The sequence below is a fragment of the Acinetobacter portensis genome (assembly GCF_009372215.1).
GTDB lineage: Bacteria > Pseudomonadota > Gammaproteobacteria > Pseudomonadales > Moraxellaceae > Acinetobacter > Acinetobacter portensis.
In genome coordinates this window covers 1-50,228 of the sequence record NZ_LWRV01000094.1, presented here as the reverse complement: position 1 = coordinate 50,228, position 50,228 = coordinate 1, and the positions used below count along the sequence as shown (strand labels likewise).

Sequence of the window (50,228 nt, the reverse complement as noted above, 5' to 3'; positions counted from 1 at the left end):
AAATGTCAACAGACCCTAATAGAATAACGAATCTTTTCAGCAAGAATTAATACATCTTTAAAGTTTGTATTATCTACAATAATTAGAAACTCATCGCCACCATAACGAACAACCAATTCCGATGAAGTTAGATGCTCTTTCAAATTATCGGCAATAAATTTAATGACCTGATCACCAATAATATGCCCCAAATGATCATTCACAATTTTAAAATCATCAATATCAATAATAATTAAACCCGTTTGAGTCAAACGCTCAGGTCTTAGCTCCAACAAACGAATATATTCATTCAAAGCAAGACGGTTTGAAACACCCGTTAAAACATCTGTATTTGCGATATTACGTAATTGAAATTCCAAAATATCTCGTTGTTGCAACATATTTTGAAGTTTTTGAATCGATTCAAATAAAGAAACTTCCTTATCCGCCTTTTCCAAAGGAAAAGCCAAACTTTGTTTAGACTCAGAAAGTTCTAGGATTTTTTGTCTTGCTTCAATAAGAGGAACAAATACTTTCCTACGTGCATAAATCAATGTAAACAAAGCAGAGAACAATGAAACAACAGAAACTAATAGTGTAAATATAAATCCTCTAAACTCTCGTTTATAAGCTCTTTCAACTGAAGATAAACTACTTTTTAGAATATACCCCTGCAAATCAACAACGGTTACAAACTTATCCACCATTACCTTCGTTAATTCTGTTCCTTTAAGTGAATAAGGCTTGTTTTGTCGACTTTCTTGAATTAAACCAGCAACAACAGGTATACCTTTATTAATAAACTCTCTTTGAACTTTTTTATGTAATTCTAAATATTCAACAGTGCGTTGCTCAGAAGGCTGTAAGGTATTAATTAAATCCCATAAATAATCGACTTGATACTGCGTTTGTAAAGAATGTGAAATATTCTCTTCAGAAATTGGCTGCCCATAAGTAACAGATGCCATAATTGTTGATGCGACTCGACCTGCTTGATCTCTTAAATCTGCTAATAGAAGTACTAAAGTATAATTATCTGAAATATTTGATGTTCTACCAACCGAATGATAAACAATTCTTTTTAATACATCATGTGTAGAATCCCAAGCAACGAACATTTTCTTAATAGCTTGATCAAGTTGCTCAGCGTCTCTTTGTGAAACTGGCGTAGCAATATATTCATCTACTGCATTACGTCCATTTTCAAGATTTTTAATTAAATTGACATACAACCATTCTGCTTGCTTTGTAAAACCATGACTATTTAATACATAAATCGTTTTTCCTATTTGTTGATCAACCTTATTTCTATATTGTTTGAGCTCTTTTAAGTTTTCTCCAAGTTCTTCTGGAGAACTTGACATAGCTTTATTCGCAGGTGCACGCTCTTTCGAAATATTATTTGCCAATTCAGCAATATCTTGTAAAACCAAAATTTCAGACAGTGCAAGTTCTGATTTTTTATAATTTAAATAACTATTTACAGTTAATGGGACAGAAATAATTAGCAAGGATGAAATAATAATGCTCATCGACCAAAAAAGTTTATGCCGAATATGCTCGGAACGTAATTTTTGATTCATATGAGCCTATCCCCAGTACATAAAGGTCAAACATTTCGACCATAGAATTTCATGCATATATAATATACAGATGTATGCAAGAAACATATATTAATTAACCCTAAAATTTCGATGCTAAAACTTATAAATTACATTTAAACTTTCAACGACAATAAATACAGCCCATATATTTACTACAGTACCAACTTCCACATAAACTCATAAAAAGACGATATTTTTAACAAATAATATAAAAAATATATTCACATCATTTACACATGCATCAAATGGGTGCATAATGCACCTCATTAGGGCAAGTTAATAAATTCCTCAGCAGATTTATGAATTTACCCGCAATTTTTGGCGATAAAGAAACCGGTTTTCATTGAAAACTGGTTTTTTTATGTCTTTTTTTTCTTAAATATATTTTTTTATATCAATTTATGCACCATATTGACGCATATTAATTGGAGATAAAAAAAAGCCCAACCTTGGGGAAAGCTGGGCAGATAAAATAAAACTGGTGGAGAATTAACTTAATTAATCACAATAAATTTCATGTATTTATTGAAAATAAATCCGACTAAAGAAGTTGGACTTACCTCATGATTATTAAATATAATATATGATATGTAAAGTTTATTCTGACTATTTTGTACTATTTTTAAACAAATGAAATTTCATTTTTAAAATTTATTTCCCCAATTTCAAACAAGGCAATTAATTGATATTTTAATTATTATTTGATATTTAATCTAATATTTCAATAATTAAAAACATGACAACTATTTCTTTCTGCTCTTAATTATCAATTAGCTCTTTGTTATGCTGAATGTTTTTAGGTTGACAACAAAATAACCAAATGCTTATTTTTCAAACAAAGAAATTATAGTGCAATTGCTCAAACCAATTATGATGCTTAACTTGATTGACATCATAAATTGTTACAATATAATGCAAACCGCTTATCCCTTTTTTAATAAAACTGGTAACTATCATGAAAAAACTCGGTTTAGCCACTGCATTATTATTAGCAATGACCGGTGCTCAAGCGTACCAATTCGAAGTTCAAGGTCAATCAGAGTTCATCGACAACACTGCTAACCACAACGACTTTACTGGCGCTGTTCAAGGTACTTACTACTTAAACAATGTTGACTCTTCTAAAGGTCCTTTAGCTGAAGCTGCATTTTTAAACCAAGTTTCTAACGTTTCTGTAGCTTATAACTACGGCGAAAACAAACAAGCTGGCGAACGTACAGTTAACCATACTTACGGCGTTAAAGCTGAAGCTTACATTCCTACTAAATTAGTTCCTGCTTATGCAAGCGCTTCTTACAACCACACTATCTCTGATAGCAAAACTGGTGGTGTTGACGACAATGGCGACCGCTATGCATTAGAATTTGGTGCTTTAGTTGCGCCTAATTTCTTAGTTGCTGTTGGTTATACAAGCGTTGCTGACCAAGTTTCTTATGACGCTTTCAACATCCTTTCAAATGGTGTTGCTAAAGCTGCTATCGAATCAAAAACAATTGCTGAAGATCAAGATGCAATTACTGCACGTACTAAATACGTAGGTGCAATCGATGGTACTAACATGTCTATCGGTTTTGATGCTGGCTTAGTTTATGGCGAAGATTCTGCTTATAACTTAGGCACTACGCTTTACCTTAACAACAAATTAAGCGTTGGCGTTTCTTACATGGAATCTAGCTACGATTTCTCTCCAAGCAACGCTTGGGGTGCTAACGTAAACTACTTCGTTACTCCTGCTGTATCTGTAGGCGCAAGCTATGTAAATGCTAACTTCAAAGCTAAAGATGCTAACAAAGAGCAAACTCTTGATTTAGACACTCAAACTGTTGGCTTAAATGCTAAATTCCGTTTCTAAGTTAAATTAGATTCTGAATAAAAAAAAGGACGCTTATGCGTCCTTTTTTTTATGGTTGATCGGTTCGTACTAAACTTAAAAAATGCAAGTGTCGTTCATACTGATCAATAATATCCTGAATTAAATCTTCAACCGTCCAATCCATAACATCATAGTTTTGCCCACCTTCTCTTAGAAAAACTTCTGCTTGATAGTTTTGGCTATCTTCAGCTTTCGGTTCCGCCATAAAGCTTGGTGTAGATGTTTCACGCGAAATTACTTGGTAAACAAAATTGATTTCATCATGATGGTTAACACGTAACTGTAATCCATCTTCTACATCTTTGATGCTGATATCTAATTTACGGCGCTTAAGTTCTTTTTGAACACTCAAAAAGGCTTTTTTCACAACGTCTTCAATATAGCTTTGTACTTCTTGCTGTGTATGCGGATAATGCATAATAAGACCTAGTCGTTGTTGCCAACTTCGCGGGTTTTGAATAGCTCTTGGGGTAATTCGAGCAGCTTGTAAAGCTTGCATCTTGGTCGCATCTAAACGCAAAGCTTTGACCAAGCCCCAACAAATAAACAGCATAATAAAAGTGAATGGTAATGCACTTAACATGGTTGCAGATTGCAATGCACCTAAACCACCATTTAACAGCAATACAATTGCTAAGAAAGCCATGAGTACTGTCCAAAATAGCCGTTGCCATGTTGGGGAGTTTTCAGATTTTGCAGTTAAATAATCGGTGACTAATGCACCTGAATCTGCTGAAGTCACAAAAAATAGCATCACCAAGAACGTTGCAACTAAACTCATTACGCCTGAAAAAGGTAATGTATTTAAAAATTCAAATAAGGCAACTGATGAATCTTGCTGAACAGCACTTACAAGCGTTGTATTGGCTTCATTTAAAATGCTATTAAGTGCAGCATTTCCCATGAATCCCATCCAAATTAAAGTAAAACCTGTAGGAATAAAAAGCACCCCTACAATAAATTCACGAATAGTGCGCCCTTTTGAAACACGGGCAATAAACATCCCTACAAATGGTGACCATGAAATCCACCACGCCCAATACATAATGGTCCAACCGCCAATCCATCCATTAGATTGATATGCATAAAGATTGAAAGTCATTGTAAAAAGATTGGAGACGTATTGTCCTGCATTTTGAATGGTCGTTTGCAGTAAATAAATACTTGAGCTTGCAAAGAAAACAAAGAGTAAAAGTACTAAAGCTAAAACGAGATTTAATTCAGAAAGTCTTTTTATTCCTTTATCTAAGCCTAAAAAAACCGATAAAGATGCCATGATACTAACCACGATAATCAAAATTACTTGTGTGGTAGAAGATTGCTCTATACCAAATAAATAATTAAGACCTGAGTTAATTTGTGTAACACCAAAACCCAAAGTTGTCGCTACACCAAAAACTGTACCAATAGTGGCAAAGGTATCTACAGCATCGCCCAATGGTCCATAAATTCTTTTGCCAATGAGTGGATATAAAGCAGAACGTATTTTTAGGGGTAAATTATGTCGATAAGCAAAATATGCAAGAGATAAACCAACAATGGTATAAATTGCCCAAGCATGTAAGCCCCAATGGAAAAAAGTGACTTGCATTGCTTGTTGTGCCGCTTCAATGGTTTTTGCATCTCCTGTTGGCGGTGACACATAATGCATAACAGGTTCTGCGACACCAAAGAACATCAAGCCAATACCCATACCTGCTGTAAATAACATCGCAAACCATGAACGATTGCTATATGCAGGCTGACTATGTTCTAAACCAAGCTTGATTTTGCCCATGTCTGATATTGCAATATAAACCAGTAATATCAAAAAAATGGCAACAGATAGTACGTAAAACCAGCTAAAAGAATCTGTTACCCATTGATTCAAATACTTTGTCACTAAACCAAATGAGCTTGGTGCAAGCAAAACAACCATTAAAAATAGACCAATGATTGTCACCGTACTCACAAATACATTTGGATTTATATTGGAATACCATGCTAATTTCTTGGAAGGCATATTTCCCCCATATTAATTATTAATGTAAACAGACAGACCTCACGGTCAAAGAGACATCTACGTGATGTAGATAAAATGCGTGCTTCAATAAATAAAGCAGAACCCAAGAATAAATTAATGTTTAAAATAAATCTGTTAGACAACTGTTCCTTTATTGTTAACACATTTTTTATACATATAAAAAATTATGAATATTAATTTGTAGACAATAAAAAACCCCTTTCGGGGCTTTTTATTTTGGCAATGTCATCTTAATGATCAGATGCGCCAGAGATACCTACACCCGTCTGTGAACGTACAAACTGTGCATCGAAAGCTTTACGCTCAGCTTGCGCTTGTGCTGAGTTATCAGTCACAGAGAATAACCAACAGCAGAAGAAGGCTAATGGCATTGCAAAAATTGCAGGACCATTGAATGGGTTTATTGGTGTTTCAGAAATACCCAATGTATCTACCCAAACTGCTTTAGATAAGATAATGAGCGTTACTGCTAATACTAGACCAACTACGCCACCCATAACGGCACCACGTGTAGTTAAACCTTTCCAGTACATTGAAAGCACAAGAACTGGGAAGTTTGCACATGCGGCTACAGAGAATGCTAAACCAACCATGAATGCTACGTTTTGCTTTTCAAACACAATACCTAAAATCATTGCGAAAATTGCTAAACCTAAAGTCGCAATTTTTGACATACGAAGTTCAGATTCAGGTGTTGTTTGACCTTTTTTGAATACGTTTGCATATAAGTCATGTGAAATTGCAGATGCACCTGACAAAGTCAAACCAGCCACAACCGCAAGAATTGTTGCGAATGCTACTGCTGAAATGAAGCCCATGAACAAGTCACCGCCTAATGCATCAGACAAATGAACCGCAGCCATGTTGTTACCACCAACAAGTTCTAACTTGCCAGTAACAGCCATTTTAGCCACATCAAGGAATTGCGGGTTATTCGATACATAAAGAATCGCACCGAAACCAATGATGAATGTTAAAAGGTAGAAGTAACCAATAAAGCCTGTTGCAACCACAACCGATTTACGAGCTTCTTTTGCATCTTTCACTGTGAAGAAACGCATAAGAATGTGTGGAAGACCTGCTGTACCAAACATCAATGCAAGACCTAAAGAAATTGCGTCAATTGGGTTAGATGCTAACTTACCAGGTCCCATGATTGCACCCGCTTGTTCAAGCGTAACATCATGTACTTTAGAATAAACTTGGATCGATTGTGAGAACATTTCAGTGAAGCTAAAACCAACACCTTTCATTACCATAAATGCCATGAAAGTCGCACCTGAAAGCAACATCACCGCTTTAATGATTTGCACCCAAGTTGTTGCCAACATACCACCAAAAATCACGTATGCCATCATGAGTAAACCCACAATTACAACGGCAATGTTATAGTTCAAACCGAATAATAGTTTGATCAGCTGACCTGCACCTACCATCTGCGCGATTAAGTAGAATGCAACAACAACCAATGAGCTAATTGCAGCTAAAGTACGAACTGGTTTTTCTGCTAAACGGAAAGACACAACATCAGATAAGTTAAACTTACCTAAGTTACGTAAACGTTCTGCAACTAAGAATAGTACAATTGGCCAACCGACCATGAAACCAAGCGAGTAAAGTAAACCATCAAAACCTGACATGAACACCATGGCAGAAATACCAAGGAATGATGCCGCAGACATGTAGTCACCAGCAATTGCCAAACCATTTTGGAAGCCTGAAATACCACCGCCTGCTGTATAGAAGTCATTGGTATTTGTTGTTTGCTTCGCAGCCCACTTGGTAATAAATAATGTTGCACCTACAAAAATCACAAACATGATAATTGCATGCCAGTTTGTCGCTTGCTGTTCAGCTGCACCTAAATCTGGGCCTGCAAATGCCATTCCTGACATAAGAGCCGTAGATGCGACAAGTGCTTTAAGTGAATTCCATTTCATCTTAATTTTGTCCTTTCTCATGAGCAATTGCTTCAACTTCACGAATTGCATCTTCGTTTAATTTATCTAACTTATTGTTGGCGATATATGAATAAACGCCGCACAATAAAAAAGACAGAACAATAATACTTAAACCTAGAGGCATCCCCCAAGTGGTTACACCACCAGAGATTGAACTTAGAAGAAATTCTTTGTTATAACCAACTAAAAGCATGAAACCAACATAAACAAAAAGCATAATGGCTGTTAAAGTCCAACTTAATGTACTTTTTTTACTGACCATTTCCTTGAATTTTGGATTTTGTAGAATACGTTCTACCTGTTTATCATCCATTAAACTAACTCCTTTAAATGCCCGACCTTGGACACAACATTTTTAATTCGAATTTTCACTATTCACGGTATCAATGTTAATACTTCTTGTAATTTAGACTTTGGTCGCTAAAAAATGAGCAATTTAAACTGACAAGTTCATCTATAGAGTATGATTAGCTTATAGATTTTTTGCTGTGGGCAATATGAATAGCTGGCTAATTATTGGGGTGCTTGCCCTTTATATCGCATTACTTTTTATTTGTGCATTTTTCGGTGAAAAACATGCAAGCCGCCTCAGTACGCGTGGTCGCATGTTCTTATTCAGTCTCACTTTAGGTGTTTATTGTTCATCTTGGACATTCTATGGCGCAACAGGTGCAGCCGTCCGTGAAGGTATTCTTTTCCTTCCTATTTACTTGGGTCCCTTACTTTTTGTTGCTTTAGGCTATGACATTTGGCGACGTTTAGGACGAGTCAGACAGCACCATGCTATTTCATCTATTGCCGATTTTATTGCAGCCCGTTATGGCAAAACAGGCGCACTTGCATCCTTAGTCACCATTCTTGCCGTCATTGCAATTATTCCCTATTTAGCCTTACAGCTTCGCGCTATTGCATTGAGTGCAGCCGTCATTTTAGAACCCGCAGCAGGTATTGCGAGCACAACCAATAGTGTACTTTTCCTGACCAGCATTCTTGCTATTTTGGCGATGATTTTTGGTACGCGACAAATTGCCAACACAGAACAACATGGCGGTCTCATGCTTGCTGTGGCGTTTGAATCCTTTGTGAAATTATTTGCCTTACTTGCTGTTGCCTGTTTTTTTATTTTCGATTCGCCTGAAAATATTCATCAAATTTCTAGTGATGTTTCAAGTACCTTTAATGAAGTAAAAATGTATGGTGTTCCAGACACTTTCTGGGTTCAAACTTTATTGGCAGGCTTGGCAATTATTTGTTTACCTCGCCAATTTCACGTTGCTGTTGTTGAACTTCGAGATGAGCAACATATTCGAGGTGCAAGACGCTGGTTTGCGGTTTATTTAATTTTAACAACTATTGCCATTGTTCCTATTGCAAGTTGGGCAATGCATGCAGCACCTAATTATTTAGCTATTCCAGATATTGCTGTTTTATCTTTACCTTTAAGTTACAACCAAGATTGGCTCACTCTACTCGCATTTTTAGGTGGTTTTTCTGCCTCTACAGGCATGTTACTAGTTTCTTCTGTTGCATTATCAATCATGCTCAGTAATGACTTAATCATGCCTGCATTGTGGCGGTTCAATATCTTTTCTCGCCATGATAAACGTCTACCATTAGTCCTAAAATTTACCCGTCGAGTTTGCATTTTAGTGGTAATGCTTCTTGGCTTTTTATTCTTCCATTTCTTTAATGATATTGACCAACTTTCAGTATTTGGTTTATTAGCATTTAGTGCTGTTGCACAATTTGCACCTGCGCTGATTGGTGGTCTTTATTGGCGTGGTGGCAGTAAACAAGGGGTTTATGCAGGATTAATTACTGGCTTTGTTGTATGGGCATATACATTATTATTGCCTACAATTTTAAAGAGCCTCCCAGAAAATTATCTTGATTTTTCTCACTATTTCTTAAATTTAGGTCCTGCAGGAATTCATTGGTTACGCCCTGAAGCACTTTTAGGTTTTCAATCTTTAGCACCACTTACACATGGCGTATTTTGGTCTTTAGGCTTAAATATCATTTTATATATTTGGGTTTCGCGAATTTTTCGACCTAGTGTTGCAGAGCAAATTCAAGCCGAGAGTTTCTTTTACTATGAAACCAAACCACTTCCCTCTCAAAATACAAATAACGAAACAAGTTTCTCTTATCAAGACGTTGCTCGTTTAAAAGTTCGGGACTTAATTACTTTAGCAAAACGCATTACAGGTGAAGAACCAACCATTAAAGCATTTGAGCAATTCTGCATACTCAACAATGTGGAATTAAATGAAAATAGTAGTGCCAATGGTATGTGGTGGCGCTTCACTGAACAGTATTTGGCAGGAACGATTGGCGCAGCATCTGCACGTACATTGCTTACAACAGCAATGGTGAATAATGGTTTAGCTTTAGGCCAAGTTGCCAATATTCTAGACCAAGCATCGCAGTGGCAGCGTTTTAATCAAAACCTGATTATGACGATGATCGATCACATGACCCAAGGTGTAAGTGTGGTCGATGCCAACATGTGCTTAGTTGCATGGAATAATCAATATTTAAAACTCTTCGATTATCCAAGAGATATTGTTTATGTCGGTTGTCCAATTTCAGACTTAATTCGATATAACGCAGAACGTGGAGAATGTGGTCCAGGTTCTGTTGAAGAGCACGTTCGTAAGCGAATGCATTGGATGCGTGTAGGTAGCGCACATGAATTTGAACGCATCCGTAAAGATGGTCGCGTTATTCAAATGCGTGGTAACCCGATTGAAGGTGGTGGTTTCGTTACAACCTTTGCCGATATTACCGCTTTCCGTGAAAATGAAGCCGTTTTGGAAGGTCGCGTTAAAGATCGTACGCAACAATTGGCGAATGCACTTACGGAACAACAACTTGCCCGTGAACAAGCAGACAAAGCCAATATGTCGAAAAGTCGATTTATTGCTGCTGCAAGTCATGATTTATTACAGCCAATGCATGCTGCTCGTTTATTTAGTACTGCTTTAGAACAAAGCGTTCAGTGTGATGATGATCGACAAACACTACAACAGCTTGATCGTGCCTTACATGGTGCAGAAAGCATGCTCTCTGCTTTACTGGATATTGCTCGTTTAGAAGGTGGATCTATTCAACCAAAACGTCAATCTTACCCATTACATGATTTATTAAGCGATTTAAAACTTCAATTCAAATCGATTGCAGCACAACGAAATATCAAACTAAGTGTCCATGATGCACAATTTTGGATTGATACCGATCCACAATGGATTCGACGTATTATTCAAAACTTTGTCAGCAATGCTCTACGTTATACGGCTAAAGGTCGTGTTGTTGTTGGTATTCTGCGCTCGGCTGAAAAACCAAATCATATTCGTATTGGTGTTTGGGATACAGGCCCCGGCATTGCAGAAGAACAACGCATTAAACTTTTCCAAGAGTTCGAGCGATGTGGTCACACCTCCCCTTGGGGCGAACAAGGTTTAGGTTTAGGGCTTGCCATTGTTCAACGTATGACGGGGCTGCTAAATTACCCTGTGCATGTCTATTCAACGTATGGGAAAGGCTCATGTTTTATAATTGAAGTGCCTATTGTTGAGGCACCTAAAGTTATCGCAACTCCTGCGCAAGCCATTCCTTTAAAATCTAAAGCTTACAAAATTTTGTGCTTAGATAATGATGAAACTATTTTAGAAGGTATGAATACTTTACTGACTAAATGGGGCTATCAAGTTTTTAAAGCGACTGAGCCTGAGCAAGCAGCAGAAATTATTCAGCGTGAAAACATTCAAGTTTGGTTGGTCGATCAACATCTAAACAATAACAAACTTGGCTTAGATTTTATTTTGAAACATCGCCCAGAAAATACACCTGTTGCGCTGATTACAGCAGATTCAGACCCTGAACTTCCACAAAGACTAAAAGAGTTAAATGTTATTTTACTCAAGAAACCATTGAAACCTGCATCATTACGTTCATGGTTATCTGGCTTAAAAATTAGTAGCTCTTAAAATCAGAGCATAAAAAAGACCTCTTCATGAGGTCTTTTTTATATATCTTAGATAAGCATCTGAAAGACTATTAGATATTTTTTTCTTCAATATTTAACGCATTAATTGCCAATACCGCCTGTGTTCGGTTTTGTACACCTAACTTACGGAAAATAGCCGTTACATGCGCTTTAATTGTTGCTTCAGAAACATCTAGCTCATAAGCAATTTGCTTATTCAGTAAGCCTTCAGCAACCATCATTAACACACGGAATTGTTGCGGAGTTAATGATTGAATACGTTCTGCTAATGCAGTTTCATCTGCCGCACGAGGGTCGAAACTTAAATTTGCAGGTAAGTTTGCAGGCAACCAAATTTCGCCTTCTAATACCTGACGAATCGCCTCACCAATATTACTTGGGTGTGCCGACTTAGGAATATAGCCCATTGCGCCATGTGCGATTGCACGTTGGATAATAGATACATCTTCGTGTGCAGATACCACAATAATTGGAAGCGATGGATATTGCGCGCGAACATGAACCAATGCAGAAAAACCTGAAGCACCAGGTAAGTTTAAATCGAGTAAAACAAGATCTGGTTCAGGACCTTTTTCCAAGCGCTCATAAAGTTCATTAACAGCAGCTGTTTCATGAATTTGAGCTTGCGGTAAACTATAACGAACAGCTTGAATTAAAGCATGACGAAATAATGGGTGATCATCAACGATTAAAATATTCATAAGTCACGAGAGAGATCTTGTGCGCGGTAAGTCTATTCTAACCACACATCGATATATATGGATATGCAAAAAAGCTATATTTTGCATTTAATTATTCAATTTTTAGGGGATTTTTAACTTTTTTTATCATTTTCTTGTTTTTGACTTAATAAATCTATTTTTCATATAAATTTTATCAAAACTAATAAATAGCTTATCAACATTAAATATAATTTTATTTTTCATGCATTTATTTAATCTTTTATAAAAGAATATAAATACCATTCGCCATATATAAAAATCAGATAACTTATCTTTATTTGTTTATTTTACAGGAATAAGCACTTGTTGATTAATAGAGCTATTCAAAGATATATAGATTTTTAGGTTTCCCCCATGTCAAATGTTAATCAACAAAAACCACTGAATATCGTTGCTGTTTCTGGCGGCTTAAACAATCCATCTAAAACTGAAGCTTTGGTTCAAGCCATTTTAAATGAGCTTGGTGAAGCAACTCCTATTAATGTACATTTCATCAAATTCAGTGAAATTGGTCCTCTTTTAGGTGGTGCAATTTACCGTAATCAACTTCCTCAACGTATTCAAGATGATTTAGCTGCTGTCGAAGCGGCCGATGCGCTCATTGTAGGTACACCCGTTTACCGTGCATCTTTCACAGGTTTATTTAAACATTTCTTTGACTTTGTTGAACAAACTGCACTTGTAGATGTTCCTGTATTACTTGCTGCTTCTGGCGGTAGTGATCGTCATGCTTTAGTCCTTGAGCATCAATTACGTCCTTTATTTAGCTTCTTCCAAGCACAAACTTTACCTATTGGCGTGTACGCAACTGATCGTGATTTCACACCTGAATACACCATTCACAGTGAATTCCTGATTGACCGTATTACGCTTGCTGTTGCTCGTGCATTGCCAATTCTTGAATGGGCGCCTGCAAAAGGTCAACGTGCCGAAGTGGTGAAAGAGAAAACGCAATTAGCAAACCAAAACCTTGGTATTAACAAACAAATTGAACAAGAAGAAGTCCTTCCATCTGCGGCAGTTCCTAGCTTAGATGCAGCTGAGTCACGCTTACATGCGAAAACGCCTAAAACTCAGGTTGCATAAAATAAATACACTGGAGAAGAACCATGACACAGTTAAAAAATGAAGCAATCAAATTTGCCTATTGGGTTCCAAATGTAAGTGGCGGTTTAGTTGTAAGCAACATTAAACAACGTACCGATTGGAGCTATGACTACAATGTCAAACTTGCTCAAACAGCGGAAAAAAGCGGTTTTGAATATGCATTAACTCAAATTCGTTTTACAGCTGGCTACAATGCAGAACATCAACATGAATCTGTGAGCTTCAGTCATGGCATCTTAGCTAAAACAGAAAAACTAAAAGTGATTGCGGCTATTTTGCCAGGTCCTTGGAAACCTGCCCTTGCCGCAAAACAATTAGCAACCATCGATCATTTAACCAATGGCCGTATTGCCATTAATGTCGTGAGTGGTTGGTTCCGTGGTGAGTTCGATGCGATTGGTGAAGAATGGCCTGAACATGATCAACGTTATGCCCGCTCGGAAGAATTTATTCGCGCTTTAAAAGGTGTTTGGACGCAAAATAACTTTAGTTTTGATGGTAAGTTTTATCAATTTAAAGATTACACACTTTCTCCAAAACCTGTTCAAAAACCGCATATTGAAATTTTCCAAGGAGGTAGTTCTCGTGCAGCACGTGATATGGCATCTCGCGTATCTGACTGGTACTTCACTAACGGAAATACACCCGAAGAACTGAAAAAACAAATTGATGATATTCGTGAAAAAGCTAAGGCGAATAATCATGAAGTTAAAGTCGGTGTAAATGCGTTCATTATTGCACGTGATACTGAAGAAGAAGCGAAAGCTGTGCTTCAAGAAATTATTGATGGTGCAAATGTAGAAGCAGTCAAAGCCTTTGGTGATGCAACCAAAGAAGCTGGGGCGGCAACAACTGAAGGTGAAGGCAACTGGGCAAAATCTACTTTTGAAGATTTAGTTCAATATAACGATGGTTTCCGTACAAATTTAATTGGTACACCTCAACAAATTGCTGAACGTATTGTTGAATTGAAATCTGTGGGTGTCGATTTAGTTCTTTCAGGCTTCTTACATTTCATTGAAGAAGTTGAATACTTTGGCGAAAAAGTTCTGCCTTTGGTACGTGAACTTGAAGAAGCACAAAAGAATCAAATTACAGCAAAATCTGCGTAATTTTGAGATAACAATTAAATAGAATTCTAATGTTCCAAATTTCCCTCAAGACTCGGCTTGGGGGATTTTTTTTAACGAATAAGCATAGTTTGCCCATTCAATCGGCTTTACAATATTTAAGATTGGCAAATAAGAAGATGTAAATATGTACACAGGTATTGTTCAAGGTTTAGAAAAGGTTCTTGACGTTCGTCAAGGTGGCGGTTTTACAACCATTATTATTTCAAATACAAATAACTTTTTCCAAGATGTTTTTATTGGTGCAAGTGTCGCAATTAATGGTGTTTGCCTCACAGCAACACACATCGACTTAGACAAAAATACGGTTCATTTTGATATTTCAAACTTAACCAATCAGCTCACAACATTAAAGTTTCTTGAAGCCGGTGCAGAAGTAAATATTGAACGCTCTGCCAAAGTGGGTACAGAAAATGGTGGTCATAATTTATATGGTCATATTGAAGGTACAGCTACAATCGTGAATTTAATTCGTACAGGTGAAACCTTACATTTAGATATTGAAATTCCTGAAGCTAATATCAAATATTTCTTCTTAAAAGGTTTTATTGGATTAAATGGATGTAGCTTAACAGTGAACCGTGTAGATCGAGATACACAACAAATCTCTGTCGATTTAATTCCTGAAACTTTACGTTTAACCACATGGAAAGATGTAAAAATTGGCGATCACGTGAATTATGAAATTGATCAAATGACACGAACACTTGTCGATACATTAGAAAATATTCATCGACGTTAAAAAATAAAGGCTACTTCATTTGAAGTAGCCTTTATTTATGAATTGGATGTTACTTTAAATTAGAATGAATACAATCCAAAAGCATAACCAACAGCCAATAAGAACCAGCTAAATAACCACAACCATCCAAATGAGTAACGTAAATGCCTACCCATTTCAGTACCTGCTAGTCCCATTGCTAGCCACGTTGCAGGTGAAAATGGACTAACAAACGTGCCCACATTGTTGCCAATTGCCATGGCATAGACCACTGAATTAGGTGCAACACCTGAAGTTGCTGTCACCTCTTGTACAATAGGCAATAGAGCAAAGTAATAGGCATCGGTACTTGTGAAAATATCCATTGGCACACCAAGAATACCCACAAAAATGTGTAACCCACCCACCCATGCAGATGGTAAAACTTGAATTAAATCGACAGCAATTGATTTCAACATGCCCGATTCAGTCATAATACCCAAGAACGCCCCTGCCGAAAAAATAATGGCAATCATAGTTAAAGCTTGCGGTGCATGACGACTAATGGCCTGCATACGTTCTTTAGGATTTGGAAAGTTAATAAACAATACCAAAGACAGCGCTATCATAAAAACATAAGGTGCTGAAAATAAGCCAAATGCTAAACAGATAATTGCAGATACAATCAACCCAATATTTAACCAAAAGTTTTTTGGCTTAATAATTTCATGTGCATTATCTTCAAAATCACTTATTGTACAGTCTTGTTCAAATGGTGTTGTTCCCATTAAGTGTGCAGCAGCAATTCGACGTTTTTCACGTAAACCCATAATCACAGCAACACCAACCATGGCAAGAATACCAATGACTTGCACAGGAATAATACTTTGCCACAACAGTGATGCATCAACACCTGTAACCGCCGAAGCACGACCTAATGGACCACCCCAAGGCACCATGTTCATAACACCCATACTACCTGCCATCAGCAATAGCATTAAATATGGACTCATTCCTAATTTACGATACAACGGTAATAGTGCAGGAATAATAATTAAGAATGTTGCAGCACCTGAACCATCTAAATGCACAACAGCAGCAATTAAAGTCGTGACAATTGCAACAACAATGACATTACCTCGAGTTAATGCCACCATTTTTTTAATGAGTGGATCAAACACATGCAGTTCTTTTAAAACGCTAAAGAACAAAATAGCAAAGAGGAACATCACCGCAACTTTGGTGACTTTGGTAATACCAGATTCAAAGAATGTTGAAACTTCTGAGGGTGTAAATCCTGCGATAAAAGCACCAATTAATGGAATAATTGACATCGCTAAAATAGGATTCACTTTGCCTGTTAAAAGCAGGGCAACAATAGTAATAATAATTAAAACGCCAATTAACGTTAGCATTTAACACTCCTTCTGATACGCTTTTTGGCATAAAAACGCTAAGACGATTCCTGTCTTAAATTGACTCTTTACACGATTTTTGGAATTAAAATTCAAATCATGAGGATCGCAAAAATTTGTTTTTGAATATTGATTCAAAACTGAACCCAAAATTCTTGTTGATAATCTATATGTTAATAAATCTAAAAAATATAATGTATTTATGATGTTCTCGTTGCATTTTTGAAACCAAAATCAACGATTTAATTTTTTATTGATTAGTCTTACTTATAAAAACTCACTTTTATAAAATTAGGGTTAAAAATTTAACAATAGATAAAACACATGAATAACGTATTTCTTATTTTTCTCATTTAAAACATGATTAAGACAAATAAGTCATGATTACCACCAGTAAATCCTTTTTAAATAGATGTAATAGTTATCTAAAAAGCTGAGCTAAAACCATAAAATAAGCCCCCAAAAGGAGGCTTAACTTTTTAAGAATAAAAACTTGGATCTGGCACTTTTCCTGTGAGTACCCACTCCCCAATTTCTTGGTATTTATAATCAACAGGATCATGCAACGTTTGCGTACGTACATTACGCCAAAAACGATCTAAATTGAGTTTCGCTGTTGTTGCTCTTGCACCCATCACTTGGAAAATATTTTGTGTGATATATAACGAAGTATTGGTTGTAGCAATTTTTGCTGTAGCTATAGCAATTGAAACTTCACCGCGCTGTTCAGCCGTTAGTTTTTCGCCAACATCCCAAGCCTGTTGAAGCGTTTCAATGGCTTTATTCGCAAGTAAACGTATACCTTCAAGTTGCACATAAAACTCAGCAAAATGCTTTTGCGTAAATGGATCATTCACCGCATTTTCAGCTAAAGATTTTGACCATGCTTTTTGACTTTGCACCGTTTGTTTTGCTGTTTCGAAAGCACCTTCCGCCACACCTAAAAACATATGCACAAAAATAAGCTGAGCAATAAGCGGTCTTAAACTTGAATATGGCGTACTTAAAGGTCCAGGATTTAAAAGCAATTCATCTTCGTGAATTTTCACTTGTTCAAAATGGCTTGTTCCGCTGTCCGTTTGGCGTTGTCCCATATTATTCCAATCACCTAAGAAGCTCACGCCTTCACGTGCCGTTGGAATAACGCCTATCAATAATTTCCCATCTTCGTTATAACCCGAACAAAGCAAGATATCTGAATCTATAGAGCCTGAGCAGAAGCTTTTATCACCCTGAAATAGATATTCTTTTTCTGATGTTTTTGTTGCTGTAGTTCGTCGATCTAAAGGGTTTAATGTATTTCCCCAGAATAGATTATTTTTCGCTGTTTGTTTGAACCATTTTCCATATTGTTCAGGTTGAGAAAACAACTGTACCGTCGCAATAAGTAAATGATGAAAACCATACACATGAGCCAATGAGCTATCAACTTGCGCAAGTGTTTGAATGGTTTTAAATATAGTTTTCCAGTCTGCTCCACGCCCACCCGATTCATTTGGAATAGATAATCCTAAAAGACCACTTTGACGAATTAAATCGCGTTCAGTTTTAGGATTTCCCCCTTTCTTATCTCGCTCTGCTGCTGTTTCTGCAAAAGTTTTTGCGAGTTGTTGTGCAATTTTTAAAGGTTCAAATTGAATAGGAGATGAAGCATTCATAATATTGTCAGCATTTTTCATAACTTTTTTAGCTTAACAGACCTTCAGTTTTTGCTTTATCTCAATGCATGAAGACCTTATCTATAAAACAAAAATACCGCTAGAATTTCTAACGGTATTTGCATATAAACAACAAATTACGAATGTTGCGATTTCACTTCAATAATTAACTGATCCACCACTTGCGGATCTGCCAAAGTTGAAGTATCACCTAATGAATCAAGCTCATTTGCTGCAATTTTTCTTAGAATACGGCGCATAATTTTCCCCGAACGTGTTTTAGGTAAAGCGGGTGCCCAGTAAATTGCGTCAGGTGTTGCAACAGGTCCAAGAACTTTACGCACCCATAAAACAAGTTCTTTTCGTAAATCTTCCGACTCAGGCGTATCTGCTTGTAATGTTACATACGCTGCAATTCCTTGCCCTTTAATGTCATGTGGCATGCCCACAACAGCAGCTTCTGCAACATGTTCATGCGCAACCAAGGCACTTTCAATTTCTGCTGTTCCTAAACGATGCCCTGATACATTCAGTACATCATCTACACGACCTGTAATCCAGTAATAACCGTCTTTGTCACGACGTGCGCCATCTCCTGTGAAATATGCTCCCGGATAAGTAGAAAAATAAGCTTCGATAAAGCGTTCAGGATCTCCCCAAATGGTTCGCATTTGTCCTGGCCAAGAATCTTGAATCACCAAGTTACCTTCTGCTTCTCCTGAAAGTTCGATACCTTCAGCATCTACAATGGCCGGTTTTACCCCAAAGAATGGTCGTGTCGCAGAACCCGGTTTTAAATCTGTTGCGCCCGGTAATGGCGTAATCATGAAACCACCTGTTTCTGTTTGCCACCACGTATCTACAATTGGGCAACGACTTTCACCCACTACGCTGTAGTACCAATTCCACGCTTCAGGATTAATTGGCTCACCCACCGAACCCAATAAACGTAAACTACTACGGTCACTTTCTCGTACAAATGCATCTCCCTCACGCATCATGGCGCGAATAGCAGTGGGCGCTGTATAAAGAATCGTGACATTGTGTTTATCGACAATATGACCTGTTCGTGCCCATGTCGGATATTGAGGAATACCCTCAAACATGACGGTGGTTGTACCATTGGAAAGTGGCCCATAAAGTACGTATGAATGTCCCGTAATCCAACCAACATCTGCTGTACACCAAAATACATCATCTTGTTTTAGGTCAAAAACTTCACGGAAGGTACAGTTTACATAAGTTAAATATCCACCCGTGGTATGAAGTACGCCTTTGGGTTTGCCTGTCGAACCCGATGTATAAAGAATAAAAAGTGGATCTTCTGCATTCATCGGTTCAGGTGGACAAACTTCATTGACCGTCATAATTTCTGCGTGATACCACAAATCACGACCATCCCTCATCTCAATTGGGTTACCTGTTCGATGTACCACAATCACATTTTGAACCGATTCTGTACCTGCAATATTAAGCGCCGCATCAACATTTTCTTTTAGTGGGATGGGTTTACCACCACGCATACCTGAATCTGCGGTAATCACCACTTTTGCTTGGCTATCTTCAATGCGGCTTGCCAGTGAATCTGGTGAAAAGCCACCAAATACCACACAATGCACTGCACCAATACGCGCGCAAGCCAACATCGCAATGGCAGCTTCAGACACCATTGGCATATACAACACCACACGATCACCTTTTTTCACGCCATGCTTCTTCAATACATTGGCAAAACGACAGGTTTCATCATGCAATTCTGCAAAAGAAATAATTTTATGACGTGATGGATGATCACCTTCCCAAATAATGGCAGGCTTGTAAGGATGTTCTTTTAAATGACGATCTAAACAGTTTGCGCTCAGGTTTAATTGACCATCTGCAAACCATTCAATTTTAAAATTATCTGGGGAAAAACTTGTATCTTTCACTTTGGTAAAAGGCTTAATCCAGTCTAATTTTTTCGCTTGCTCTGCCCAAAATTCTTCTGGATGATCAATAGATTTTTGATAGCGTTCAAAATATTCCGCCTCATTTGTACGCGCAGTTTTTTTAAATCCTTCTGTTACAGGATACAATTCTTTCATTTTCTACTTCCTTGATATTTTTACATTTCATCTCGAAATGTTATGCCCGTTATTCAATTTTTATTTCTGCATACCGTCAGTATTACGGTTATTTTTCAAACAACTCAATGATGCTTTGGTCGTATAATATTTCTACAACTCTCTTGATCAAATTACAATTTAAATGAATTGAGTTTTGTATTTTTCTATCTGATCTGTTTAATTCACTTTATAATTCACGCAGATATTCAGATGATCAATGATCTAAATATTGCCTCTTCTTTATGACTTGGGTAAATCCATGAATCCAAACCAATCATCCAACTTCTTTTCACGCCAACAAACGCAAGCTCAACCACCAGACAATCCTCTGTCTTTAAGCGGTCGTTTTGGACGTTTAAGTTATATCGCTTGGTACGGGTTTCTAAATTTAATTGCATTTTTTGCAGTAATTGCACTAAGCCTAACTTTAGGCATTTTCAATTTAAGTACGCAATCTTTAGATTCACACTTTATTGATACCTTAACAGGACTAGGTGGATTAGGCTTTCTCATCATTTCGATTTTATATATTTATTTTAATATTGTGATTCAAATACGTCGCTTCCATGACATGAATCATTCAGGTTGGTTAATATTGTTATTGATCTTGCCACTGGTGAATCTCTTTGTATTTTTCTATTTACTGTTAGGTTCAGGTACACAAGGTCCGAATCAATACGGTCCTCAACGCATAAGTGCTGTTTGGGAAAAGATTTTAGCGTGGCTCATGATTATTGTGACTATTTTGTCTGTATTGGGAACAGGGAGTATCGTGTCTTACATGATGGGTTCAGGGCAATTAGAAACACCAACTGAAATCCTTGAAAAAAGTACGGATTATTTTTAAACAAATGCTCTAACTTTTTGACAAAACAATACATGCAGTAAAAATTTAGTTATTAAATATTATATAAATTTAAGGCAAAATAGAGCCAATTTGAATCAATTGGAAAGCCTGTGCCTGGACAACAAACCACCTTGAGCGAAGTCACTCAAGGTACAACGGATCTTTTGCACGAAGCAACAGAAAAAACTGCTCAAACTGTCATTGCACATACTGCTAAATATAATGATGCCTACTCAACCATCGATAAGTTTATGGATGGTTTTTGGGAACGCCTACCTTATATTTGTATCGCTTTAATTGTTTTTAGCATTTTCTATTTGTTGTCCAAAGTATTTAAATTTTTTGTACGTAAAGCCCTTTCAGATCGTTCATACACAAAACAAAATTTAGTCCTAGTTTTAAACCGTGTTGGTAGTTCAGCTATTATTTTCATTGGTTTCTTGATTGCAATGGTCATTGCCATTCCTGGCTTTACGCCTGGACAGCTCATGAGTGCCTTAGGGGTTGGTTCTGTTGCAATCGGTTTTGCATTCAAAGACATCTTCCAGAACTTATTGTCAGGTATTCTTATTTTACTTGGCGAACCGTTTAAAATTGGCGATGACATTATTGTTTCAGGTATGGAAGGTACGGTTGAAGATATTCAAATTCGTGCAACTTTCTTACGCTCACCAGATGGTCGTCGAATCGTTATTCCGAACGCAACGGTTTATACCAGTGCAGTTACTGTAAATACAGCTTATACACGTCGTCGTTGTGAATTTATTGTTGGCATTGGCTATGAGGACGATATTCAAAAAGCACGTGAAATTATTTTAAATATATTAGACCGTGATACGTCTATTTTAAGCCAACCAGGCTTCAGTGTGAATGTCTCTTCACTTGCAGACTTCTCAATTAACTTAACTGTTCGTTGGTGGGTAAATACCACGGAAACAACAATTGCAAACTCAATTAGTCATGTTCAAGAACATATTATTGATGGTTTTGCTCAACATGACATCAACATTCCATACCCTATTCAGGAAGTGAAAGTGCATCGTGGTGCATCTGTAATCCCTGAATAAGCTTATGAACTAAACAGTCTACCTAAAACATAAGGAATTACTGTTTCAGTTCGAATAATTCGGTTGCCTAAGCTTACTGCTTGGCAGCCGTTTTTTATGAGTAAATCAATCTCATAAGGAATAAAACCACCCTCGGGACCAATCACAATCGTACATCGTTGTGAAATAGCCGATGGCATTTTATCTTCCACATAAGGATGTGCCACAAATGCAGGACATTCATCTGAAATAAGTGTAGGTAAAATATCTTCCACAAAAGGTTTAAAACGCTTATAGATTTCTATTTTTGGTGCAATGGTATCGCCTGCTTGTTCTAATCCTAAAGCAATATAATGATCAAGCTGTTGTAAAAATGGCGTTTGCCAATAACTTTTATCTACACGATAACTATGCAATAAAATGATTTTTTCAACACCTAAAGTCACACTATCCATAATTAAACGTCGTAAAACTTTTGGACGTGGCATTGCAACAATTAAGGTGACAGCTAATTTTTCCGGAACCGTTTCTTCATGTAATGGTTTAATCGAAATTGAATTTTCAGAGATCTCTACAATTTCAGTGAGGTAACGCTTTCCTTGAAGAATACCAACTTTTAAGGTATCTCCAATTTTCACTTCCAAATGCGTATGAAGATGCTCAAGCTGACGTTTTGATGTAATTTTCCAAACATCTGCTTGCGTTTGTCGCTCATCGACTAAAACTATATTCATAAAATCTTAAAACTAAAATAGGAGATATAAGTGGGCAACATTTATAAATATTGATCGATGGCTTGAATATGCTTTTCTAATGAACCCTTATTCTTTTGCATAATCTGTTCAGCATTTAAATTCAGTTGTTCAACCAATGCAGAATCGAAAGTCAATTGCACCAAATCTTGAGCTGCTTCTTCAGCCGTTGTCGCAATTTTAATGGCCGATGCTTCAATGAATTCATCGACAATGCTTTGAAAATTAAAATAGTTTTTACCTAAAACTGTCGGAACATTCAAAGCAAGAGGTTCTAAAATATTGTGACCACCACCCGGTTCATTCAAAGAGCCACCCACAAAACAAGCTTGACTCATGGCATACCAAAGCCACATTTCACCCATGCTATCTGCTAAATATACTTGCGTATCTGCTTGGATGCTTTCACCTAAACTACGACGCTGTGTGTTTAATCCTAAACTTTGACTTGCCTCAAATACTTCATCGAAACGTTCAGGGTGGCGTGGCACAACAATGCATAAAAGTTCAGGATATTGCGCTAAAAATGGTTTTAAAGCCGCTAAAATATTGGTTTCTTCAGGCGCATGTGTACTTGCAATGGTGATAATTCTACGTGAATCTAATTGCCAATCTTGTTTTAAGTTTGCAGCCTTTTCAATAAAAGAAATAGGCGCAGTAATATCAAATTTAATACTACCTACAACCTGACTATGTTCAGTATTTGCACCCAAAGCAATAAATCGATCTAAAGATGCTTGATCTTGCGCTAATAACTGATTTAAACCACTTAACATTGGCTTGGTTAAGCTTGGAACTTTTCCATAACCTTTAGCCGATTTTTCTGAAAGACGTGCATTAATTAAAATACATGGCACATTAAATTCATGTGCTTGATCCATTAAATTTGGCCATAATTCAGTTTCAACCAAAGCCAATAATTTAGGTTGATACAACTGAAAAAACTCTTCAATTAAATATTTTTGATCGGCAGGTAAATACACCGCCTGAAATAAATCTAAATAAGGTGCTTTTAAAAATAATGATTTTGCACGTGCCTGACCTGTTTTCGTGGTGTTGGTCACCAATACAGGATGACCCTTTTTAAGATAATGCTCAATGAGTGGCTGTGCTGCATTGGTTTCACCAACGGATACCACATGAAACCAAATGGCATCTAAATTTTTAGGATTTTGAAAAGGACCAAAACGCTCTAGCAACTCCTGTTGTAATTGTTCAGTACTATCTGCACGCTTTTTAATTTTCCATTTATAGACTGGTTTTAAAAGTGAAAGTGCTGCGTTATACCAAAATGGAGTAGCCAAATGTATCGCCTTAAAAGAGGGTTAACTTAAAATATAACAGAGCCACATTCACTTGTTAATCAATGTGGCTCTTTAGAATTACTTTATTATGTAAAGACTTATGCTTTATTTAATGCAGGATAATCAATATACCCTTCTGCCACATTTGTCCCAATCATATTTTCGAACTTCAATTCATTTAAAGGTGAATTATCAACTAAACGTTCAAATAAATCTGGGTTTGCAATATAAGCTTTACCAAATGAAACTGCATCCGCTTTACCCGATGCCAATAGCTCAATTGCATCTTCACGACTTAAACGCATATTTGCAATATATGGAACATTGCCTGAACGCTGTTTCATATATTCAGAAATACTGTCTTCTGCTAAATATTCGCGGGTGAAGAAGAAAGCAATATGACGTTTGCCAAGTTCTTCCATTGCATAGCCGAAAGTTTCACGTGGAGCATCATCGCCCATATCGTGCTCATCACCACGCGGAGCCAAATGCACACCCACTCGGCCTGCGCCCCAAACTTCAATTAAAACATCGACAACTTCTAATAAGAAACGTGCACGATTTTCAACTGAACCACCGTATTCATCATCACGTTTATTGGTTTTAGTTTGTAGAAATTGATCGATTAAATAACCATTTGCAGCATGTAATTCAACACCGTCAAATCCTGCTTCTTTAGCACGAATTGCCGCTTGCTTGAATTGTTCTGTAATTGAATGAATTTCTGAAATTTCGAGTGGACGAGGCACAACATAATCACGTTTTGGACGCAATAAACTTACCTGACCTGCTTGCTGAACATTACTTGCAGAAACAGGTGTTTGACCATTCAATAATTCAGGGTCAGATACACGACCCACATGCCATAATTGAGCAACAATTAAGCCATCTTTTTCATGAACAGCTGAAGTAACCTGCTTCCAACCTTCAACTTGAGCATCTGTGAAAAGCCCCGGTGTATTTAAATAACCATTAGCATCTTCAGCAATTACTGTTGCTTCAGAAATGATTAAACCTGCACTCGCGCGTTGTGCGTAGTACTCCGCCATCATTGCCGTTGGTACACGATCATCTGTTGCACGGCTTCGTGTTAAAGGCGCCATTACGACACGATTTTTAAGTTTTAAATTACCAAATTGTACAGGAGAGCCTAAGTCAGCCATATTCGCCTCATTATTCACGTTATTAAAGTGAATGCTTTAATTGTTCGATATATTGCTGAATTAATTCTTCATTACGTGAAAAATAAGACCATTGCCCATATTTTTCAGCTTTAATTAAACCTGCCTGTTGCAATATAGATAAGTGGTTCGACATGGTCGATTGAGAAACTTGACCTAAGTTTTCAATTTGACCCGCACATACGCCACGTTTAAAACCACCACATTCATCACTCGACAAAAATTTCTCAGGTGTTTTTAACCATTCTAAAATTTGACGACGTGTAGGATTGGCAAGGGCCTTAAAAATTAAATCTATATCCATAATTCAGACACTTTAAATGAATAAAGCTCAATTCAGCATCTTTGCATATAATATATCGTATTTTTACGATATTAATATCGATTTTTTACGATTTAATGAAAAATACTCAATTGAGCTTTGTTTTAACGAATAAAATTTATAAGCCTTGCTTTAAGCTCGCTTCAATAAATTTATCTAAATCACCATCAAGCACAGCACCTGTGTTAGAACTTTCAACACTTGTACGTAAGTCTTTAATACGCGAATCATCTAAAACGTATGAACGAATTTGACTGCCCCAGCCAATATCAGACTTAGTATCTTCAAGCGCTTGAGCGGCATCATTACGTTTTTTCATTTCCAATTCATATAATTTTGCACGTAACTGTTTCCAAGCATGGTCACGGTTAGCATGTTGAGAACGTTGGTTCTGACAAGCCACCACAATACCTGTTGGTGCATGCGTTAAACGTACTGCAGAATCGGTTTTGTTAATGTGCTGACCACCCGCGCCCGATGCACGGTAAGTATCTGTACGAACATCCGCAGGGTTGATTTCAATTTCAATGTTGTCATCAATTTCAGGCGATACGAATACTGCCGAGAAAGATGTATGACGACGGTTACCCGAGTCAAATGGTGATTTACGAACTAAACGATGAACACCTGACTCTGTACGTAACCAACCGTATGCATACTCGCCTTCTACGCGAATGGTCGCAGATTTAATACCTGCAACATCACCATCAGACTCTTCCATCAATTCTGCTTTAAAGCCATGACGTTCAATCCAACGCATATACATACGAAGTAGCATAGATGCCCAATCTTGAGCCTCTGTACCACCTGAACCCGCTTGAATTTCCACATAACATGGGTTCGGATCCATTGGGTTGCTGAACATACGACGGAATTCTAACTTAGCAAGTTCTGCTTCAGAAACATCTAATTCTGCTTGTACATCTACAAGTAAGCTCTCATCATCTGCTTCAACAGCTAAATCGAGTAATGCTTGCGCATCTTCTAATTGTGTAGATAGACCTTCGAGGACATTTAATACGTTTTCAAGCTCACCTTTTTCTTTGGCCATTGCTTGAGCACGACTTTGATCATTCCAAATTGTTGGATCTTCTAATTCACGGAGAACTTCTTCTAAACGCTCTTTTTTCAGATCGTAGTCAAAGATACCCCCGTAGTGTTTGACCACGTTCGCCTAAGTCTTTTAATTGGTTTAGATAAGGATTAATTTCCACGTGAAGTACTCGCAATTTAAAACATTCAAAATAGCGTCAAATTATATCACATACCCAATACTCCGTTTTGAACTTAAATGTTTTACCCGACTTGAGCTTATTCTTTAAAAGAAAAATGCATTTATAAATGATTTAAAATTGGTTTTTTCAAACAAAATTTTCATTGATGACTCAAAATATCATGTTTATTTTTTAATCAGACTAGTGATTTCTATATTTATATTCAAATATTAGGTAAAAAAATCAATAATAATTTCACTATATTATTCAAGTAATTATAATTTTAAAATTACACAACATTACGAGACTTACATTGCTGTAACTTTCTCTTCATTGACCACTCTACATTTTTCTCTAGACTAAAACTTGTAACAAAAAATGTATAAATTCAAGTTAACAAGATAGGGGTACAATCCATGAAAAAATTAGCAATTGCCTCAGCATTACTATCTACTTTAGCCATTACAGGCACTGCAAATGCATACCAAGCTGAAGTAGGCGCTTCTGCCGGTGTTATCGATCCAGATCACGGCAGCACAAGCGGTTCATATGGTGTAGATGGTACTTTCTACTTTAACCCTGTTCAAACACGTAATGCTCCACTTGCAGAAGCTGCATATTTAGACCGTGCAAGCAACGTAAATGCTCAGTATCAATACAGTAAGTTAGATGATGCAAAAATCCATAACTACGGTGTTGGTGTTGAATATTTTGTACCAAATTCAGATTTCTATTTAAGTGGTAATGTTGGTCGTCAAGATGTAAAAATCAAACATGGCGCTAAAGATGACACAACACTATATAGCGCTGAAGTTGGTTACATGCCTGCACCTGGTTTCTTAGTTGCTGTTGGTGCTAAAGGTTATGACAACGATCGTAAAGACGGTGTAGATCCAACTATTCGCGCTAAATACGTAACAACACTAAGCAATGGTAAAGACATTAACTTAGAAGCTGGTGCAGCATTTGGTGACTTAGATGAATTCAATCTTGCTGCCGATTACTACATCGACAAATCATTCAGTATTGGTGCAGATTATTACAGCAATGACTTAACAGATAACAAAGAATTTGGTATCAATGCACGTAAATTCTTTACACCACAAGTAAGTTTAGAAGGTCGTGTTGGTTTCGGTGATGTTGCTGACAATGACTACAAATCTTTTGGTTTAGCGGGTAAATACCGTTTCTAAGACTTTAAAGATTTACTTCCCCCCAAAAAAGCCACTCTGATGAGTGGCTTTTTTTATTGCTCTAAATGAATAATTCGAAGCTGTAAATTCACATTACCATTAAACGCATTTCGGTCTAACTCATACACCAATCGTACTGAATCAAGCATTGGATCAAATTCAAACTTATCCTTTGCGCCAAATGCAATGGCATCGACCACTTGCCCATTATCTAAAGCTAAACGAAGTTTTAAATGTTTTTCTTTCAGCCAACGATAATCTAATAATTTAAAAACACCTTCAAAAATTGGCAATGGAAACTTTTGCCCCCACGGCGCTAAATTTTGAATTAAATCGACGGTATTTAATTGAATCGCTTCAGCAGGTAATGCCCCATCTGTCCATAACACCGCTTGAAATAATTCATCATCCATAGCGGCAATAAGCTGTTCAAATACAGCTTTAAATTCAGAAAAATGTTCTTTTTTTACCGTTAAGCCTGCTGCTGCTGCATGTCCACCAAAATGACTAATTAAATGTGGATGTTGTTCAGCAACCAATTCAATTGCATCGCGAATGTGAATACCGTCAATTGAACGTGCTGAGCCTTTAACATGAATGCCATCTTCATCGGAAGCAAAGACAATCGCAGGTCTATGAAATTGCTCTTTCAATCTACCTGCAACAATACCAATCACACCTTGATGCCAATGTTCTTCATACATCACCAAAGCTGAAGGTAAATTTTTCTGATCAAGTTCTAATTTTTCAAGTTCGAGCAACGCATCTTGTTTGATCTGCCCTTCAACTTGACGACGTTCTAAATTCAAATCATTGAGTTGTTGTGCCAATTGGTAAGCAGTTTGCATATCAGATGCAAGTAAGCATTCAATACCAATATCCATGGTTTCCATGCGTCCTGCCGCATTAATGCGTGGACCAATGACAAAACCAAGATCTTGTGCTTTTAAAGATGCAGGATCTCGTCCTGCAATATCTAATAAGGCGCTAATTCCATGTCGACATAAATTTTGCTGAATACGTTTAACGCCAGCATCGACTAATATTCGATTGTTATAGTCTAAACTTGCTACATCTGCATAAGTTCCAAGCGCAACAAGGTCTAAATACTGAGACATTTTTGCAGATGATTTTGCTTGCTTAGCACGGAAACTTGAAAGATGCGCCAATAAATAAAATGCAACGCCAACACCTGCCAAGGCTTTACTTGGGAACTCACAACCCAATTGATTGGGATTGACCACAGCCTCTGCTTTTGGCGTTTCTTTGGTGGTTAAATGATGATCTGTAATCACCACTTTCATGCCATGTGCTTGAGCTTGCTCGACCCCTGCATGGCTTGAAATGCCGTTATCTACAGTTATTAATAGATCTGGCGTATAACTTGTAAATGCTAAATCTGCTATGGCAGGCGTTAAACCATAGCCATATTTAAAACGGTCGGGCACCAAGTAATGAACATCTGCATTCATTTCTTTAAGGGCTAAAATCATTAATGCTGTGCTTGTTGCACCATCGGCATCATAATCGCCCACAATTACAATTTTTTGTTGTTGATCAATGGCTTCATCAATAATTTGAATGGCTTGATCTAAACCCTTCATGGTTGGAGCAAGTAAATTTTTGAGTTTTAATTCAAGCTCTTGTTCAGATTCAACACCACGTCGCGCCAAAATTTCAGCGACAAATGGAAGCACGCCCTGAATATTTTCAGGGCGCGTAAGTAATGGTCTTTGTTTAATTAGAGTTTTAGACATTTAAGGCATCAATCGCTGAATTTTCCATACACCATCAATTCTTTCATAAGTAATACGATCATGTAAACGATTTGGACGACCTTGCCAAAACTCGTAATATTCAGGCTCTAAGCGGTAACCACCCCAAAAAATGGGTTTCGATAATTCAGATTTGTCCTGAACATCATCATGAAGTTTTTGAAAGCGATTTTGCAACTCTTCACGATTGGCAATCACACCACTTTGTGGCGTACTAATATGCGCTGCAATTTGGCTATCACGAGGTCGTTTGTGATAATAATCAGTCGACTCGATTTCAGAGATTTTCACAACTCGACCTGAAACACGAATTTGACGTTCTTGCTCTTGCCAATAAAACAATAATTCAGCATACGGATTTTCTGCTAAATCGATGCCTTTTTGGCTATCATAATTGGTATAAAAATCATAACCTGCTTCAGTTGCACCACGTAGCAAAACCGTACGAACATGCGGACGACCTTGCGAATTTGCTGTCGCCAAAGACATTGCATACGGTTCATGAAGCTGTGCTTCTAAAGCATGATTAAACCAATTTAGGAATTGTTCATGCGGATGTTGCTCAATTTGATCTTCATGTAACTCACCTTTTTGATAACTTAAACGAAGCTCACTCAAATCTTTAATAACATCATTCATAATGAATTACCTAAGCTGCATTAGCACGTACAGCATCAGCCAAATGATTTGCCAATGCGGTTACTTCTTCTAAATCGTTCCCTTCGACCATAACACGAATTACGGGCTCAGTTCCGGATTTACGAATTAAGAGACGACCTCGACCTTTAAGTTGTTCTTCTGCTTTATTAAATTCAGCAACTAAAGCAGGCACAGCATACGGGTCAAACATTGCAGCCAAACGAACATTCACCAAGACATTTGGTAATAGTGTAAAGCCCTCGACCAATTCATGAAGCGCTTTTTTCTGTTCTACCATTACGGTTAAAACTTGAAGTGCTGCAATAATTGCATCGCCTGTTGTGCTCTTATCTAAGGTAAGAATATGACCTGATGGTTCACCACCAATCGCCCACTTATTATCTTCTAAACCTTGAAGTACATAACGATCGCCTACTTTGGCACGATGTAATTTCACTTGTGCTTGATCAAGTGCAATTTCCAAAGCCATATTACTCATAACCGTACCCACAATACCTGCAGGTTTGTTTTTCGCTTGAGTCGCTAAAATATATAAAATATGGTCGCCTGTTATTTGCTCGCCATTTTTATCGACTAAAATGACACGGTCAGCATCACCATCAAAAGCAATACCTAAATCTGCTTTGTTCTCTATAACTGCCTTTTGTAAGCTTTCAGGATGCGTTGAACCACAATTTTCATTGATATTTAAACCATTTGGCTCATTGTGAATAGCAACAACTTTTGCACCAAGCTCACGGAATACAGCAGGGCCCACGTTATAAGCAGCACCATTTGCACAATCGACAACAATGGTTAAGTCGTTCAAGTCTAAATGATATGGGAAAGTCGATTTACAAAATTCAATATAGCGACCATTCGCATCTTTAACACGTACGCTTTTACCTAAGTTTGCAGTGTCTTCAATGTAAATATCGTTTTCTAATTCTTTGTTAATGGCTTCTTGAATTTCATCAGGGAGTTTTTTGCCTTCGCCGGAGAAAAACTTAATACCGTTGTCGAAATACGGATTATGTGAAGCTGAAATTACAATACCTAAACTTGCATGTAATGCACGTGTTAAGTGAGCAATAGCAGGTGTTGGTAATGGTCCAAGTAAATGAACATAAACTCCTGCGGCATTTAAGCCTGCTTGTAACGCTGCTTCTAAAATATAACCTGAAAGGCGTGTATCTTTCCCAAGAACAACAATAGGCTTACTTTTTTTACTATAATTTTTTAATACTTTACCTGCGGCAAACCCTAATTTCAAAGCAAATTCAGGTGTAATTGGCAACTCACCAAATTTGCCTCGAATTCCGTCGGTACCAAAATAACTCATGTTCTACTCACTTCTTGATGGTGATCTTCATCATCACATTTATATTAATTACTTTACACCAAAAACAAAAAAGCCGTCATAACTCTGACGGCTTTTTCGAGTAAAAACTACGAAAAATCAACCAACGCGATAGTTTGGTGCTTCTTTCGTAATAGTTACATCATGTACGTGTGATTCAGACATACCTGCTGAAGTGATTTTCACAAATTTTGCATTTTCACGAAGATCATTAATTGTTGCAGAGCCTGTATAACCCATAGATGAGCGTAAACCACCCATCATCTGATGCACGATATTGCCCATTGGACCTTTGTAAGGTACACGACCTTCAATGCCTTCTGGTACAAGTTTCTCTGCACCTGCTTTAGAGTCTTGGAAATAACGGTCAGCAGAACCTGTTGCACCCGCCATTGCACCCAATGAACCCATACCGCGGTAAGCTTTGTAGTAACGACCTTGGAAGAATTCAACTTCGCCAGGTGCTTCTTCAGTACCTGCCATAAGTGAACCAACCATGATTGTGCTTGCACCAGCACCAATCGCTTTTGCCATATCGCCAGAGAAGCGAATACCGCCATCTGCGATTAATGGAATTTGATCTTTTAGTGCGTTCGCAACGCTATCAACCGCAGAGATTTGTGGCATACCAATACCAGCAACAATACGAGTTGTACAAATTGAACCAGGGCCAATACCCACTTTAACAGCATCTGCACCTGCATCTAAAAGTGCAAGAGCAGCATCACCAGTTGCGATGTTACCGCCAATCACTTGTACTTGTGGGTAGTTTGCTTTCACCCAACGTACACGTTCAATTACACCCGCAGAGTGACCATGTGCTGTATCTACAACAATCGCATCTACACCAGCTTCAACCAATGCTTCAACACGGCTTGGAGTGTCTAAACCAGTACCAACTGCAGCACCAACACGTAAGCGACCCAAGTCATCTTTACAGCTATTTGGATAAAGTTCAGCTTTACGGAAATCTGTAACCGTAATTAAGCCTTTTAATTCGTTGTTTTCACCAACAACTATCACTTTTTCAATACGATTTTTTTGAAGAAGAGATTGAATAATTTCTTTAGATGCATTTTCACGAACAGTCACCAAACGATCTTGACCAGTCATGATATTACTTACTGGTTGTTCAAGGTTGGTTTCAAAACGTGTATCACGACCTGTCACAATACCAACAACTTTACCGTCTTTTACAACTGGTACACCGCTGATGTTATTCGCTTGAGTAATTGCAATAAGTTCACGCACTGTTGTTTCAGGAGACACGGTAATAGGATCTTTCACCATACCGGCTTCGAATTTCTTAACACGGCGCACTTCTGCAGCTTGCTGCGCAATATCCATGTTTTTATGCAAAAAACCAATACCACCACTTTGTGCCATGGCAATAGCCATACGTGATTCAGTCACTGTATCCATTGCAGCAGAAACGAGAGGGATATTAAGATTAATTCCGCGTGTTAAACGTGTCTTTAATGAGACATCTTTTGGGAGGACCGTTGAGTAGGCAGGGAGTAATAGGACATCATCGAAGGTTAGGGCTTCTTGAACGATGGTCAACATAACAGTCTCACTGGTAATTTCCGTGCGCCATTATAAACAAATTTACATGTAAATTTCATTGATTATTATCAAATATTTATTTTTACTCTTGCTTTTCATTTTAACTTAATAAAACTCAGGTACTTAAATAATATATTTTTTCGTAACAATAACATCTAGAAAATTTAAATCAAAAAAACGACAATTAGTACAACAAGCCCAACCCAAATTTAATATTCAAAATTAAAGCAATATTTCCATCCTTCACTCATCAGCCAAACATCATTTTTAACTGAAATTTTTTAGAAATATTGCCTTTTAGGTTCAATTCTTATGCTTTTATTTATGTTGGAAACGTAAATACACGCTCATCCATTAAGTCTGTGCCACACTCAAGCGTTTCAATCCAATCTAAGAATTGATTCACCTGTTCTTTGCCAATAAATGGTGTCCCATGTTGAGGAACAATACTCTCTACATCCATGGTACGTACCATTTTTACCCAAAGACGGATGATTTTGTTATTACACATATATCGTTGATGAAAGCCTTTCATTTTTGGAATGTGGTCTTCAAAATTTTCAAGTGGTATACCTGCATCTTCAACCATAGATGCGCCCATATCCCCTGAAAATAAAATTTTTGAGATTGGATCGTAGAATTGAAAATTACCCACAGAATGTAAAAAATGTGCAGGCACAGCAATAATTGAAGAGTTTCCTAATTGAATACTTTGACCTTGGTCAGGTAATTCAACCAAACGTTCTAACCAACTCCCCTTCATTCGGTCACTCATAAATGCCGAATTTAAATGGGGTAAGAAACGTGCCCATAATTTTGAAGCCACGACTTTTGCTTCTGTGTAGACCAACCAACGCGGCATTGAAGTAATAATATCGGGGTCTTGATGTGAAGCCATTACATAATCAAGATTGGCAAGACGCGTATATTTATTCAATTCCATCGTCAGTGGAACATAAGTTAAGTCACCACCTGGGTCGAGGACTGCTGCTCGCTCATTATCAATAATTAAAAATTGGTTAGCCTGCACACCCTCGCCTTTTACCAAACTGGTAAAGCTAATACATTTATGTGACCCATTATCAAATAATACTTGCGATGTAGTGCGGTCAAATGCCATGCCAAATCCCCAAATTTTTAATTTTAAAAAACATATTTCTATATGGGGATAACATATATTTAATTACAAAAACTTACAACGAATATGGTTTAAATATTTTTAATAATATCAAACATTTGAGATTTAAATCACAAAAAAACCCAAGCTTAAAACTCGGGTTTTTTTAATTTTCAGTCTATTTTAAAAGAAATAATGTTGTGCCAATGCAGCAATACCAATCACTAAGAAAACTAAAGCACCAATTTTATGAATAAGTGAAATAGGAAGTTTTTCAGCAAGCTTATTACCAATGAAAACAGCAGGTGCGTTCACTAACATAATACCAAGAGTTGTACCTAATGTTACCCAACCAATGCTGTCAAATCGGGCTGCCAATGCAACTGTCGCAATTTGAGTTTTATCGCCAATTTCAGCTAAAAAGAACAAAACAAATGTTGCACCAAATACACCATATTTTTGCCATTTATTAATACTTTCAGACTCATCGCCTAATTCATCTGGAATAAGCATCCAAATTGCCATACCAATAAAGCCTAAAGATACAATCCATAATAAAATTGTTGGGCTAAGTACAGTTGTAATCCATTGACCAAGTACAGCAGAAACACCATGATTGACAACGGTCGCTAGAAAAATAGCACAAAGAATAGGAACAGGTTTACGGAATCGTGCGGCAAGAAGCAATGCAAGTAGTTGTGTTTTATCACCCATTTCAGAAAGAGCAACAACAACTAAAGAAATGAAAAAAGCTGAAAGCATGATGTGTTTCTCTGGCTAGCAATAACATATACCAATGACTCACCCCTCCTGCTAGCCAATGTGCAGAGTGGTAAATCAAAGGTCTTGCCAACAAAAGAAAGCTTTAGGAAAAGCTCATTTGGTTATTTGCTATGATGACCATGTTCTTGTTTAGAACAAATATGTTGATCATCACCCTTTCGCTTTGCGCAAAAGGCGGCTACTCCCCAATGAAGTGTAGCCATTATAAACAATTTCAGTTGAATTTTCAAACCAAAAAAAACCTGCCGAAGCAGGTTTTCCCTTTTTCACCCTCTTTATACTTCCTCTAAAAAAAAGAGAAAAAACAAAAGAATCATGCGAAATATTAGATTAACAAAGTACGAATATCTTTTAAAAGTTTCGTTAATTTATTGGTAAAGCGTGCTGCATCTGCACCATTAATCACACGGTGATCGTATGACAATGACAATGGAAGCATTAACTTCGGATCAAAACCTTGACCATTCCAAACAGGTTGCATTGTTGCAGGTGAAATACCCAAAATTGCAACTTGAGGCCAGTTTACAAGTGGGGTAAATGCTGTACCGCCAATTGCACCTAGGCTTGAAATAGTGAAGTTCGCACCTTGAAGATCTTTCGGAGAAAGTTTCTTATCACGTGCTTTTTGACCCAACACACCCAACTCAACAGCAATATCTTTAATAGATTTTTGATCTGGATTACGTAATACAGGAACTGTTAAGCCATCTGGCGTTGCAACAGCAATACCCATATGGATTTCATTACGTAATAGAACAGATTTACCATCATCAGCTAAGTGACCTGCAAACTCACGTTCTTCTTTAAGAAGATGAGCTACCGCTTTAATGATGAAGGCCATAATCGTTAAGCTAATGCCTTCTTTCTTAAAGTTGCCTTTAAGATCATTACGCCACGCTTCAAGCTCAGTAATATCAGCCGAATCAAACTGAGTCACTTGCGGAATGTAGTTATTCAAAGAAAGTTGTGGAATCGACACTTGTTGTAAACGTGTCAATACTTTCTCTTCCACACCGCCAAAGGCATCAAAACTTGGAAGCTTGGGCAAGCCTGCAGATACCGCTGTTTGTGCAACAGGAGCAGCTTGAGGTGTCGTTAAACGTGTTTTCACATAAGCGAATAAGTCTTCTTTCATTAAACGTGCATGTGGACCAGATGCTTTAACATCTGCCAATACAACGCCTAATTCACGTGCAAGTTTACGAACAGCAGGACCTGCATAAACTTTCGAATTTGCAGCATTTTGCTCTTTCGTAAGTTTATCTACACCACCTGTAGCAACAGGAGCAGTCGTTTGTACTTTAACTTCTGCAACAGGAGCAGTAGCTTTAGGTGCTTCAGTTTTTACCGCAGGTGCTGGAGTAGAAACTACTTGTCCTTCAGCTTCGATTGTCACTAAGGCAATACCTTCAGAAACATTTTGACCCAATGTCACGTGAATTGCTTTAATTACGCCTGCTGTTGTACTTGGTACTTCAACAGTTGCTTTATCCGACTCAACAACAATAATGCTTTGGTCTTTTTCAACTTTATCGCCTACAGCAACTAAAATTTCAGCCACAGCTGCTTTATCAACACCTAAATCAGGTACAGCAACTTCTACAGGACCTGCAGCAGTTGTCGTTACTGTTGGCGCTGATGCAACGGGTGCTTGAGCTACAGGAGCTGTTTCAGTTTTTGCTGGTGTAGCAGGTGTTGTAGATGAAGATCCTTCAGTTTTCACTTTAAGAATCACTACACCCTCTTTTACGCTGTCGCCCACTTGAATACTAATTGATTCAACCACACCTGCAACAGTACTTGGAACTTCAACAGTTGCTTTGTCAGATTCAACAACGACAATACTGTCATCAATTGCAATGGTATCGCCCACTGCAACCAAAACCTCGCCTACAATTGCTTTTTCAACACCAATATCTGGCACTTGAACATCAACGACTTGCGAAGTTGCTGCTGTTACTTGAGGAGTTGCTTCAACTTTAGCTTCTACAACAGGAGCAGGCTTTTCTTCAGCTTTCGGTGCTTCAGCAACTGGAGCTTCCATTTGACCTGAACCTTCAAGCTCAATCAGTACAGCACCTTCAGCAACACTGTCGCCTAAGTTAATTAAGATGCTTTTTACTACGCCTGCTGAAGTGCTAGGCACTTCAACAGAGGCTTTATCAGACTCAAGTAAAACAACACTGTCATCAACTGCAATGGTATCGCCAACTTTTACCAAAATTTCAGCAACAGTTGCTTTGTCTACACCAATATCAGGAGTTGTAATTTGCATACTTATTTCTCCTCTTTGTAGTCTGCTACAGCTTGTACAGATGGAGTTGCTTGAGGAGCCCAAGCCACAGGACGATCTGTATCTAATTCAAATGTAGAGATTGCGTCTTTAACTAAGCGCGCATCTACTTCACCTTCATCTGCTAATTTTTTCAATGTCGCAACAACAATGTGCGCGGCATCTACACCAAAGTAGCTACGTAATTTAGCGCGTGAATCTGAACGACCATAACCATCTGTACCTAATGCTACGAATGGACGGCTGTCTGGAAGATACGCACGAATTTGTTCGCTATATGCACGCATATGGTCTGTTGCAGAAACAACAATACCTTTAGTGCCACGAAGCTGTTCAGATACCCATGCTTCTTTTGCAACATCAGCCATTGGATGTAGGCGGTTATATTCTTCACACGCCATACCATCACGTGCAAGCTCGTTAAAGCTTGTTACGCTGAAGACATTTGAATGAATTTGGTATTCATCACGTAGAATTTGTGCTGCTTTAATGACTTCACGAAGAATTACACCTGAACCCATCAATTGAACAGTGGCTTTTTCATCTTCTTGTAGTAAGTACATACCACGTTTAATGCCTTCCTCAACACCTTGTGGCATTTCTGGATGCTCGTAGTTTTCGTTCATTACAGTTAAGTAATAGAAAATACGCTCTTGATTCACATACATACGCTGTAAACCATCATGCACAATTACTGCTAATTCGTAACCAAAACAAGGGTCATAAGACACGCAGTTTGGAATGGTATTTGCAAGAATGTGTGAATGACCATCTTGGTGTTGTAAACCTTCACCATTTAGCGTTGTACGACCTGCTGTTGCACCTAACAAGAAGCCTTGTGCTTGTGCATCGCCTGCAGCCCATGCAATGTCACCAATACGTTGGAAACCAAACATAGAGTAGTACATGTACATTGGAATCATTGGTAAGTTATTGGTTGAATAACTTGTTGCCAACGCCGCCCAAGCACTCATCGCACCTGCTTCGTTAATCCCTTCTTGAAGCATATGACCATCTTTTGCTTCACGATAATGCATTAACTGTTCTTGGTCTTCAGGTGTGTATTGCTGACCATTCGCTGCGTAAATACCCAACTGACGGAACATGCCTTCCAAACCAAATGTACGTGCTTCATCAGGTACGATTGGTACTACACGATCTTTAATTGCTTTTTCTTTAAGAAGTGCAGCAATTAAACGAACCATCACCATCGTAGTCGATTGCTCTTTACCATTTGAACCTTTCAGCACTGCATCGAATACAGATAATTCAGGGATAGCAAGTTGTTCACTTTCTTTACGACGTGCAGGTAAATAACCGCCTAAAGCTTCACGACGTGCTTTCATATATTTCAATTCAGGCGAGTTTTCGCTTGGACGATAGAAAGGCACTTCTTCTAATTGCTCATCATTAAATGGCAAGTTGAAACGATCACGTACATATTTTAAAGATTCGATTTGCATCTTTTTGATTTGATGCGTTTTGTTAACCGCTTCAATTTCTTCAGATAAACCGTAACCTTTTACTGTTTTCGCAAGAATTACTGTTGGTTGACCTTTCGCAGTACATGCCTCTGCATAAGCTGCAAATACTTTGTACGGGTCATGACCACCACGATTTAAATTATCGATATCTTCATCGCTTAAATCTTTTACGAGTTCAGCCGCTTCAGGGTATTTGCCGAAGAATTTCTCACGTGTATATGCGCCACCTTTTACTTGGTAACGTTGATATTCACCATCAACTGTTTCTTCCATTACCGCTTTAAGTGCGCCAGTTTCATCTTTTGCCAGTAGTGGATCCCAATGACGTCCCCAAACTACCTTAATCACACGCCAACCTGCACCACGGAATAATGATTCAAGTTCTTGAATGATTTTACCGTTACCACGTACAGGACCATCTAAGCGCTGTAGGTTACAGTTTACAACCCAAATCAGGTTATCTAGCTTTTCACGACCTGCAAGTGAAATAGCACCAGTACTTTCTGGCTCATCCATTTCACCATCACCAAGGTAAGCCCACACCTTACGGTTTTCTTCTTTAATTAAACCGCGGTTCATTAAGTATTTTTGAATATGTGCTTGGTAAATCGACATGATTGGACCAAGACCCATAGATACTGTTGGGAACTGCCAGTAGTCAGGCATTAAATATGGATGCGGATAGCTTGGGATACCAACACCGTCCACTTCACGACGGAAATTATTTAAATGCTCTTCAGTCAAACGACCTTCAAGGAATGAACGTGCATAAATACCAGGAGCACAATGCCCTTGGTAATAAATCATATCACCACCGAAGTTTTCATTATTCGCACGGAAGAAGTGGTTAAAACCAACATCATATAAAGTTGCAGATGATGCAAAACTTGCTAAGTGACCACCTAAATCATCACCTGTTTTATTCGCACGAAGAACCATTGCAAGCGCGTTCCAACGAATAAGTGCGCGAATACGACGCTCCATATCTTGGTCGCCAGGCATTGCAGGCTGTTCTTCTACTGAAATTGTATTTAAGTAAGGCGTATTTATTCGCTGAATGGGAACATGTTTAGCAATCGCACGTTGATATAGTTTTTCGAGCAAGAAAGCACCACGTTCTGTACCCATGTGTTGAATTACAGAGTCAAACGCATCTTGCCATTCTTGGGTTTCTTGCGCATCTGTATCGCCATAAAACGCCATATTTCACCTATTCTGTATGCCTAATTATATATACATATATGTATCACACTTTTGACTAGCGCAGATATCGTTCCAGATGAATACGGTTTTGGTCTAATATTTAATAAATAAATACCCATTGACTTTTATTTACTCAAAACAACAAAAAACCGCCAATATTGACGGTTTTTTAAACATAACTATCAAAATTTAATGATAGCCTAAATATATTCAGTTTATAGATGAGCTTTATGCGGACTCATCAATGCTGTCATTTCCCTTCTTATGGCAACATCGCTAAATAAGATGATGGATTTTTACGTTGACCATCTTTTACTACTTCGTAATGCAAATGTGGACCAGTACAACGACCAGTACAACCTACATTTGCAATATGTTCGCCAGCGTCAACACGGTCACCAACACGAGCAACCAAACGTGATGCATGCGCATAGCGTGTTAAATAACCATTTCCATGATTAATTTCCACATATTGACCGTAGCCTGTGCCCCAACCAGATTTCGTTACAATACCAGGACCTGTTGCGTAAATAGGTGTTCCCGAAGGTGCAGATAAATCTAAACCTGAATGATTTTCAGCACGACCACCCATTGTACGACCACCAAAATCTGAACTTACACGTTTCATATCTGGTAAAGGATGTGTCACCAACCATGAATAAGGACTTGATGAAGAATATGATGCTTTTGAACCGTATTTTTTCGCAATTGAGTCATTATTTAATTCAACAGATTTTTCGCGAAGCTTAACAGTCATTTGCGTGTTTGCAGGAAGATCAATATCTTGAGATTCTGCATAGCTACCTTGAGCTAAAGTGCGAGTAAGTTGTTCTAAACGATCTGGTGAATTATTTTGTGTAGCGTTCACTTGAACTAAATCTGCAAATGCTAAAGAAGCCGCAGAAATTGCGACCGAAAAAGCGATTAGAATACGTCTTACTTGCATAAAAAACCTCATAAACTGTTTTTACTAAAGTTTCTTGGTGATCTCATCCTTGATATCTACTGAAAAATGGGCATAACATAAGACACAATTATGAAGGGACAAAATATGTCTGAACCCATTAATGTTTTTCAGCAAACAAGAAAACACTCAAAAACAGGAAACTTAACGTTTCTCTCTCAACAAGTTGCTGCATGGCAGAAACTTACAAAATTAGTTCAACCCTTATTACCCCAACCAGAACAATGGCATGTCGCTTGTTATCAACATGGCATTTTAACAATTACTGGCTTAAATCAAGCAATGATTAGTCAGCTCGCATATTTACAAAAACAATATATTGCACAGCTTTCACAACTTGATGGACTTCATGATTTACAAAAAATCTATGTCCGATTAAGAGTAGAACCCCACATACCTCAAAAAAATGAAGCATCACCCAAATCTCTTAGTGCTGACACTCAAGAAATGCTCAAAAGTGCAGCTGAATTTGTGGCTGACCCCAAGCTTAGCCAAGCTTTGTTACGTTTGGCAAGTAATAAAAAATAATCAATCTACATATTTCTTAACAATACAGCATTAAATAGTGCGACATACGTCACAATAGATACATTACACTATAACATTAACACTTAAAGACAATGAGTTATATCACACTAACGTAACGAATCGGACATTGACTCTCGTCATCAAATGTTACAATTTCGTAGCTTGTTGGATCTTTTTGAACATTGCGCAAAAGTTGATTATTTAAAGCATGACCAGATTTATAGCCATCAAACTTGGCAATAATCTGATGCCCTAACAAATATAAATCGCCCACTGCATCTAAAATTTTATGGCGAACAAACTCATCTGAGAAACGTAGACCTTCCTCGTTCACAACACCTGAATCATCAACACCAATTGCATTTTCAAGACTTGCACCTAAAGCAAGATTATTTGCTTTTAGATAATCTAAATCTTTCATAAAGCCAAAAGTTCGAGCACCACTTACTTCATACACAAAAGTTTCAGTAGAAAAATCGATCGTTGCAGATTGGTATTCTTTCTTAAATGCAGGATGATCAAAATCAATGGTGAAGTTTAATTGAAAACCTTCATGCGGATTAAAGATCGCACGTTTATCATCAATTAAGGCTTCTACAGGTTTTAGAATTCTAATGAATTTTTTCGGTAAATCTTGTTCTTTTAAGCCGCCTTGCATAAGCAAGTAAATAAAAGGCCCTGCACTACCGTCCATAATTGGGACTTCAGATGCAGATAACTCAATAATTAGGTTATCAATTCCCAAACCAGCAATCGCACTCATCACATGTTCAATTGTACCTACTTTGGCATTTTCTTGTACCAAATTAGAACACATGAAAGCTTCTTGAATCAGCATAGCATCTGCAGGAATATCAATAGGTGGATTTAAATCTGAACGACGAAAAACAATACCTCCATCGGCATGGTGAGGCACGAAATTCATAAATACTTTTTGCCCACTATGTAAACCAATACCGCTCGCTTTCACGACACGCTGTAAGGTACGTTGTTTCAACATGTTTCTCTAATCATCTGTTTATCAAACAGCTATACGTTAGCATATTTAGTCATTTTAAAAAAACAAAAGGTAGCATTTTAGCTACCTTTTTGTTTATCTCAAATCTACAATAAAAGCAAAGAAATCACTTATGTTGTTGGTTTTTAAGATATTCTTGAATACTCATAGGTGTCGGACGAGCAGAACCCGTTGAACCTGATGTATTGGCAGAAGTTGACGAATCGTTGTGCTGACGTTGAATTGCAGGCACATCATCTTCGTCTGTCGAACCAACATTTACCGAAGAAACTTGTGATTGAGCAACTGAACGTTTTACAGGTTCTACTGTAGCAGCTGCATTACGCGTTAAGCCTGTTGCAATCACAGTTACGCTAATTTCATCACGTGCATCTGGATCAAATACTGTTCCGTAGAAAACTTGACCTTCATCCAAATCGGCAATTTGGTTGACTACATCGGTAATTTCTTCAATTTCACCAAATGTTACGTCATCGCCACCCGTTACGTTAATTAAAATACCTTTGGCATTCATAATTGTCACGTTATCGAGTAATGGACTACGAATTGCTTGTTCTGCAGCTTGGCGCGCACGTGTTTCACCACGACCAGAACCCACACCCATCATTGCATAACCGCGCGTACTCATTGCAGTTTTCAAATCGGCAAAGTCAAGGTTGATGTGACCTGGACGAACCACAAGATCAAAGATACTGCGTACCGCATTTAACAATACGTCATCTGCTTTCTTGTAAGCATCTTTCATTGAGATATCACGGAACACTTTCAATAAGCGTTGGTTCGGGATAATAATCAATGAATCAACATGCGCTTCTAAAGCTTCAATGCCTTTTTCCGCAGATTGCAAACGACGCTTGCCTTCGAAATTGAATGGCGTTGTTACTACACCAACAGTCAAAATACCCATTTCTTTTGCAATTTCAGCAACAACTGGCGCAGCACCTGTACCTGTACCACCGCCCATACCTGCAGTTACGAAAACCATGTCCGTACCTTCAAGTTGTTGACGAATAAGCTCTCGGCTTTCTTCTGCTGCAGCTTGACCCACTTGTGGATTTGCACCTGCACCTAAACCGCGTGTACTTTGCTCACCCAGCTGAATTTTAAATTGCGAATTCATACGATCCAGAGCTTGTTTGTCTGTATTTGCACAAACAAATTTTACGCCCTGAATATCCGATTCAAGCATATGCTGTACAGCATTCCCGCCAGCACCACCCACTCCAAAAACAGTGAAGCGGGCTTGACCGTTATTATCAGCTTGATCATCTTCAAAAAATTCAAATGATGCCATGGTCTTTAGATATCCTAATTCATAATTGGCAGTCACTTAAGCCCGTATACTGCCTTGATCTTAATAAAAATTGTTTTCAGGATGCTGTTCAATGCATAACTTGTCAAGTATCAGCTATTTTATATACAACTTCCTAACAATATTCCCTAAAAATACAACTAAAAAATTGATTTTAACTTCTCATTTAAGCCCGACCAAGCACGTCCAACACGTCCCCATACAGAAAGTTCATCTGTATCTTCAGGTTCAACAATTGTATCTTGCGCATAAGTTTGGCTATACATAAGCAGACCTGCTGCCGTGATGTATTGTGAACGTCTTAAAGAGGCTTGATGCTGATCATCTGCTGCAACTTCAACAGGTGGATTACCTAAATGAGCAGAAACACCCAATGTTCTACGAGCAAAGCTCACCATACCTTCAATTTGGCAGGCATCACCAGCTAACACCACACCATGATAAAGCCCGTGTATTGCGCCACTTTTTTCTAATTCATCGCGAATTTGCGCAAATATCTCTTCATACCGTGCAATGATGATTTCAGCCAATTCAATACGACTAATGGTTTGTGGTCCATCAATGCCTTGTATTTGAATCATATGGTCTGGCTTCACCACACTTAAATCTACACAACCGTATAGAAGCTTAATACGTTCGGCTTCTTCTGTTGATGTTTGCAAAACCGCTGCAATATCGCGTGTTACGTTTTCACCACCACGTTGTAATGTATGTGCCAACGCCAAACGACCATCTAAATAAACAGCCAAATTTGTTGTGCCAGCACCAATATCAACTAAGCATACACCATATTCTTTTTCATCTTTTAGTAGGGTTGCTTCTGCCGTTGCAAGGTTTGAAATAACCATTTTTTCTACGAAAATGTTAGCACCTTTCAAAGCACGATCTAGGTTTTGCATAATGCTAATTGGCATCATCATCAGTTGATAATGCGCAGTCATACTATGTGCCGACATACGAATAGGATTTTGTACCCACTCGCCAGAATCATCTAAATCGAAACCTAAAGGAACAGCACTCACCAAGTAATGATCTGATGTGAGATGGCTTGCTTTTGCTAAATCTAAAGCACGTACCACTTCACTGGTTGTAATTGTGTGATCATGATTATCAATTGGCGTACGACCAGAAGCATAGTAGCTTTTTAGCTCTGCGCTTGGAATAGAAATCCAAGCCGAATGAATACGACATTCAGCCATATCTTCAGCTTCTTGTACGGCATTTTTAATAGCCGTAACAACCTTATCAAGACTTACAATTTTCCCTTTATTCATGCCTCGGTTACGAGCGGTCGCCATCCCAATGACTTGGATGTTATCCGGCGCATGCACCTTACCAATCAAAACTGAAACTTTGTGTGTCCCAATGTCTATCGCAACAACCGAGGGAACAGCTTCATTCATTATTTATTACTACCATTACTTGTATATGTTTAATTTTTGGCAAAAAGCCTATATTTAAAAGCCTATTATTATGGCTTCGCTGCTACTTCGCCCGCAATGTTTGTTGTGTCACTAATCGTTACAACAAAATGCCCATTTGCAATTTGAGGTGCAACTGAGTTTTTCCATTGAATCGCCAGCCCATTTCTATATCTTAAATCGATTGCAGAAATTCGCCCCCATGCTGGTTTTAAATCATTCTTTGCAAGATAACTCAGTCTTTGCAACTTGCTCATCATTTGATCTTGATCAACAATAACACGTAAACCTGAATCAAACTGCATAAACCATGTCATACGATCTGTTAAATATAATTCTTTTAATCGCATATTCGCAGGCAGAAATAATTGATTAATTTCATTATATCGACGCATCATCATTTTAGACTGATGTGTTGGCCCATGTAAAAGTGGTAAATTTTGATGATTTTTTACAACAACTTCTGTAAATACATCACCACTATCACTGAGTAGTCGACCTGTTCCCCAACGCGCAATCGCTTGTTTCGGCATAACACGAACTCGAATTGAATTGGGCCATAATCGAGATACTACAACTCGATCTACCCAAGACAACTCGAGTGTTTTATCTCGAATTTCTCTTAAATCTGATGTGAAATAATTGTTTTTCACAGCAGGTGATACGTGTGTATAAATTTGTTTCTGTTCTGACTCCGACGAAGCGCCCGCAACATTAAGTTGTGCAACTTGCCCATCGGTCATCACCTTATATAGCCCAAATATTCCAACCAACAAAACAGCAATAGCAACACATAACATCAACCAACCACCAAAGTTCGAAAGCTTTTCCTTTCGCGTCATTGGCTTTTCATGTATCGATGTAATTGCCGCTTTTTTACGGCGCAACGAGGCTGGTAATTGAGCCATAATTTAGTGTGTCGCTTCCGTCAGTGTTTGTTCAAGAATAACAACGCATAACTCATCGAAGCTGTAACCAATTGCATTTGCAGCTTTTGGCACCAATGAATGACTTGTCATACCCGGAACAGTATTCACTTCTAATAGCCAGAAGTTACCATGTTCATCTTGCATGGCATCGATACGCCCCCAACCACTTGCACCAACGGCTTGGAAAGCACGTAAGCATAATGCTTGTAGTTGCTTTTCTTCAGACTCTGTTAAGCCACAAGGAATACCGTATTGAACATCATTACGGTTGTATTTTGCTTCGTAGTCATAGAATGCAACGTCTTTTGGTGGTTCTAAACGAATCACCGGAAGTGCCTGACCATTTAAAATGACAATGGTAAATTCACGACCTGTAATCCATTTTTCAGCCATCACCACAGCATCGTGCTGCGTTGCTTTTGCAATTGCTTCTGCAAAGTCTTCCATTTTTTCGACTTTGCTCATGCCAATACTTGAACCTTCATGCACAGGCTTAATAATGAATGGCAAGCCAATTGAATCTACAATTTCTTGTAAGTCCGAATCTTTAGTCACAATACGATATGGTGCTGTTGGAAGTTCTGAACCTTGCCAAACTTGCTTGGTTTTTACTTTGTCCATACCAATTGCTGAACCTTGAACACCTGTACCCGTATAAGGTAAACCAAGCCATTCAAGCGCACCTTGGATTTGACCATCTTCGCCACCACGACCATGTAACACAATAAATGCACGATCGTAATTTACTAATTCAGTCACACTTCGTTCTTGTGGATCGAAGCCTTCTGCATTCACACCTGAGCGAAGTAAAGCTTCTAATACAGCATTACCACTGTCTAAAGAAACTTCACGTTCGGCAGATTTCCCACCTAATAAAACGGCAACTTTGCCGAACTTCAAAGCATTTGACACGTTTATATCCTTAAACTTTATAAATCACTTAATTGAATTTAAATCTCAATCCGAGATTATTTTAAATATAAGTTATTTTGTACAAGTTCGATTGAAATTGCACCAACATTACCCGCACCTTGCGTTAATAACAAGTCGCCTGCTTTGAGTACATTTTTCATCACATTTTGAATATTGCCTTCTACAGGATCGATGAGCGTTGGCTCAACCTCACCGCGCAAACGAATACTGCGCGCAAGTGAACGACTATCTGCGCCCACAATTGGTTTTTCACCTGCTGAATAAACTTCTAACAATAAAAGTTGATCGACTTGTGAAAGTACATCTACAAAGTCATCAAAACAGTCACGTGTACGACTAAAACGGTGCGGCTGGAACATCATCACTAAACGACGATCTGGATGACTTGCACGCGCAGCTTTAATGGTCGCTTCAACTTCTTTTGGATGATGACCGTAATCATCTACCAATTTCACGTTACCACCGTCTAGCTCAAATTCACCTTGAACTTGGAAACGACGACCAACACCGCTAAATCCTTCCAATGCACGACAAATGGCACCATCAGATACACCTTCATCTGTTGCAATACCAATTGCAGCCAATGAATTTAGGATGTTATGTGCACCCGGCATATTAATGGTGACACGTAAAGGCTCACGATCTTTACGAAGCACCGTAAAGTGCGATTGCATACCAATTTGTTCAACATCTACTGCACGAATGTCATTATCTTCGTTGAAACCATAGGTTAATAACGGACGACCAATACGTGGCATGATTTCACGAATATTCGCATCATCACCACACACAACAGCTAAACCGTAGAATGGAAGCTTTTGTAAGAATTGAACAAATGTATCTTTTAGTACATCGAAACTACCGCCATAGGTGTCCATGTGGTCAGCATCAATGTTTGTTACGATGGTTGCCATTGGCTGTAAATGCAAGAATGATGCATCTGATTCATCTGCTTCCGCCACGATGTAACGACTCGCACCTAGCGCAGCATTTACACCTGTACGATTCAACAAACCGCCAATCACATAGGTTGGATCTAAGTTTTCTTCTGCCAACATACATGTTACTAAACTTGTTGTTGTGGTTTTACCATGTGTACCTGCAACTGCAATACCATGACGGTAACGCATAAGCTCACCGAGCATTTCAGCACGACGAACTAAAGGAATACGAGATTCAATTGCTGCTTTAATTTCAGGGTTTTCCTGATCAATTGCAGTTGAAACAACAATAACATTCGCATTTTGAATATTTTCAGCCGCATGACCGATATAAACTTTAATACCGTTTTCTTCAAGTTGTGCTGTCGTTTTCGATGCTTTGATATCTGAACCCGAAACTTTGTAGCCTTGGTTCTTTAATACTTCCGCAATGCCACACATCCCTGCACCACCAATACCCACAAAATGAATGTGTTTAATACGGCGCATTTCAGGCACTTTAATTAACTTTTTAGCTTGATCAGCTGGTGTTGATGGAGACATATTTTTCTCGGATTACAATTCTTGAATTAAACGAACCACGTGTTGGGTTGCATCTGGTTGAGCTTGTTGACGCGCTTTTGCTGCCATTTCAGACAACAATTGACGGTTCATCAACGGTGCTAAAATTTCTTTTAAACTTTCTGACGTTAAGCTTGCTTGTGGGCAAATTTTTGCTGCACCACTATTTGCTAAAAATTTTGCATTTGCAGTCTGATGATCATCCACAGCAGAAGGTAAAGGAACAAAAATAGCAGCAACACCTGCGGTTGCAATTTCAGTTACAGTTAACGCACCTGCACGGCAAATAATTAAATCTGCTGTTGAATAGGCTTCTGCCATATTTTCAATAAATGGCTGAACATCTACATTCAAATGTTCCGACTTACCTTCATAACGTGCAAGCGTTGTTTCCGCATGGTTTTGACCACATTGATGGTAAACATTAAGCGGAACATCTAACTGTTTTAAGGCTTCAGGGACACGTTCATTTAAAGCCTGCGCACCTAAAGAACCACCCACGATTAAAATACGTAATGGTTCGCCTGCTTTTTCACGCTCTTGATAACGCCAAGTCGGGTTTAAAATTTCAGTAATTTCTTTACGAACAGGATTGCCTGTTGTTTTTATTTTTTCACTTACAGGAAATGTATTTGGAAATGCCTGACATACCGTTTTTGCAACACGTGATAATTGTGTATTAGTAAAACCTGCAACCGCATTTTGCTCATGGATAATGACAGGAATACCTAAAGCACGTGCAGCCAAACCACCAGGACCTGCAACATAACCACCAAAACCTGCAACAGCGTCAACATTGAGCTGTTTCATATAGCGCATTGCGCTTAAAGTTGCTTTTAGAATTTTAAAAGGTGCGGTTAACTTACGGACTAAGCCATTACCACGCACACCTTGAATATCAATTTGATAAATTGGAATATTATGATTTTTTAATAGACGATTTTCCATGCCTGACGGTGTTGCCAACCAAGAGACATCAATGCCTTGTTGCTGAAGTTCTTTCGCAACGGCAAGTGCAGGGAAAACATGTCCACCCGTACCTGCTGCCATCATCATGACATGTTTAGGCTGTTTTTTCTGAGCGTCGGTCACGGTCTAATTCTTCAACTTAATAAGGGCTAATGAAATTTCGTTATAAGCTAACAATTGTAATCACAAACGTATAGTACGTGAAAGTTAATTTACTTTTTTTCACTCAGCATTTTATCGTTTTTTTCTACAGTTATTAAAGTTTAAACTAGGGTCTGTTGACATTT

38 protein-coding genes and 1 riboswitch are annotated in these 50,228 nt (G+C 38.0%); of the genes, 9 read left to right on the top strand and 29 right to left on the bottom strand.

What is annotated here, in order from left to right; all coding sequences use genetic code 11:
* Positions 1 to 5: 5 nt before the first annotated feature.
* On the bottom strand, positions 6 to 1,562 hold the full coding sequence (locus A6M14_RS11850) for a GGDEF domain-containing protein (protein ID WP_152875277.1): 1,557 nt from the start codon (positions 1,560 to 1,562) through the stop codon (positions 6 to 8).
* A 973-nt stretch (positions 1,563 to 2,535) separates the two neighbouring features.
* Between A6M14_RS11850 and omp33-36 the strand changes: the two genes are divergently transcribed.
* Positions 2,536 to 3,435, top strand: coding sequence for a porin Omp33-36 (gene omp33-36 / locus A6M14_RS11845; RefSeq protein WP_338325179.1), 900 nt, complete (start codon positions 2,536 to 2,538; stop codon positions 3,433 to 3,435).
* Between the two features lie 49 nt (positions 3,436 to 3,484).
* On the opposite strand, the gene A6M14_RS11840 is transcribed toward omp33-36, so the two are convergent.
* From A6M14_RS11840 to A6M14_RS11830, 3 genes are all read right to left on the bottom strand, one after another.
* The gene (locus A6M14_RS11840; RefSeq protein WP_152875274.1) at positions 3,485 to 5,458 is read right to left on the bottom strand and encodes a BCCT family transporter; all 1,974 of its coding nucleotides are present in this window, start codon (positions 5,456 to 5,458) and stop codon (positions 3,485 to 3,487) included.
* A 251-nt stretch (positions 5,459 to 5,709) separates the two neighbouring features.
* Positions 5,710 to 7,419 carry a cation acetate symporter gene (locus tag A6M14_RS11835; RefSeq protein WP_152875273.1) on the bottom strand — a complete coding sequence of 570 codons (1,710 nt, stop codon included), beginning with the start codon at positions 7,417 to 7,419 and terminating at the stop codon, positions 5,710 to 5,712.
* Position 7,420: 1 nt separating this feature from the next.
* Positions 7,421 to 7,753: a DUF485 domain-containing protein gene (locus A6M14_RS11830; protein ID WP_152875271.1), complete on the bottom strand. Its 333-nt coding sequence runs from the start codon at positions 7,751 to 7,753 to the stop codon at positions 7,421 to 7,423.
* Between the two features lie 184 nt (positions 7,754 to 7,937).
* On the opposite strand from A6M14_RS11830, the gene A6M14_RS11825 reads away from it, so the two are divergent.
* Positions 7,938 to 11,429 (top strand): hybrid sensor histidine kinase/response regulator, encoded by a 3,492-nt coding sequence (locus A6M14_RS11825; protein WP_152875269.1) that lies wholly within the window; start codon positions 7,938 to 7,940, stop codon positions 11,427 to 11,429.
* Positions 11,430 to 11,499: 70 nt separating this feature from the next.
* Here the strand turns inward: A6M14_RS11825 and A6M14_RS11820 are convergent, their stop codons facing one another.
* Positions 11,500 to 12,150, bottom strand: coding sequence for a response regulator (locus A6M14_RS11820; RefSeq protein WP_152875267.1), 651 nt, complete (start codon positions 12,148 to 12,150; stop codon positions 11,500 to 11,502).
* 375 nt (positions 12,151 to 12,525) lie between these two features.
* Between A6M14_RS11820 and msuE the strand changes: the two genes are divergently transcribed.
* The 3 genes from msuE (at position 12,526) to A6M14_RS11805 (ending at position 15,150) form a co-directional block, all read left to right on the top strand.
* A complete protein-coding gene (gene msuE, locus A6M14_RS11815) occupies positions 12,526 to 13,257 on the top strand; it encodes an FMN reductase (RefSeq protein ID WP_152875265.1) in 732 nt (243 codons plus the stop codon).
* Between the two features lie 23 nt (positions 13,258 to 13,280).
* On the top strand, positions 13,281 to 14,390 hold the full coding sequence (sfnG, locus tag A6M14_RS11810) for a dimethylsulfone monooxygenase SfnG (RefSeq protein WP_152875264.1): 1,110 nt from the start codon (positions 13,281 to 13,283) through the stop codon (positions 14,388 to 14,390).
* A gap of 145 nt (positions 14,391 to 14,535) precedes the next feature.
* Positions 14,536 to 15,150, top strand: coding sequence for a riboflavin synthase subunit alpha (locus A6M14_RS11805; RefSeq protein ID WP_152875262.1), 615 nt, complete (start codon positions 14,536 to 14,538; stop codon positions 15,148 to 15,150).
* A gap of 59 nt (positions 15,151 to 15,209) precedes the next feature.
* Here the strand turns inward: A6M14_RS11805 and A6M14_RS11800 are convergent, their stop codons facing one another.
* The 3 genes from A6M14_RS11800 to acs form a co-directional block, all read right to left on the bottom strand.
* Positions 15,210 to 16,523, bottom strand: coding sequence for a CitMHS family transporter (locus A6M14_RS11800; RefSeq protein ID WP_152875260.1), 1,314 nt, complete (start codon positions 16,521 to 16,523; stop codon positions 15,210 to 15,212).
* Positions 16,524 to 17,002: 479 nt separating this feature from the next.
* Entirely contained in the window at positions 17,003 to 18,181 is a 1,179-nt protein-coding gene (locus tag A6M14_RS11795) for an acyl-CoA dehydrogenase family protein (protein WP_152875286.1), read from the bottom strand.
* Between the two features lie 137 nt (positions 18,182 to 18,318).
* Positions 18,319 to 20,265, bottom strand: coding sequence for an acetate--CoA ligase (gene acs / locus A6M14_RS11790; RefSeq protein WP_152875258.1), 1,947 nt, complete (start codon positions 20,263 to 20,265; stop codon positions 18,319 to 18,321).
* A gap of 280 nt (positions 20,266 to 20,545) precedes the next feature.
* Between acs and A6M14_RS11785 the strand changes: the two genes are divergently transcribed.
* Together A6M14_RS11785 and A6M14_RS11780 are read left to right on the top strand one after the other, a co-directional pair.
* Positions 20,546 to 21,133 (top strand): DUF805 domain-containing protein, encoded by a 588-nt coding sequence (locus A6M14_RS11785; RefSeq protein ID WP_152875256.1) that lies wholly within the window; start codon positions 20,546 to 20,548, stop codon positions 21,131 to 21,133.
* A 110-nt stretch (positions 21,134 to 21,243) separates the two neighbouring features.
* Positions 21,244 to 22,200: a mechanosensitive ion channel family protein gene (locus A6M14_RS11780; RefSeq protein WP_163121691.1), complete on the top strand. Its 957-nt coding sequence runs from the start codon at positions 21,244 to 21,246 to the stop codon at positions 22,198 to 22,200.
* Positions 22,201 to 22,202: 2 nt separating this feature from the next.
* Here A6M14_RS11780 and A6M14_RS11775 read toward each other — a convergent pair whose 3' ends face one another.
* The 5 genes from A6M14_RS11775 to prfB form a co-directional block, all read right to left on the bottom strand.
* A complete protein-coding gene (locus tag A6M14_RS11775) occupies positions 22,203 to 22,913 on the bottom strand; it encodes a 16S rRNA (uracil(1498)-N(3))-methyltransferase (RefSeq protein WP_152875254.1) in 711 nt (236 codons plus the stop codon).
* Between the two features lie 41 nt (positions 22,914 to 22,954).
* Positions 22,955 to 24,235, bottom strand: a complete 1,281-nt coding sequence (locus A6M14_RS11770) for a 3-deoxy-D-manno-octulosonic acid transferase (RefSeq protein WP_152875253.1) — start codon at positions 24,233 to 24,235, stop codon at positions 22,955 to 22,957.
* A gap of 98 nt (positions 24,236 to 24,333) precedes the next feature.
* Positions 24,334 to 25,398: an alkene reductase gene (locus A6M14_RS11765; RefSeq protein WP_152875252.1), complete on the bottom strand. Its 1,065-nt coding sequence runs from the start codon at positions 25,396 to 25,398 to the stop codon at positions 24,334 to 24,336.
* Positions 25,399 to 25,420: 22 nt separating this feature from the next.
* Positions 25,421 to 25,720, bottom strand: a complete 300-nt coding sequence (locus A6M14_RS11760; RefSeq protein WP_152875251.1) for an ArsR/SmtB family transcription factor — start codon at positions 25,718 to 25,720, stop codon at positions 25,421 to 25,423.
* 136 nt (positions 25,721 to 25,856) lie between these two features.
* A protein-coding gene (prfB, locus tag A6M14_RS11755) for a peptide chain release factor 2 (RefSeq protein ID WP_163121699.1) occupies positions 25,857 to 26,952 on the bottom strand; the annotation gives its coding sequence in 2 pieces (ribosomal slippage) (positions 25,857 to 26,879 and positions 26,881 to 26,952; 1,095 coding nt in all).
* Between the two features lie 416 nt (positions 26,953 to 27,368).
* Here prfB and A6M14_RS11750 point away from each other — a divergent pair.
* Positions 27,369 to 28,145, top strand: coding sequence for a putative porin (locus tag A6M14_RS11750; RefSeq protein WP_152875249.1), 777 nt, complete (start codon positions 27,369 to 27,371; stop codon positions 28,143 to 28,145).
* A gap of 53 nt (positions 28,146 to 28,198) precedes the next feature.
* On the opposite strand, the gene recJ is transcribed toward A6M14_RS11750, so the two are convergent.
* The 9 genes from recJ to A6M14_RS11700 form a co-directional block, all read right to left on the bottom strand.
* Complete coding sequence (gene recJ / locus A6M14_RS11745) at positions 28,199 to 29,902, bottom strand: single-stranded-DNA-specific exonuclease RecJ (RefSeq protein ID WP_152875248.1); 1,704 nt, start codon at positions 29,900 to 29,902, stop codon at positions 28,199 to 28,201.
* Positions 29,903 to 30,559, bottom strand: coding sequence for a pyridoxamine 5'-phosphate oxidase (gene pdxH, locus A6M14_RS11740; RefSeq protein WP_152875246.1), 657 nt, complete (start codon positions 30,557 to 30,559; stop codon positions 29,903 to 29,905). It abuts the gene before it with no gap.
* Positions 30,560 to 30,569: 10 nt separating this feature from the next.
* Positions 30,570 to 31,901, bottom strand: a complete 1,332-nt coding sequence (gene glmM, locus A6M14_RS11735; RefSeq protein WP_152875245.1) for a phosphoglucosamine mutase — start codon at positions 31,899 to 31,901, stop codon at positions 30,570 to 30,572.
* 117 nt (positions 31,902 to 32,018) lie between these two features.
* Entirely contained in the window at positions 32,019 to 33,485 is a 1,467-nt protein-coding gene (gene guaB, locus A6M14_RS11730; RefSeq protein WP_152875243.1) for an IMP dehydrogenase, read from the bottom strand.
* 322 nt (positions 33,486 to 33,807) lie between these two features.
* On the bottom strand, positions 33,808 to 34,605 hold the full coding sequence (locus A6M14_RS11725) for an oxygen-binding di-iron domain-containing protein (RefSeq protein WP_152875242.1): 798 nt from the start codon (positions 34,603 to 34,605) through the stop codon (positions 33,808 to 33,810).
* Positions 34,606 to 34,785: 180 nt separating this feature from the next.
* Positions 34,786 to 35,364 (bottom strand): TMEM165/GDT1 family protein, encoded by a 579-nt coding sequence (locus A6M14_RS11720; protein ID WP_152875240.1) that lies wholly within the window; start codon positions 35,362 to 35,364, stop codon positions 34,786 to 34,788.
* A 17-nt stretch (positions 35,365 to 35,381) separates the two neighbouring features.
* Positions 35,382 to 35,584: riboswitch (yybP-ykoY riboswitch) on the bottom strand.
* Positions 35,585 to 35,710: 126 nt separating this feature from the next.
* On the bottom strand, positions 35,711 to 37,660 hold the full coding sequence (locus A6M14_RS11710) for a 2-oxo acid dehydrogenase subunit E2 (protein ID WP_152875238.1): 1,950 nt from the start codon (positions 37,658 to 37,660) through the stop codon (positions 35,711 to 35,713).
* Positions 37,661 to 37,662: 2 nt separating this feature from the next.
* The gene (gene aceE / locus A6M14_RS11705; RefSeq protein WP_152875236.1) at positions 37,663 to 40,365 is read right to left on the bottom strand and encodes a pyruvate dehydrogenase (acetyl-transferring), homodimeric type; all 2,703 of its coding nucleotides are present in this window, start codon (positions 40,363 to 40,365) and stop codon (positions 37,663 to 37,665) included.
* Between the two features lie 262 nt (positions 40,366 to 40,627).
* Positions 40,628 to 41,311, bottom strand: coding sequence for a M23 family metallopeptidase (locus A6M14_RS11700; RefSeq protein WP_152875234.1), 684 nt, complete (start codon positions 41,309 to 41,311; stop codon positions 40,628 to 40,630).
* Between the two features lie 105 nt (positions 41,312 to 41,416).
* Here A6M14_RS11700 and A6M14_RS11695 point away from each other — a divergent pair, with 105 nt between their 5' ends.
* On the top strand, positions 41,417 to 41,857 hold the full coding sequence (locus tag A6M14_RS11695; RefSeq protein WP_152875232.1) for a DUF721 domain-containing protein: 441 nt from the start codon (positions 41,417 to 41,419) through the stop codon (positions 41,855 to 41,857).
* A 97-nt stretch (positions 41,858 to 41,954) separates the two neighbouring features.
* Here A6M14_RS11695 and lpxC read toward each other — a convergent pair whose 3' ends face one another.
* The 7 genes from lpxC to murG form a co-directional block, all read right to left on the bottom strand.
* Complete coding sequence (gene lpxC / locus A6M14_RS11690) at positions 41,955 to 42,857, bottom strand: UDP-3-O-acyl-N-acetylglucosamine deacetylase (protein WP_152875231.1); 903 nt, start codon at positions 42,855 to 42,857, stop codon at positions 41,955 to 41,957.
* Between the two features lie 124 nt (positions 42,858 to 42,981).
* The gene (ftsZ, locus tag A6M14_RS11685; RefSeq protein ID WP_152875229.1) at positions 42,982 to 44,169 is read right to left on the bottom strand and encodes a cell division protein FtsZ; all 1,188 of its coding nucleotides are present in this window, start codon (positions 44,167 to 44,169) and stop codon (positions 42,982 to 42,984) included.
* Positions 44,170 to 44,327: 158 nt separating this feature from the next.
* A complete protein-coding gene (ftsA, locus tag A6M14_RS11680; RefSeq protein ID WP_152875227.1) occupies positions 44,328 to 45,590 on the bottom strand; it encodes a cell division protein FtsA in 1,263 nt (420 codons plus the stop codon).
* A 68-nt stretch (positions 45,591 to 45,658) separates the two neighbouring features.
* On the bottom strand, positions 45,659 to 46,516 hold the full coding sequence (locus A6M14_RS11675) for a cell division protein FtsQ/DivIB (protein ID WP_152875225.1): 858 nt from the start codon (positions 46,514 to 46,516) through the stop codon (positions 45,659 to 45,661).
* Positions 46,517 to 46,519: 3 nt separating this feature from the next.
* Positions 46,520 to 47,449 carry a D-alanine--D-alanine ligase gene (locus A6M14_RS11670; RefSeq protein ID WP_163121717.1) on the bottom strand — a complete coding sequence of 310 codons (930 nt, stop codon included), beginning with the start codon at positions 47,447 to 47,449 and terminating at the stop codon, positions 46,520 to 46,522.
* A 56-nt stretch (positions 47,450 to 47,505) separates the two neighbouring features.
* Positions 47,506 to 48,954 (bottom strand): UDP-N-acetylmuramate--L-alanine ligase, encoded by a 1,449-nt coding sequence (gene murC, locus A6M14_RS11665; protein WP_152875224.1) that lies wholly within the window; start codon positions 48,952 to 48,954, stop codon positions 47,506 to 47,508.
* Between the two features lie 12 nt (positions 48,955 to 48,966).
* Positions 48,967 to 50,064, bottom strand: coding sequence for an undecaprenyldiphospho-muramoylpentapeptide beta-N-acetylglucosaminyltransferase (murG, locus tag A6M14_RS11660; protein WP_163121719.1), 1,098 nt, complete (start codon positions 50,062 to 50,064; stop codon positions 48,967 to 48,969).
* Between the last annotated feature and the right edge of the window lie 164 nt (positions 50,065 to 50,228).

Coding starts and splice junctions, on each gene's coding strand:
- A6M14_RS11850 (WP_152875277.1), bottom strand. CDS start 1,562: ATGAATCAAAAATTACGTTCCGAGCATATTCGGCATAAACTTTTTTGG.
- A6M14_RS11840 (WP_152875274.1), bottom strand. CDS start 5,458: ATGCCTTCCAAGAAATTAGCATGGTATTCCAATATAAATCCAAATGTA.
- A6M14_RS11835 (WP_152875273.1), bottom strand. CDS start 7,419: ATGAAATGGAATTCACTTAAAGCACTTGTCGCATCTACGGCTCTTATG.
- A6M14_RS11830 (WP_152875271.1), bottom strand. CDS start 7,753: ATGGATGATAAACAGGTAGAACGTATTCTACAAAATCCAAAATTCAAG.
- A6M14_RS11825 (WP_152875269.1), top strand. CDS start 7,938: ATGAATAGCTGGCTAATTATTGGGGTGCTTGCCCTTTATATCGCATTA.
- A6M14_RS11820 (WP_152875267.1), bottom strand. CDS start 12,150: ATGAATATTTTAATCGTTGATGATCACCCATTATTTCGTCATGCTTTA.
- msuE (WP_152875265.1), top strand. CDS start 12,526: ATGTCAAATGTTAATCAACAAAAACCACTGAATATCGTTGCTGTTTCT.
- sfnG (WP_152875264.1), top strand. CDS start 13,281: ATGACACAGTTAAAAAATGAAGCAATCAAATTTGCCTATTGGGTTCCA.
- A6M14_RS11805 (WP_152875262.1), top strand. CDS start 14,536: ATGTACACAGGTATTGTTCAAGGTTTAGAAAAGGTTCTTGACGTTCGT.
- A6M14_RS11800 (WP_152875260.1), bottom strand. CDS start 16,523: ATGCTAACGTTAATTGGCGTTTTAATTATTATTACTATTGTTGCCCTG.
- A6M14_RS11795 (WP_152875286.1), bottom strand. CDS start 18,181: ATGAATGCTTCATCTCCTATTCAATTTGAACCTTTAAAAATTGCACAA.
- acs (WP_152875258.1), bottom strand. CDS start 20,265: ATGAAAGAATTGTATCCTGTAACAGAAGGATTTAAAAAAACTGCGCGT.
- A6M14_RS11785 (WP_152875256.1), top strand. CDS start 20,546: ATGAATCCAAACCAATCATCCAACTTCTTTTCACGCCAACAAACGCAA.
- A6M14_RS11775 (WP_152875254.1), bottom strand. CDS start 22,913: ATGAATATAGTTTTAGTCGATGAGCGACAAACGCAAGCAGATGTTTGG.
- A6M14_RS11765 (WP_152875252.1), bottom strand. CDS start 25,398: ATGGCTGACTTAGGCTCTCCTGTACAATTTGGTAATTTAAAACTTAAA.
- A6M14_RS11760 (WP_152875251.1), bottom strand. CDS start 25,720: ATGGATATAGATTTAATTTTTAAGGCCCTTGCCAATCCTACACGTCGT.
- A6M14_RS11750 (WP_152875249.1), top strand. CDS start 27,369: ATGAAAAAATTAGCAATTGCCTCAGCATTACTATCTACTTTAGCCATT.
- recJ (WP_152875248.1), bottom strand. CDS start 29,902: ATGTCTAAAACTCTAATTAAACAAAGACCATTACTTACGCGCCCTGAA.
- pdxH (WP_152875246.1), bottom strand. CDS start 30,559: ATGAATGATGTTATTAAAGATTTGAGTGAGCTTCGTTTAAGTTATCAA.
- glmM (WP_152875245.1), bottom strand. CDS start 31,901: ATGAGTTATTTTGGTACCGACGGAATTCGAGGCAAATTTGGTGAGTTG.
- guaB (WP_152875243.1), bottom strand. CDS start 33,485: ATGTTGACCATCGTTCAAGAAGCCCTAACCTTCGATGATGTCCTATTA.
- A6M14_RS11725 (WP_152875242.1), bottom strand. CDS start 34,605: ATGGCATTTGACCGCACTACATCGCAAGTATTATTTGATAATGGGTCA.
- A6M14_RS11720 (WP_152875240.1), bottom strand. CDS start 35,364: ATGCTTTCAGCTTTTTTCATTTCTTTAGTTGTTGTTGCTCTTTCTGAA.
- A6M14_RS11710 (WP_152875238.1), bottom strand. CDS start 37,660: ATGCAAATTACAACTCCTGATATTGGTGTAGACAAAGCAACTGTTGCT.
- aceE (WP_152875236.1), bottom strand. CDS start 40,365: ATGGCGTTTTATGGCGATACAGATGCGCAAGAAACCCAAGAATGGCAA.
- A6M14_RS11700 (WP_152875234.1), bottom strand. CDS start 41,311: ATGCAAGTAAGACGTATTCTAATCGCTTTTTCGGTCGCAATTTCTGCG.
- A6M14_RS11695 (WP_152875232.1), top strand. CDS start 41,417: ATGTCTGAACCCATTAATGTTTTTCAGCAAACAAGAAAACACTCAAAA.
- lpxC (WP_152875231.1), bottom strand. CDS start 42,857: ATGTTGAAACAACGTACCTTACAGCGTGTCGTGAAAGCGAGCGGTATT.
- ftsZ (WP_152875229.1), bottom strand. CDS start 44,169: ATGGCATCATTTGAATTTTTTGAAGATGATCAAGCTGATAATAACGGT.
- ftsA (WP_152875227.1), bottom strand. CDS start 45,590: ATGAATGAAGCTGTTCCCTCGGTTGTTGCGATAGACATTGGGACACAC.
- A6M14_RS11675 (WP_152875225.1), bottom strand. CDS start 46,516: ATGGCTCAATTACCAGCCTCGTTGCGCCGTAAAAAAGCGGCAATTACA.
- murC (WP_152875224.1), bottom strand. CDS start 48,954: ATGTCTCCATCAACACCAGCTGATCAAGCTAAAAAGTTAATTAAAGTG.